The organism is Vibrio harveyi (assembly GCF_030060435.1).
In the GTDB taxonomy this organism is placed as follows: domain Bacteria; phylum Pseudomonadota; class Gammaproteobacteria; order Enterobacterales; family Vibrionaceae; genus Vibrio; species Vibrio harveyi.
On record NZ_CP125875.1, the window covers coordinates 2,652,888 to 2,710,558 of the forward strand.

Below are 57,671 nucleotides of genomic sequence, written 5' to 3' on the forward strand. Positions count from 1 at the left end.
CACCTGATTCTAGTACTTGATCGTGAACTTGTTTCCACTCAGCTTTGATAGCATCGATCTGTTCTTTGGTTGGATCTTGAAGCGCTTCGACTTTCGCTTGCCAGCTACCACCCAACACGATATCAGTACCACGACCAGCCATGTTAGTCGCGATCGTTACCGCACCAGGTGTACCTGCTTCTGCAACAATCTCTGCTTCGCGCTCGTGGAACTTAGCGTTCAGTACATTGTGTTTAATCTTAGCTTTCTTAAGTGCGTTAGAGAGTAGCTCTGATTTCTCGATAGAAACCGTACCTACTAGAGATGGTTGACCTTTCTCTACGCGCTCTTTGATATCTTCGATAATTGCAGCGAACTTCTCAGCTTCAGTACGGTAAACTACGTCTGGCATATCGTTACGGATCATAGGTTTGTTGGTTGGGATAACCACTGTCTCTAGACCGTAAATCGATTGGAATTCGAATGCTTCTGTATCCGCTGTACCTGTCATACCTGACAGTTTTTCGTATAGGCGGAAGTAGTTCTGGAAGGTGATCGATGCCAGCGTTTGGTTTTCGTTTTGAATCTTAACGCCTTCTTTCGCTTCAACCGCTTGATGAAGACCTTCAGACCAACGACGACCCGGCATTGTACGACCGGTATGTTCATCGACGATCACAACTTCGCCGTCATCATTGACGATGTAATCTACATTGCGTTCAAACAATACGTGTGCACGAAGCGCTGCATTAACGTGGTGTAGTAGGCTGATGTTAGTTGGAGAGTAAAGTGTATCGCCCTCTTCCATCAGACCATTTTTCACCATTAGTTCTTCAACGAATTCTTGACCCGTTTCCGTTAAGTGAACTTGTTTAGATTTCTCATCAACCGTGTAGTGACCGTCGCCGCGGTATTCTTCAGAGTCTTCTTTATCTTGCTTTTGAAGATTTGGAATAAGCAGGTTAATACGAGTGTATAGATCCGAGCTATCTTCTGCTGGACCAGAGATGATCAGAGGAGTACGAGCTTCATCGATAAGGATTGAGTCCACTTCATCGACAACTGCGAAAAAGCGTTCACGTTGAACACGGTCTTCATTGCGGAAAGCCATGTTGTCACGTAGGTAGTCAAAGCCAAACTCGTTGTTTGTACCGTAAAGGATATCAGCTTGGTAAGCTTCTTTTTTCGCTTGAGGAGGCATGTTTGGCACGTTCACGCCAACTGTCATACCTAAGAATTCAAATAGTGGACGGTTAGTCTCAGCATCACGTGTTGCTAGGTAGTCGTTCACTGTGACTACGTGTACACCTTTACCTGGAAGTGCGTTTAGGTAAGCAGGAAGGGTTGCAGTTAAAGTTTTACCTTCACCAGTGCGCATTTCCGCAATTTGACCGCCGTTCAGTACCATACCACCGATAAGCTGAACGTCGAAGTGACGCATACCGTAAACACGCTTAGATGCTTCACGAACCGTAGCAAAAGCTTCTGGAAGTAGCTTATCAAGAGTCTCACCTTGCTCTAGGCGCTCACGGAACTCAACAGTTTTCGCTTTTAGCTCTTCATCAGAAAGTGCTTCGAACGTTGGTTCGTAGTTATTAATCTCTTTTACAATTTTTCTAAGGCGGCGCAGTGTTCGGTCGTTGCGACTGCCAATTACTTTTGTCAGTAGCTTAGTTATCATTTTTCGTGAATCTCTCTTTAATCAGACCGTTCCCGATCTACTCGTAATGCCTTCAGTCTCTGCCAGTTTGGAACTAAGAATACTGAGATAAATCATTTATCAAAGATATTGAGTTCAAACATCCATATTTCAAGGCTAAATTTTGAATCAATGTGGCTTAGTGTAAGGATTTTTCGTCGATACAACCATAAATAGACGTATTTGTTTGAAGCACTCGTAAGTTTTTAGACAAACTGATGATGTATTAGCCACTATTACCCCCTCATCAAAGCGCAAAGTCAGTATTTTATAAGCCATTCTTTAGAAGAATCAGCCTCTAGTGGCTAAGTTCAAATCGTCGCTATGAGCTGAAGATAAAGGCAATAATGTAAACCATCGCCCAGTAGAAAGCTGCTTTTGAATACCCATATCTCAACAAAATTAGATTTTACCTATGTAAGATCATAATTTTATCGCCTTCACTTAAAAAGGATCCTAAGTTTGGTGTTCAACGTTAAAAGATCATAATGGTAAGAAAAGGATCGGCAACGCCTTGCCAAGCGGTAAAAAGTGGCAATGTTTCACTATTCGCCATTGCCATTTCTAATAGGCATTTACAGGACATCTGTATTCATTGAAAGTAATATCTTCACAGAAGATCGTTGAACGATCATCTGCAGAACGCTTCACATGCTGCCAAAAGCCTATGTCAAACAAAGCGTACGTCAGAAATATAGACTCAACATTCAGATACTAAAAAGCCAGGCATTGCCTGGCTTTTTTAATCTGTTTGCGCTGTTTATTACGCTAAAACCATGTTTGGTTCTGCAAAAGCAACTGGTGAACCCACTTCTTCTTCGAATGTTGTCCATTCCCATGCTTCTTGATCCGCAAGAACTGCACGTAGAAGTTGGTTGTTTAGACCGTGACCTGATTTGAAAGCACGGAACTCACCGATAATGGCATGACCACACATGTAAAGGTCACCAATAGCATCTAGTACTTTGTGAGTAACAAACTCATTATCAAAGCGTAGACCTTCTTCGTTAAGAATACGGTAATCATCCAGTACAATTGCATTATCGAAACTACCACCAAGAACTAAGTTCTGAGACTGTAAGTATTCAATATCACGCATGAAACCAAACGTACGTGCGCGAGAAATTTCACGAACGAAACCTTGAGATGAGAAATCAAATAGAAGACGTTGCTCATCTGACTCAATCGCAGGGTGGTTAAAGTCGATTTCGAAGTCCATACGGAAGCCATTAAATGGAACAAACTCTGCCCACTTATCGCCATCTTCAAAACGAACTGGTTTCTTAATACGAATAAAACGCTTCGGTGCATTTTGCGTTTCAACACCAGCTTGCTGTAGCAGGTATACAAACGGGCTTGCACTGCCATCCATAATTGGAATTTCAGGAGCGTCTACTTCGACAATAATATTGTCGATACCCATACCAGCAAGTGCTGCATTCAAGTGTTCTACAGTTGAAATTCGCACGCCTTCATCGTTCACCAATGCTGTACATAGCATAGTGTCTCGAACAGACGCTGGGTCAGCTGGAAAATCTACAGGTGGGTTTACATCTGTACGACGGTAAATGATACCTGTGTTTGCAGCAGTTGGGCGCAGAGTAAGTGTGACTTTACGACCAGAGTGGAGACCCACACCAGTTGTTTTCACTATTTCTTTCAGAGTACGTTGTCTGATCATCTGCTTGCCTCTCTAAAATATGCTACAAAACACGGTCGTCTGTAACGTCGACCGTGAATGCTACCATAATCTTGAGCTATGTCAAATTTATGGGTTAAAGATTAATCAGCCTGACGACGCAAAAATGCCGGGATATCTAAATAACCACTTTCCTTCTCTTGCTTAGGAGCGGCAGAACTCTGACCCGCAGAAGCTGGAGAAGAAGAAACTGTGTTTGTCGGCTGAGGAGTTACCTGTGGCTTCTCTTGCACTGGAGTAGTTTGCAAAGTCTGTGCCGGTTTCTCTTCAGCTTGTGGTGCCGCAGCTTGCTGTTGTGGTTGAGCTTGCGGAGTCGCAGTTGGTGCTACTTTCGCTTTGCCACCAGCAACTAGCGTAATGTCTGGTTTTTTCTCATTGCCGATACCTGTCGCAACAACTGTTACGCGGATTTCATCAGTCATATCTGGGTCTAGAGAAGTACCGATAACTACGGTTGCATTGTCAGAAGCAAATGCTTTCACTGTGTTACCAACAGTCTCAAACTCATCAAGACGCATATCCAGACCTGCAGTGATGTTAACAAGAACACCACGAGCACCAGCTAGATCGATGTCTTCTAGAAGTGGGCTAGAAATTGCCATTTCCGCTGCCTCTTCTGCACGATCTTCGCCTTTCGCGATACCGCTACCCATCATTGCGTGACCCATTTCAGACATTACAGTACGTACGTCTGCAAAGTCGACGTTGATCATGCCAGGGCGAGTAATTAGCTCCGCAATACCTTGAACAGCGTTCTTAAGAACGTCGTTCGCACTTGCGAAAGCTTCTAATAGCGTTACACCACGACCAAGTACTTTAAGTAGCTTTTCGTTTGGAATTGTGATCAAAGAGTCAACATGCTTAGACAGCTCATCGATACCTTGCTCAGCAAATGCCAAACGCTTTTTGCCTTCAAAGCTGAACGGTTTTGTTACGACCGCAACAGTAAGAATGCCAAGCTCTTTAGCTACTTCAGCAATAACAGGTGCTGCACCAGTACCTGTACCGCCACCCATACCTGCTGCGATAAACACCATATCGGCACCAGTTAGGGAATCTTTAATTCTATCTCTGTCTTCGAGAGCTGCCTCACGGCCGACCTGTGGATTCGCACCTGCACCCAGACCTTTAGTGATATCACCACCAATCTGAATGACATTGCCAACGCTTGTCTTACGAAGTGCTTGCGCATCAGTGTTGACGCTGATGAATTCCACACCTTCGATGGATTCACGCACCATGTGTTCAACGGCGTTACCACCGCCGCCACCAACTCCAACGACCTTGATTACTGCATCGTCAGACATTTCCATCATCGGTTCAAACATGTGTTGTCTCCGTTTATCCTGCAACTCAGGTTAAAACTCTTTTTGTATCCAATTACGCAATTTACCGAAAAAGCCAGTAACAGATGAGCGCTTAGGTTCATTATAATCGCTATCGTCGCTAGACTGCATGTCTCTTGCGTAATGAAGTAATCCAACTGCCGTAGAATGGTACGGCTCTTTTACATAGTCAGTTAACCCGCTGACTTCAAGCGGTTTGCCAACCCTTACTTGGTTGCGGAATACGCGTTCCGCACATTCTACCACTCCTTCGATTTGCGCAGCACCGCCGGTAAGAACTACACCCGCAGCGAGATGGTGCTTAATGCCCTCTTCGCGCAATTTCGCTTGTACAGAGTCGATAGTTTGGTTAACCAGTCCCATAAGCTCAGAGTATCGTGGTTCAATCACTTCTGACAACGTCTGACGTTGCAGACTACGTGAAGGTCGACCACCTACGCTAGGAACGTTAACCGTGTCATCCTTACTGACTAGTTCGCTCAAGGCACAGCCATATTTGACTTTTATTTCTTCAGCATCGCTCACTGGCGTACCAAAAGCAAAAGCAATATCGCTAGTTACTGCATTTCCTGCGTAAGAAAATACTTCAGTGTGACGTAACGCACCACCGGTCCAGATAGAAATGTCCATCGTGCCGGCACCGATATCAACCACACAAACCCCAAGCTCTCTTTCATCCTCGGTGATCACTGCATTACTTGCAGCAAGCCCAGAAAACACAAGTTGCTCTACTTTAAGACCACAACGTTCTACAGCCTTAATAATATTGCGTGCCATATCATTATGGCATGAGATCAAATGGACACTGACTTCCATTCTCACTCCTGATAAACCAAGTGGGTTTTTAATGCCCTCTTGGTAGTCGATGGTGAACTCTTGTGGAATCACATGAAGGATTCGCTGTTCATCACCGATTTTAATCGATTTTGCAGTATGGATAGCGCGATCCATATCTTCCTGAGACACTTCCTCATCAGATATGGTGCCCATGCCTTTTTCAATTCGGCTTGCGATATGCTTACCAGACAACGAAATAAATACTCGGCTGATTTGGCATTCCGCCATCAACTCAGCTTGATCAATTGCGCGTTGTACTGATTTTACAACCGACTCCAAATCATTCACGCCGCCTTTATCCATGCCACGTGAAGGGCTGCTACCCGCACCAATAATATTTATTTGGCCATCCGGTAGAATCTCACCCACTAGAGCTGATACGGTTGCAGTGCCTATATCAAGACCAACAATAATGTTGTCATCAGCGGCCTTAGTCATTCGTACTCTCTTGTTCTAACTCATGTTCAGGGAACCAACCAACTGCGGCTCCCGTATCGTACCTAAGATCGATATAACTGATTCTTTGAGTGTCACTGCCGAGCTTGTTGTAAAGCAAAAAGAAGCGCTCTATCCGCTCATCCAGAGACTCTTTACCGAGCTCTAGTCGAATACCGTTATCAAGGATGATCTGCCAAGCTCGTCGTTCGTTTAACACTAATGACGAAATAGCCAGCCCCAACGTTTGGAACTTAGGACGGAGATCGCGATAGGTTTGCAAAACTTCCGGTCCAGTCTCATTGGGACCATATAACTTAACTTTTTCTTCCTTTAGCAGGCCAACATCACCATTAAATACTAAGCCATTAGCATCTAACAGCTCATTGCCATTCCAGATGGCAACGGGTTGATGTTCTGTCAAAAATACTTTTACCGTGTCTGGCCATTGCTTACGAATCGCAGCATGTGCGACCCATGGAAGGGCTTCGACACTTTGCTGCAACACATCAATGTCTTGAGACATAAAGGTGCCAATATGATCAATTTGTCCAAACGCTGCTTGCACATCGTCTGCTGTGACATACTCCAGTTTTCCCTGAAGTACAATTTTGGAGAGAGGTAACCTTTGGTCATCCCACATCCAACTGATCGCTGAGTACAAAACAGAACTAATTAAGGTCACTACAACAAAGAAAAATAGCGCACCCAAGATTTTATCTTGACGACCACGGTTATTGTCCGTGTTAAGTCGCTCTTCATTCAGTGCAATATTCAACAACGTCTTCGTTTCCTGACTTTTGTCCTGTACTTTTCACCGTGTTAGTACACATTGGCAAAAGCATTGACTTTAACCTTGGGATTATACTGAGCTCTTGTAAACTATCAAACACTGATAGTGATAAATCACAACGTTCTTGACGCAAAATCGAGATCTAGGTCTTTCTCTGCACTTTGCGCCCGTCCCTATTGTTAGCCAAGCATCTTATTTATATTCAATTCAAGAGCAGCAAGCTGCTTGGCAACTTTACCAACATCACCTGCGCCTTGAGTCAAAATCAGGTCGCCATCTTGTATAACGTTAGCCAAAACTGAAGGTAATTGCTCGATTTCTGGGACAAAAATTGGATCGACCTTTCCGCGACTACGAATAGTGCGGCATAAAGCACGTCCATCCGCGCCGGCAATCGGTTTTTCGCCCGCAGCGTATACATCCAACATGATCAGAACATCCACTTGCTCCAGCACATTCGCAAAGTCATCGTATAAGTCACGGGTACGGCTATAACGATGAGGCTGGAAAATCATGACGAGACGTTTATCCTGCCAGCCACTGCGTGCTGCGTTAATCGTCACGTCCACTTCTGTTGGGTGATGACCATAGTCATCGACAAGCATTGCATGACCATTACCAGTATCGAACTCGCCTAAATGATCAAATCGACGACCTGTACCTTGTGTACCCGCCATTGCTTTTAAGATCGCTTCATCACTGATGTCGTCTTCTGTAGCAACCGCAATCGCTGCAGATGCGTTCAATGCGTTATGGCGACCAGGGATGTTCAGCGTGATATCCAGGTTTGCGCGACCTTCACGAACCACCGTGAACTTGCCCTGTTGACCTTCCTGATGGTAATTCTCTATGCGCACATCAGCGTCTTCAGAGAAGCCATAAGTAATCACTTGGCGACTAATACGTGGAATAAGCTCACGAATGACTGGATCGTCAATACAGACAATAGCTTGACCATAAAACGGCAAGTTGTGAAGAAAATCGATGAATGTCTGCTTCAACGTTTCGAAATCGCCACCATAAGTATCCATGTGGTCAGCTTCGATGTTCGTCACGATGCTTACCATAGGTTGTAGGTGTAAAAATGAAGCATCACTTTCGTCTGCTTCTGCAATCAGAATTCGGCTCGAACCTAAGCGTGCATTTGTACCTGCACTCTTAACTAAACCACCGTTAACAAATGTTGGGTCAAGACCTGCTTCAGAATAGATTTGCGTAACTAGAGCAGTCGTCGTCGTTTTACCGTGTGTACCCGCAACAGCAATCCCATGACGGAAGCGCATTAATTCAGCAAGCATCTCAGCTCGACGCACGATAGGGATACGCAACTCACGTGCTGCCATCACTTCTGGGTTTTCTTCGTTGATCGCGGTTGAAACCACAACAACACTGGCTTTTTCAACATTACTTGCTTGGTGACCGATAAATACCGTCGCACCTTTTGATACTAAACGCTCTGTCACTGGGTTCTCTGATAAATCAGAGCCTGTGATTTGGTAGCCTTCGTTCAACAGCACTTCTGCAATGCCGCTCATGCCCGCACCACCAATACCGATGAAGTGGATGGATTTCACGCGGCGCATCTCAGGCACCATTGCGCGAATCTGAGCTAAGTCTTGTGTATGTTGGATAGTCATCAATTCTATTCTCAATAATTCGTTAACGCTTTTCGGTCAAAGCGACAATGGCTTGTGCGACAACTCGGTCCGCATTCAATTTTGCAGCGCCACGCGCTTGCTCTGCCATTGTAAGTAAAGCTTGTCGATCCAATTGTTGGATCTGCTGAGTCAGTGACTCAACGGTTAAATCTGGTTGTTCAATCATTTTCGCTGCACCGCAATCCACTAAGTGATCTGCATTTAATGCTTGCTGACGGTCTTTATGCATAAACGGAACGAAGATAGCACCCACACCAGCAGCAGACACTTCAGATACCGTTAGCGCGCCTGAGCGACAAACCAGTAAGTCTGCCCACGCATAAGCTTGCGCCACATCATCGATAAACTCTGTTACCTCTGCATTCACCACGCCATTGGCTTGGTATGCTGCGTTGACTTCTTCCGCTGCGCCTTTGCCCGCTTGATGGCGAATAATGTAATCTTGACCCAATTTCGCCATTACTTCTGGCAGAGTTTGGTTAAGAATGCGTGCGCCTTGGCTGCCACCCATAACCAGAATGCGAATTGGACCTTGGCGTTCTTGCATGCGTTCGGTTGGCGCGACCAATTGAGTCACGTCTTCACGAACTGGGTTACCAACCACTTCGGCATTTGGAAAAGCGCCCGGGAAAGCTTGAAAAACCTTCTTAGCGATTTTTGATAACCATCGGTTCGTTAAACCTGCTACTGCATTTTGCTCGTGCAATACGACAGGGATTCCGCTCACCCAAGCCGCAATACCTCCGGGACCACTGACATAGCCGCCCATGCCCAGCACAGCATCGGGTTGCCAGCGCTTCATATGAGTGCGAGCTTGCATGATGGCATTAATAATCTGAAATGGTGCTGCAAGAAGACGCTTAACGCCTTGACCTCGTAGACCTTTTACTTTGATAAAGTCGATTTCGATACCGTGTTTTGGCACCAAATCAGCTTCCATTCTATCCGCGGTACCCAACCAGCGAATTTCCCAACCTTGCTCTTGTAGCTGCTTAGCTACCGCTAGACCAGGGAATACGTGACCGCCAGTACCACCAGCCATCACCATCAAACGTTTATTTTTCTTCATCGACTTGTTGTTCTGATTCTTTCTTGCCGTGCTTTAAGCGGCATTCATGATCGATACGCAGCAAGATAGACACCGCCACGGACATAATAATAAGACTCGAACCACCATAACTGATCAGTGGAAGAGTAAGACCTTTGGTTGGAACGATACCGGCAGCAGCGCCGACGTTAACCAACGTCTGGAAGGCAAACCAAATACCAATACCAAATGCGAGGTAACCACCAAACATTTCGCCTTCTTCGAACGCTCGTTTGCCAATGTAAACCGCTTTAAGCACCAAGCTGAAAATCAGCATTAGCACTAACACGACACCAACAAAACCCAGCTCTTCAGCCAGTACCGCAAACACGAAGTCAGTGTGCGCTTCAGGTAGGTATTCAAGTTTTTGGATTGAGTTACCAAGACCTTGACCAAACCACTCACCGCGACCAAATGCCATTAAAGATTGCGTTAGCTGATAACCACTACCGAATGGGTCTTCCCAAGGGTCTAAGAACGAAGTGACACGACGAATACGGTATGGCTCGACCAAAATCAAGCCAACAACAGCCGCAATACCGGCAATCATTAGAGCCAAGAATTGTGTCAGCTTCGCCCCTGCAATGAACAACATGCCAAACAAGGTCACCAACATTACAACCACAGTACCTAAATCGGGCTGCCCTAGGAGCAATACTGCGAAGAAAGCAAATACCATGATTGGCTTCATAAATCCGCCAAAGAAAGTCTGACGGACCTCGTCTTGCTTACGTACTAAATAACCAGACATGAAGACAAATAGCGAGAGCTTGGCGACTTCGGCAGGTTGCAAGTTAAACAGACCGAGAGGTATCCAACGCGATGCACCGTTAACCGACTTACCTGCGAGCAGTACAACGATCAGTAACCCAAAAGAGAGCCAAAGAAGATAATGACTTCTCTTAAACCACTGCTCTAATGGCACTTGCAGAATTACGGAAGAGACACCTATCGCGAGTACAAGAAAGGTTGCATGACGGAACATGAAATGAAATGGCTGATCCGTCAAACGAGAGCTGATTGGAAATGATGCTGATGTCACCATCACCAAACCCGTTAACATCAAACCCAACGCAATCCATACAAGCTGACGATCAAAAAGCGCCTCAGGTGCAGGATGCTTAAGCCAAGTACCAATGCTGCGTTTAACGTTACCTAAACCCACGAAGTGTGTGACCTTTAATTATGCGTATTTCTCGGCAAGAGCTGCGAATGCGTCACCTCTTGCCATAAAGTTGTCGAATTGATCAAAGCTAGCACATGCCGGAGACAGCATCACCATATCACCCGTTTTTAACTGCGAAGATATCTGTTGAATCACATCTTCCATGGTGTCGAAACGAGTTGCTGATTCGTGCAGTGGCATAAATTCATCGCCATCAGCGCCAAAACAGCAAAGTTGCAGGTTCAGTGTCGCGAAGATCGGTTTTAGTGGAGTGAAATCCGCACCTTTACCAACACCACCAACGAGCAAGTACAGTTTGCCCGTCGACTCTAAACCAGAAAGCGCTGCCATAGTGCTCGCAATATTGGTCGCTTTTGAGTCATTCACCCATTTTACGCCACGATTATCCGCAACCACTTGGCATCGATGTGTCAAACCCGTGTAAGTTTTAAGTGCATTCAATGATTTGTGATAATCCACACCTGCCGCTTTAAGCAGTGCAAGTACGACTAGAGCATTGGCTAAATTGTGCTTACCAACCAGCTTTAGCTCATCACTAGCAATGACACGCTGACCATGATCGAGCAACCAAGTACGATTGCCATCCAATTCAAGACCGTAAGCTTGCTCATCGCTCCCGAATGTCACTAACGGCATATCAATATCAGGGAAGGTCTCTTGGTCATCTCGATTTACAACTGCCAGTTCTACATGGTTGAAAATACGCAATTTAGCTTGTCGATAATCCGCCATGCCGTCATAACGATCCATGTGGTCTTCAGAAAGGTTTAGAAACGCAGCGGCTTTGAGTTTTAAGCTCGACGTAGTTTCTAATTGGAAGCTGGACAATTCAAGGACATACAAATCTGCATCTTGCTCTAGCAAATCAAGAGCAGGAACACCGATATTGCCACCGACACCTACCGTTAGACCTGCGGCTTTCGCCATGACACCAGTTAAGTCCGTTACTGTACTTTTACCGTTAGAGCCAGTAATCGCAATAACAGGTTTATCGGCAGCCCAAGCGAAGAGTTCAATATCGCCAACAACTGGCGTCCCTTTTGCAAGAATGACTTGAATTTCTGGTGTCGCCAAAGCAATGCCGGGATTAGTCACAACTAAGTCAGCTTCTGCAAGCCACTCAGTATTCCACCCGCCACTGTGCAATTCGACTTGCTCAGGCAAGCGTTCAGCCCCAGGAGGGTTAGTACGCGTATCAATGACTTTGACCGCTAGTTGCGGTTGTGTTTTTGTTAGGTGTTTAACGACAGAGAGCCCGGTAATACCGAGCCCTACAACAACAACCTTATGTATGTTTTGCCAACGTTCCATATTTGCTCACGCAATTTGTCTTATTCTTGGAAAGTGCGATTAACGCACTTTCAGTGTCGCTAGACCAATCAGAACAAGAACCATAGAAATAATCCAGAAACGCACGATTACGCGAGGCTCTGGCCAACCTTTCAATTCGTAGTGATGGTGAATCGGTGCCATACGGAAAATACGTTGACCACGTAGCTTGTACGAACCTACCTGTAGGATTACCGACAGTGTTTCCATTACAAACACACCACCCATGATCACCAATACCAACTCTTGACGAACAAGTACTGCGATCGTACCAAGCGCACCACCAAGAGCAAGTGAGCCAACATCACCCATAAACACTTGCGCTGGGTATGTGTTGAACCACAAGAAACCAAGACCCGCACCAACAATTGCCGTACATACAACTACCAACTCAGATGCGTGTGGTAGATATGGAATGTGAAGGTATTCTGAGAAGTTAACGTTACCCGTCGCCCACGCAATCACGGCAAAGCCGGCTGCAACTAAAACGGTCGGCATAATTGCCAAGCCATCCAGACCATCGGTTAGGTTTACCGCATTACTGGTACCCACAATCACAAAGTAAGTGAGGATAATGTACATGAAACCAAGTTGCGGCATGATGTCTTTGAAGAACGGCACAACAAGTTGAGTAGCGGCTGTGTCTTTGCCATAAGCGTACAACGCAAACGCCACAACAAATGCAATCAACGACTGCCAGAAGTACTTCCAACGAGCAATCAAACCATCGGTGTTCTTACGAACGACCTTACGATAATCGTCGACAAAGCCAATCGCACCATAACCTAACAACACGGTTAGTACTGCCCATACGTAAGGGTTTGATAAGTCAGTCCACAAAAGAATGGTGATAGAAATAGCTGCCAAAATCATGATACCGCCCATCGTTGGGGTACCACGCTTGCTAAAGTGGGATTCTGGACCTTCGTTACGGACAACCTGACCAATTTGTAGCATCTGTAGACGCTTGATCATGATAGGTCCCATCCATAGGGATAAACCTAAAGCGGTTAATACGCTGAGGATTGCTCGAAAAGAGAGGTATTCAAACAATCGGAAAAAAGATAGGTATGGCTGTAGCAGCTCGGCAAGCCAAATAATCATTAATAATACTCCTTCAAAGCAGCAGCGACTTCAAACATACGTGCACCGTTCGCCCCTTTCACCAACATCGTGTGATGCTCAGGAGCCGCTTGGTCTAGATGCTGCTTGATGTAGTCAATCATCTCTTGATGTGTCTCAAAATGGATGCCGTCGCAGAGTTCGCTAATAACCCTTGCATCTGCACCATACGTGAGAACATGTTCAAATTTTTGTGGGGCAGCATGTTCCCCGACTTGACGATGAAGTGCAAGACTTTCCTCACCCAACTCCGCCATATTGCCTAAAATCAACCAACGTTGTCCTTGAAATGCCGCTAGCAAATCAACAGCAGCCTTCATTGCGGGAACACTTGCGTTGTAGCTGTCGTCAATCAGTTTGATCTTGTCGCTCAGCTCTTCCACTTCGACACGACCTTTAACTTTATTAAGATGCTTAAGACCAGCTCGAACCTCTTCTAAGGTCGCTCCCATTTGCAGTGCAATGATAGAAGCGGCAATTGCGTTAGACACGTTGTGTTGACCAATAATACCCAGAGACAGTTCAATTTCTTGTGAACCTGCGGCGATATGTAAGTCAAAGCTTGCTTCACCTGCGGCGTTCATCACGATATTTGTCGCATAAAAGTCAGCGTTTGTGTTGCTTTGTGAGAAAGTAATCACCTTCTTATCAGCGAGAACCCCCTCCCACTTAGCTTCACCATGACTGTCTAAGTTCACAATCGCAACGCCACCAGCGGAAAGCCCTTGGTAGATCTCTCCTTTTGCTTGCTTCACTCCATCAATCGAACCAAAGCCTTCAAGGTGTGCTGCAGCTACGTTGTTAACAAGGGCCATATCGGGTTTAACTAATTGAGTAGTATAAGCAATCTCACCAATGTGGTTTGCTCCAAGCTCAATCACAGCGTAGTCATCGTTTTTTTGCGAACGTAATAGTGTCAGCGGAACGCCGATGTCATTATTAAAGTTACCCGCAGTAAATAACACCTGACCTTTCAATTGTAAGATGCTTGCGACCATCTCTTTTACTGTGGTTTTTCCACAACTTCCGGTGATCGCAACCGTTGGTGTTTGACATGATTGGTGAACCCACGCAGCAACTTCGCCCAATGCTATCTTACTATCAGCAACAACAACTTGAGGCACATTCACATTAAGTGTTTTTTGCACCAATAGTGCCCCAGCACCAGACTCTACGGCTTGTTCACAGAAATCATGAGCATCAAAACGCTCACCGACTAAAGCAACAAATAGTGCCCCTAGGTCGATTGTGCGAGTATCAGTAGAAACAGATTCGATGGCAACGTCATTGCCAACCAATTCACCACCTGTGATTTCAGCAATTTGAGAAAGCGTTACGGTGATCATGATCAAAGCCCCAATAATGTCATGGCTGACTCGCGGTCAGAGTAGTGAATGGTTCCAGAATTTAGAACTTGATAGTCTTCATGACCTTTACCAGCCAGAAGAATAATGTCTTGAGAAGAGGCATTTTCAAGTGCATAAGACAGTGCTTTGAAGCGGTCGTGTTGCACAATAGCATCAGCTGGCTTAGTTAACCCTGCCAGCATATCTTTCATGATAAGAGCCGGATCTTCACTGCGTGGATTGTCGTCCGTCAGAACCACTTTATCACCCAAACGCTCAGCAATTTCCGCCATCATTGGGCGTTTTCCAGCATCACGATCGCCCCCACAACCGAAGATAGCCCAAAGATTACCTTGGCAATGAACACGAAGCGCTTGCAGCGCTTTTTCCAAAGCATCAGGTGTATGAGCATAATCCACAACCACTTTCGCGCACTCTTCCGCTTGAAACAGTTCCATTCGACCAAGTACAGGCTGCAACTGTGCAGCCGTTGCAAGCAAGCTCTGTTTATCGAAACCTAGGCTAAGCAACGTTGTAAATGCCAACATTAGGTTCGCTGCATTAAATTCTCCGATCAGCGGAGCATGTAATGTGCCCTCACCAAACTTGCCGCTAAACTCAATCGTAATGCCTGATTCTGCATAAGCAATATGATTAGCAAACACTGTATGCCCAAAATCTGTCGTTGGTTTGAGTGATACGGCTAGAGCATTAGGAAGCTGTTTCGCCCAAGTTGCACCGACTACATCGTCTACATTGATGATTGCGTGTTCGCATTGATGGGCTGTAAATAGGGTAAGTTTAGCTTTAGCGTACTCTTCCATAGTGCCGTGGTAGTCTAGATGATCTCGGCTTAGGTTAGTAAATACGCCCGCAGCGAAAGACAGAGCCTTAACACGACCTTGAATCAGACCGTGGGAAGAAACCTCAAGCGCAGTGTATTGCGCTTTTTGCTCAGCGAGGGAAGCAAGTGTCTTTTGGATTTCAACGGCGTTGCCCGTTGTATTTGCAGCTTCTTGCAGGTTATCAAGGAAACCATTACCCGTTGTACCCATAACCGCTGCTTTTGCACCGACTAAATCAATCCACTGAGCAATCAGTTGAGTGATGGTGGTTTTTCCGTTCGTACCTGTGACACCAATCAACTCCATATTTGGATAGTGGTACAACTGACCCGCAATTTGAGATAAGCATTTGTCTAATGCATCAAGATAAACAACTGGTACGTCGTTAATCATCTCAATCGAGCCATGCGCTTTTACATCACAGGCTTGAGCGATAACCGCGTTCGCTCCTTGTTCAATTGCTGTTGGGATAAACTGACGTCCATCGACAACATGACCGATAATGGCAACAAACGTGGTACCAGATTGAACTCTTCGGCTATCGAGTTCCAATTCAGAGACAAGGATAGAGGACAAGCTAGGGCAATCTACCCAAGTGGAAAGCAGCGTGTCCATACTGATGGCTTTAGTCATATATGTTCTCCGAGCATGCGCTCAGCTTTCTTCATTTTGTTTCTTAGCAGACTTATATAAGCCTACTGTTGGAATTTATTTTCGTCAGGGGCAACATTCAAGATTTGCAGCGCACCTTTCATGATTTCAGAAAAGACAGGAGACGCTACTGAACCACCGTAGTAATCATCACCTTGTGGCTCATTCACAATCACTACCAACGCAATTCGCGGGTCGCTCACAGGCGCAAGACCAGCGGTATACGTAATGTACTCATCACTATAGCCACCTGCTGTCGCTTTACGTGACGTACCGGTTTTTGCCCCGACTCGGTAACCTGGAACAGCCGCTCTTCGAGCTGAACCACCTTTTTGTGTTACCGTCTCTAGCATATCTAACACTTGACGAGCATGCTCTTTGCTCACCACTTGGCGTGACATATCGTTATCGTTACTTTCGATAATATGAATTGGTTCGTATTTTCCTAAGTTGCCTAGCGTCGCGTACGCATGAGCAAGCTGAATTGGCGTGATGGATAAGCCGTAACCAAAAGAAATCGTTGCTCGCTCAATAGGAGACCAACGAGAGCGGCTTGGGAAAATACCGGTCACCTCACCAACCAAGTTCAAGCCGGACAATTCGCCCAAACCAACAGAGCTATACAAACCCAATAACGCTTCCACTGGCATTCGCATCGCAAGCTTGGTCACACCGATGTTACTCGATTTTTTCAAAATCTTGGTCAGGCTTGCTTTACCTACTTTGGACACGTCACGAACACGGCTACCACCGAGTTGAAGAATGCCATTTCCGGTATCGACGATCGTATCTTTGTCCGCCACACCATTTTCTAAAGCGGCTAAGATCACGAATGGCTTAATCGTCGAACCAGGCTCCATTGAGTCGGTAATAACTCGGTTACGCATCTTGTAGCTTTGCCAGTCGCTGCGGTTATTTGGGTTATAAGATGGCGCATTCACCATCGCCAACACGGCACCTGTTTTTACATCAAGCATTACTGCAGAGCCGGAAGTTGCACGGTGATCGGCTACAGCTTGCTTAATTGCACGATACGCGATGGCTTGCAGTCTTTGGTCAATGGTCAATTGCAGCGGCTTACCTTCTTGCTTCTCTTCCAAAGCAATGTTCTCGACGACACGGCCATAACGGTCTTTACGAATGGTTTTCTTACCCGCAGCGCCAGTCAGCCATTCATCGTAGCTACGTTCAACACCTTCTAAACCATGTCCATCAATGCCTGTTACACCGACTAAATGGGCACTAACTTCACCTGCGGGATAGTAACGACGAGATTCGGATTTCAACCCCACACCCGGCAGCTTTAACTCTCGAATGTAGTTCGCCATCGCTGGACTTACTTGACGTTGAAGGTAAATAAAACGGCGGGATTCGTTCTTCTTAATTTTGTTAATCAGACCTTGGCGATCTAAGCCAAGCACGTCTGCAAGTGCGTACCAACTTTTAGTTTGCTGCAGTGCGCCTTCTTTAAAGATGGTTTTCGGGTCTGCCCAAACGGCTTCTACCGGTACGCTCACTGCCAGCGGTTCACCGTTACGGTCAGAGATGATCCCACGCGCGGAAGGAATGGCTTTTACGCGGATAGAACGAAGATCACCTTGCTTGATAAGGTTGTCTGGCTCGATGATTTGAATGTAAGCCACGCGCCCAACGAGAAGAGCGAAGGCACAGAAGACAAAAAACAGCAGCAAGTGAAAACGCCAGCGAATCAAAAATGACTCTGGTTCTGCCGTTACTTCTGTTTCTTTTGTTTCTTTGGTGGGTTGCGGTTTTGCTGCAGAAACTTTCTTTTCTTTTGCAGCAGACTTGCGCGTATTTCCTTGTTTAGATTTGGCTTTCTTTCCAATCATTTTAGCGTGATAACCACTTCTTTATCGCCATCTGGTCGTTTCATTTCAAGATCCTTCTTTGCCAAGTCTTGAACGCGACTGTGTTCTGCGAGAGCTGTTTCTTCCAACATTAGGTTGCGCCATTCGCTGTCCAATCGCTCCCGCTCAACCAATGTATGATCTTTTTCAGTGATCGCTTGACGCGCATGGTGGGTTGCAAACACCACTCCCATTGCGGTTGCGAAGATCAAAATCATCAACAACAACGACCAGCGACCGACGGTAATCAAATCCGTCGCTATCAACTTAGCAAGGTTAGGAGTGGTTTTCGTCATAATAATTAAAGCTTTTCTGCAATTCTTAGCACTGAGCTTCGAGAACGCGGGTTCATGTCAATTTCTTGCTTAGTTGGTTTGATAGCTTTACCAACAGGCTTCATGTTTGCACTACCCAGAGCACGAATTTGCTCTTCTGTCATTGGAATACCGTGTGGCACTTCTGGACCTTTACTCTCTTTACGAATAAAGCGTTTTACCATACGGTCCTCTAAAGAGTGGAAACTGATCACTGATAAACGTCCCTCTGGAGCCAAGATGCTCGCAGCGCCTTTTAGTGCTGTATCAATTTCTTCTAATTCACTGTTGATGTAAATACGAAACGCCTGAAAAGCACGAGTCGCTGGGTGTTTTTTCTCTTTGAAACTCTTTGGAGCGGCATCCGAGATCAATTTAGCTAATTGACCAGTACGAACCATAGGCTCGTTTTCTTCATCTTCGCGGTATGCCACGATCGCTTTCGCTATGCGACGTGCGTGTTTGTCTTCACCGAACTCGCGAATGACCCAAGTAATGTCATCCAAATCCGCTTCCATCAACCATTGAGAAACGGGGATACCTGATGTTGGGTCCATACGCATATCTAGTGGACCATCTTTCATAAAGCTAAAGCCACGCTCAGCATCATCTAACTGTGGAGAAGACACGCCAAGATCAAGCAGGACACCGTCAACTTTACCAACTAAACCGTATTCTTCTGCGTACTTCGCCATACCAGAAAATGGACCATGAATGATGGTAAAACGAGGGTCGTCGATTTTGCTCGCTTCTGCGATAGCCTGTGGATCACGGTCGATACTGTATAGACGACCATTCTCCCCGAGCTTCGACAAGATAGTTCGGCTGTGACCGCCACGGCCAAATGTTCCATCGATATAGATACCATCGGGTTTGATAGCCAAGCCATCAATGGATTCATTTAATAACACTGAGATATGTTGAAATGTTTCGGTCATAGCTTTCTCGTTGAATGATCTTGAAGCGATTCTTTAGTGTACTGATTTCCCACATCATCGCCACCTCAAGTCTAAAGTTAGACGTGATTCAGCGCCAAGTTTATTGGTAATGACATAGTTTGCGTCAATAAAATGCAAAAAACCCATCACTACCGAAGTAGGGATGGGTCTCGAATAGGTGGAGCCGACACATAAGCCGGGTTCTGTTCCGCTTGCGCGGCGGTAGCCATTCGTCTAGGCCAGCAATCACTCACTGGCTCGAGCAACCTACCCGCCTCCTTACGCGAGCAACGCAATGTGGAGGCCTATTTGGTCTTGCTTCAGGTGGAGTTTACCCTGCTACGAACTATTACTAGTCGTCCGGTGCGCTCTTACCGCACCCTTTCACCCTTACCTGTGCCCTAAGGCCATCGGCGGTCTTCTCTCTGCTGCACTTGTCGTAGGCTTGCGCCCCCCAGGCGTTACCTGGCACCTTGCTCTATGAAGCCCGGACTTTCCTCCCCTTTGTCAGTCTCCCGAAGGACGTCAACGTCAGTCTCCCAAAGGGACTTCGACGTCAGTCTCCCGAAGGACATCAACAAAGCAGCGACTACCCAGTCAGCTCCGATGGCGGATTGTATAGAGTTATCCCTTCTGAGTCTAGTGAGATCACAGATATGATGAAATGAGGATGTTAATTGCTCAGAAAACAAACAAGAATACTTAAATTGGGGGAACACTGCATTGCCGGATTAGAGAACCGGGAGCACGATACCCCGAAGAGAGAACGTTGTAGGTAAGCTTAAAAAATAAAAAGGAGAACCGAGTTGATGGTTCTCCTTTCAAACAGAAATTCCCTTAAGATAAATGAACGTCTTGGGATATATTGATAGCTGAGCGCAGGATTAAGACCGCTATATTCTCGAGTCTCACCTCCAGAAGCGAAGCGTTTCCAAAGTGCTGGCGTTCGTTCTAGAAGCTTTTAACCCAAATTCTCCAAGCCCCACTTGTATAAAGCATTCTTCTTCAAACTGTAGATTTCAGCGGCAAGCGCAGCGGCTTTCTTCAATGGTAACTCTTTAGTCAAGATGCCCAATGTACGCGTCGCTTCATCAGGTAGGCTCTCTTCCGTTGAATCTCGGTGACCATGAATCAGTAATACCATCTCGCCACGTTGTTGGTTATCGTCACTCTTCACCCACTCAATCAACTCACCAAGAGGCATTCCTTGAATAGTTTCAAAGGTTTTGGTTAGTTCACGGGCCAATACCACTTCACGTTCTGGACCAAGAACGTCTAACATATCTTGTAGAGAGTCTAAAATACGATGCGGAGATTCGTAGAAGATACAAGTACGTTCAACAGAAGCAATCTCCAAGAACTTGTCTTTACGACCTTTACTTTTCGGTGGTAAGAAGCCTTCGAAACTGAATCGGTCAGATGGTAGACCTGAAGCACTTAACGCAGTGATGACCGCACACGCACCAGGAAGAGGCACAACTCTTACGCCCGCTTGACGACATTTTGTCACCAAATGGTATCCTGGATCACTTATTAGCGGCGTACCAGCGTCAGAAACCAATGCGATAGACTGACCTGACAGTAGCTTTTCAACTAGAACTTGTGCTTTTTGTTGCTCGTTGTGATCATGCAGCGCAAAAGTTTTGGTTTGGATATTGAAGTGAGACAGTAATTTGCCTGTATGTCGAGTATCCTCAGCGGCAATGATGTCCACATTCGACAGAACTTCGATAGCACGTTGAGTGATATCCGCTAAATTTCCGATTGGAGTCGGTACGATGTATAGAGTTGGCCCCTCATTCGGCAACTTATTTTTATCTGTCATTTGTTTACCATCACTTCAACGATTAATATAGAGACAATTTTGTACAAAATTATAGAGAACTCACGGCAATGATGAACCATAAGAGACTCAGTGTACCACGCTTACTCACTCCTGTTGCACTGGCAATTACGCTCGCCGCCTGTTCTTCAGGTCCGCGACAACCAGATAGCGTAGATATTACACTTGAGCCGACACAGTCTGTTCAGAACTACATGATTCAAGCTGATAGCACCGAAGGTAGCCTACAAAACGACTGGTTGATCATGGCAACCAAAGCGGCAATCCAAGCAAATGAGTTAGACCAAGCTGAGCTGTTAATCAAACGTCTTTCTCGTCAGCAACTGAGCGAAGTTCAACAGGCTGAGTGGCAATTGGCTCGTGCGACCTTACAGCAAAAGCAAGGTAAATACTCACAATTGCTGCAAGGGCTGAACTTTAAACCTTGGTGGAAACTGCCAAGCGAACAGTGGAAAGACTACTACGAGTTGCGCGCGGACGCTTACCAAAGCTTAAACCAACCGTTTGAAGCAAACCGCCAATTGGTAGCCGAAGGCCAATACGCGTCATCAGCAGAGCAACGTGAGATCTCTAGCCGTATTTGGATGAACTTCGGCAGTTACTCTGAAAATGAACTGACGGCATTGCAAACTGAACCAAGCGAAGACGTACTAGATGGTTGGCTACAATTAGCGATCTATGCAAAAACGTTATCGAGCAATATTCCTCAGCTTAAAAACACGCTTGAGCACTGGTTAAGTGAAAACCCTTCACATCCAGCAGCGGTTTATACTCCTGCAGAAATTCAAAACATCCTCTCGTTAGAGATTGTGAAACCAAACAACACAGCGCTTCTGTTACCGCTAACGGGTAAATTTGCTCCGCAAGCACAACTGATCCGAGATGGTTTCATCTTTGCGATGATGAACGACCAAGCACGAGATCCAAGTGCGACGCTGACGGTGATTGATACACACGCTTACAGCGCTGATCAAATCAAACAGCGCTTAATCAATGAGAACATCGATTTTGTCGTTGGTCCTCTACAAAAAGAAAACGTAGAGAAGCTACAAGCGACATTAGACGGTTCCGAAACAGGCGTGAAAATTCCAACATTGGCACTTAACATTCCGGAAGAAGTGCAAGCTGGCACAGACATGTGTTACCTAGCACTTTCTCCAGAGCAAGAAGTTGCACAGGCAGCCAAGTACCTATTCAGCCAAGGCTACCAATTCCCAATGATCTTAGCGCCAAACGGAGCTTATGGTCAGCGTGTTGTTGAAGCGTTTAATGAAGAGTGGAGCAAATACAGCTCAAACAAAGTTGCGACTAGTTACTTTGGTGATAAACGCCAACTGCAAAAGAACATTAATGGTGTATTTGGCTTACAAGAGAGTCAGCAACGCATCGCACAAATGCAGTCTCTGATGCGCATCTCTTTAGAGAGCCAACCTCGTAGTCGTCGTGATGTGGATGCGGTATATATTGTCGCACGCAGTTCCGAACTGACGTTGATCAAGCCATTTATCGAAGTCGCGATTAACCCAGATGCAAAACCGCCTAAGTTGTTCTCTAACTCTCGCAGTAACAGTGGTGGCGCAACTTACGAAGATCTATCAGGTGTGGCGTACAGCGACATTCCGATGTTAATCAATCCAGATCCAACCATCGCGACACAAATGAATGAGCTATGGCCAGATCAATCCAATATGGAAAAACGCTTAGAAGCATTAGGTATGGACGCATACAAACTGCTTGGTGAGTTACCGCAAATGAAGTTACTACCGGGCTACTCAGTTGATGGTCAAACAGGTGTATTGAGTATCAACAACAACTGTGTAGTACAACGTGAGTTAGACTGGGCCGAGCGTGGGGCTCTTTAGTAAACGACAAATCGGCAATCAATACGAAACCCTGGCGAAGCGATATTTGCAGCGTCAGGGTTTGCGCTTTTTAGATCAAAACTTCCTAACGAAAGTCGGCGAAATTGATTTAATTTTCCAACAAGGTGAAACTATCATCTTTGTTGAGGTCAAATATCGTAAGAATGATGCTTTTGGCTCTGCAGCAGAAATGGTCACCTACGCAAAAATGCGTAAACTAGTCAAAACAGCTCAAATTTGGCTAAGCCAGCAAAAATGCTCGGCACACACTATCGATTATCGGTTTGATGTTATTGCCATTCACGACAGTGGTCGAGACATCAACTGGATACAAAATGCAATCTCTGAAGGATAAACGATGCTAGACAGCATTAAAGACAGTTTTACAGAAAGTATTCAAATTCAAATCGCTGCAGCAGAAGCACTACCAGATGCAATTACTCACGCTGCTCAGGCAATGGTTTCAAGCTTACTCAACGGCAATAAAATCCTATGCTGTGGCAACGGGGGCAGTGCGTCGAATTCACAACAATTTGTCTCTTGTCTTTTGAACCGATTCGAAACAGAGCGCCCTAGCCTACCAGCAATGACGTTGACGGCGGATAACACAACGCTCACTGCCGTTGCCAATGACTACCACTACCAAGAGATCTTCTCCAAGCAAGTACGCGCTTTTGGTCAGCCGGGCGACATCTTGCTCGCAATCTCTACCAGTGGTAACAGCAAAAACATCATCAAAGCAATGGAAGCCGCGGTAACTCGCGATATGACGATCATTGCTCTTACTGGTAAAGATGGCGGTGAAATGGCTGGCTTGCTTGGTGAAAATGATGTGGAAATTCGTATCCCATCACATCGAACAGCACGCATCCATGAAGTACATATGGTGACCCTTCATTGCTTGTGTGACCTTATCGACCAAGTTCTTTTCCCTGCTCACGAAGAATAATTGAAATTGAGAGTTTAGAAATATGATACGTAGTCTTGTCATTTTATTTGCAGCACTCAGCATGAGTGGCTGTGCGGGTTTGTTTATTGCAGGGGCAGCAACTACTGCCAATATCGTTACAGATACACGTACAACCAAAGAAATTTGGCAAGACAACAACATCGAATTTGAAGTTGCAGCGATTGGCAATAAAGCACCATTCAAAGGAAAAGCTCGCGTCGTTGCGAGTTCATACAATGGGACCGTTGTATTAATGGGACAAGCCCCAACTCGCGAACTGATTAATGAGTTTGAACGTCGAGCTCGTGCTGTAAGTGGTGTGAAAAATATCCATAACCAGATCAAACAAAAAGAACCATTGAGCGTAACTCAAATCAGCAACGATAGCTGGATCACCACCAAGGTTAAATCAGCATTACTGACTGATAGCGAGTTAAATGGCATCAAAGTAAAAGTGATTACTGAAGACAGCGATGTATTCTTGTTTGGTTACGTCACGCCACAACAAAGCGATCGAGCAACAGAGATTGCACGTAATATCTCAGGCGTAAAACAAGTGATTAAAGGCTTCCAATATGGTGATGAAAAGCCATTAAAAGTGGAAGAACCAGAAACAACACAGCCTGAAGCAACAGTCACTGAATTAGGCTCTCAAGTGAACTAGCTAGACAGTTGTTTAATACAACTTAGCAGATAATAAAAAAGCAGCGTGGGCACGCTGCTTTTTTTATTTGATAACTCGTAAGCTTGGTCTGCCTTTCGGACGAGGAGCTTCTTCCTCTTCAGACTCCGAGTCCATGACTTCTGAATCATCACTCACGGTAGTAAAAGTTGGTGACTGTTCTTCTTCAACAATCCCTTCTTCTTCGATATGAGTGTACGCTTCTTCAGGTTCAAACATGGTGCCAGCACCATTCTCTCGAGCGTAAATCGCTTGTACCGCATAAACCGGTACGATCACTGAATGAGGGCGACCACTAAAACGAGCATGGAAGGTAATCGCATCATTACCCAACTCAAGTTGACCAACAGCACGTGGAGCAATATTCAAGATGATTTGACCATCTTGAATAAACTCAACTGGTACACGCACACCCGGCATCGTTGCATCAACCACCAAGTGAGGAGTTAAGTCGTTGTCTACCAACCAATCGTAAAATGCACGAAGCATATACGGACGGCGAGCAGTCATTTTTGCAATATCCATAACGTGTTATCTAAATCGCTTAGCGAACTAGGCGCATTTCACGTTCAGCTTCAGTTAGAGAAGCAAGGAATGAATCACGCTCAAATACGCGGTTCATGTAAACTTTGATCTCTTTTGAACCAGGACCTACAAGGTCGATACCTAGTTGAGGCAGACGCCACAATAGTGGAGCTAGGTAGCAGTCGATTAGGCTGAACTCTTCGCTCATGAAGTATTCGTATTCAGCGAAGATTGGCGCTAGAGTCAGAAGATCGTTACGTAGTTTAGTACGTGCTTTTTCTGATTCTTCCGCGTTACCCTTAACAACTTTTTCAGCTAGTGAGTACCAGTTGCGTTCAATACGGTACATCATCAAACGGCTGTTACCACGAGCAACTGGGTAAACAGGCATTAGAGGTGGATGAGGGAAACGCTCGTCCAAGTACTCCATGATGATTTTTGAATCGTAAAGAGCTAGCTCACGGTCCACAAGAGTTGGTACTGATTTGTATGGGTTCAGTTCCACAAGCTCAGCAGGAAGGTTAGCTTCATCAACAAGCTCAACTTCAACACTTACGCCTTTTTCAGCTAATACGATGCGAACCTGATGGCTATACAAATCTGATGCACTTGAGAAAAGAGTCATCACAGAACGTTTATTGGCAGCTACAGCCATGGAGCCCTCCAGCACACTTACAAATAAAAATAATGGAGGCTAAGCCTCCATTATTCGTCAATTAAAATTGGGAATTAGCACGGTATGATAGCACAATTAATGCACATCACGCCAATACTCTTTCTTGAGCATCACGACAACAATTGTTAGTAGAACGAGGAAGCCCATCACCCACCAACCAAGCGCATGACGCTCTAGTTGAACTGGGTCGCCTGAGTAAACTAGGAAGTTAACTAGGTCACCAACCGCTTTGTCATATTCGCCAGAGCTTAGCTCACCAGTACCGTCTGTTTCAGTACCTACAACGACCTGAACTTCCTCACCATCAACCACTTTCGTGCCGTATACTGGAGTAGGAATGCCTTGAAGCTCTTCAAGTACATGTGGCATACCAACGCTTGGGAATACAATGTTGTTCACACCAAACGGACGTGATGGGTCAACATAGAAAGAGCGTAGGTAAGTGTACAGCCAATCTGCACCACGAACTCGAGCAACAAGAGTTAGATCCGGTGGCGGAGCACCAAACCAATCACCAGCTTGCTTTGCAGGCATTGCGTTCACCATAAGGTCACCAATTTTCGCTTCAGGGTCGAAAATCAGGTTTTCCTTCATTAGGTCAACAGGAATATCCAAGTCTGTTGCCACTCGCTCGTAACGCTGGTATTGCGTTGAGTGACAAGCAAAACAGTAGTTCATGAATAGCTTCGCGCCGTTTTGTAGCGAAGCTTTATCCGATAGATCCACGTTCGCTTTGTCTAGCGGTACGTTGGCACCCGCTGCCATCGCAAGAGATGGCAACATAGCAAATAGAATTACAATCCACTTCTTCATTTGAATGTCACCCTCTCTGGTAATGGTTTGGTCGCTTCATTTTTGCTGTAGAAGAACAGCAGGACAAAGAACATGAAGTAACACAAGCTAAAGATCTGAGACAAAAGCGTGTACAGCGGCGTTGCCGGTAGTGCACCCAAAATACCCAGAGCGATAAAGGCGATAGTGAACTGAACAATATTCAATAGGTGAATTTTGCTGCGGTAACGGTAAGAACGAACTTTACAACGATCCAACCAAGGTAGAACAAACAGTACTGCAATTGACGCACCCATTAGGATTACACCCAATAGCTTGTCTGGAACCGCACGTAAGATTGCGTAGAATGGTGTGAAGTACCAAACAGGAGCGATATGCTCAGGTGTCTTCAGTGGGTTTGCAGCTTCAAAGTTAGGTGGCTCAAGGAAGTATCCACCCATTTCTGGGTTGAAGAACAGCACATAACAGAAGAAGAACAAGAAACCAGCCACACCAACTAGGTCCTTAACCGTACCGTATGGATGGAAAGGAATCGAATCGATGATGTCGTATTTCTTCGTGTAGTAATCGTGGAACTTGAACTGTGTTTCGTAATCGTCGCCCATTGAGCCTTTTGGTAGCTTAGTCTCGATACCATCCGGGTTGTTAGAGCCAACTTCGTGTAGTGCCAATACGTGCAGAACAACAAGAAGAAGTAGAACGATAGGTAGCGCAATAACGTGTAGTGCGAAGAAACGGTTTAGCGTTGCACCTGAGATGATGTAGTCACCACGGATCCAAAGCGTTAAGTCATCGCCAATAACAGGAATCGCACCAAATAGAGAAATGATTACCTGAGCACCCCAGTATGACATCTGACCCCATGGTAATAGGTAACCCATGAAAGCTTCAGCCATTAGAACCAAGAAGATCAACATACCGAAGATCCAAAGTAGCTCACGAGGCTTTTGGTATGAACCGTAAATCAGACCACGGAACATGTGCAGGTAAACAACAACGAAAAACGCTGACGCGCCAGTTGAGTGCATGTAACGCAACAACCAGCCGTAATCAACGTCACGCATGATGTATTCGATAGAAGCAAACGCACCATCACCAGAAGGAACGTAGTTCATTGTTAACCAAATACCGGTTAGGATTTGGTTAACCAGTACCAACATTGCCAGAGAACCGAAAAGGTACCAAAAGTTGAAGTTCTTAGGCATTGGGTATTCAGACAAATGCTTTTTATAAGCATTCATCGCGGGAATTCGTTTTTCAACCCAGTCTAGTAGTGCTTGCATTATGCGTCTCCCTCATCAACACCGATCATGAGCTTCGTATCACTCAAGTACATGTGCTTAGGAACCACAAGGTTCAGAGGTGCAGGAACACCTTGGAACACTCGACCAGCCATATCGAATTTAGAACCGTGACATGGACAGAAGAAGCCAGACTTAACGCCTTGAACTTGCTCGGAGAACGTGTCAGGTAGATAGGTCGGTGAACAACCTAAGTGAGTACAGAAGCCAACTGCCACGAAATACTCAGGCTTGATCGAACGATGCGCGTTCTGAGCATAAACTGGCTGTTGTTCCATTTCTGATTGTGGGTCACGAAGCTGTCCGTCGATGTTCTTTAGGTTATCCACCACTTCTTGAGTGCGACGTACAACCCATACAGGCTTACCTTGCCACTCAACACGAACCATCTGACCAGCTTCGATTTTACTGATATCCACTTCCACCGGTGCACCCGCAGCTTTTGCTTTGGCGCTCGGATTCCATGATTTGATAAAAGGCACGGCGACGGCAGCTGCCCCTAATCCACCAACAACTGCCGTTGTAGCGGTTAGAAAACGCCTGCGACCGTTATTTAAAGGCGCGTTGCTCATCCAAACATTCTCCCATTTGCTCCCTTTGGATCGTTATTATTCCGCTTATAAGAGCATGGCTAACAAATAATGAATTTAGTTCTATTTATTGGGGGGAAATGATAAAGAAAACCCTACTTTTTGACAAGATAAAGCTACCTTTTTGTAACAATTGTGAGGCAAATCGCTCACGCCGTCACAAAAGCGGCAAAATTATAAAAAATAGATGTGATTTGTAACAAGAAAGCGAAACGAAGAATGGCTAAGAATGGGATAAAAAGCCTTGTATTCCGGCTGTTTTCAGTCGATTACATAGAAAGATATGTCAAGAATGTGAAGGGACTCCCCACTTTTGTTATCTCCGTCTTGTAGCACGAATAAATCCAGAAAAAGTGCAGATAAAACATTCAAATGTTGCGAGGATATTAAGTGGCGATGTGAAGTTCGATATGAAATGAAAAAACGCTTTTCCACGCATTAGAAAAACAAAAAGCTCGGCATATAGCCGAGCTTTGGTACACAGTATCCAGAGAAACTCTGGAACAGCATAATTTCCGATAAAAGGAAATTAACGCTTAGAGAACTGTGGACGACGACGTGCTTTACGTAGACCAACTTTCTTACGTTCAACGCAACGAGCGTCACGAGTAACGTAACCAGCTGCACGTAGAGTAGGACGTAGAGACTCATCGTACTCCATAAGAGCGCGAGTGATACCGTGACGGATAGCACCAGCTTGACCAGAAATACCGCCACCTTTAACAGTAACGTATAGGTCTAGCTTCTCAGTTAGTTCAACTAGCTCAAGAGGTTGTTTAACAACCATGCGAGAAGTTGGACGACCGAAGTACTCATCAAGGCTACGCTTGTTGATTACGATGTTGCCGCTGCCTGGTTTGATGAAAACACGCGCAGCTGAGCTTTTGCGACGGCCAGTGCCGTAGTATTGATTCTCTGCCATTTTCGAAATCCCCAATTAGATGTCTAGTACTTGTGGTTGTTGAGCAACATGGTTGTGCTCAGCGCCCGCGTAAACTTTAAGCTTACGGTACATAGCACGGCCTAGAGGACCACGTGGAAGCATGCCTTTAACTGCAAGCTCAAGAGCCATCTCAGGTTTACGATCGATCAACTTTTCAAAAGTGATAGATTTTAGACCACCTGGGAATTCAGAGTGACGGTAGTACACTTTGTTCTTAGCTTTGTTACCAGTTACAGCAACTTTCTCAGCGTTGATAACGATGATGTAATCACCAGTGTCAACGTGAGGAGTGTATTCAGCTTTGTGTTTGCCACGTAGGCGAGATGCAATTTCACTTGCTAGACGGCCAAGAGTTTTACCCTCTGCGTCTACAACGTACCAGTCGCGTTTTACAGTTTCTGGTTTAGCAACGAAAGTTTTCATGCTAATAATAACCCGTTAATTAAAATTTAAACTTTAAAGGAACACCCAATAGTGCTCCCACACTGTCTAAGAGCCCAGTCATCACCCCTTCGAGTCGTTGGTACTCTCGACCTTCTATGTCGAAATAACTTCGATAATCAGGTCTGCAGTAACGGTGGGTCGCAGGATTATAGAGAAGAGCGAAGAAAAAATCACCTTTTTTTGCGTTAAATCACGAATTTTTTCTTCACTTTTTTAAGATGAGTTGTCGATTTTTACGCCAGATGCTCTCTAGCGAGGTATTCATGGCTTTGCATCTCAGTCAATCGAGACAAACAACGTTTAAATTCGAACTCTAACTGCCCTTGCGTATACAGAGACTCCATCGAGACTTCTGCAGAAATAATCAGTTTCACGTTACGTTCGTAAAATTCATCGACTAAAGCGATAAAACGTCTTGCTGCATCATCAATCTTACGATCCATCTGCTTCACCTCTGCCAACAATACCGTATGGTAAATACGCGACAGTTCAATATAGTCATTCTGACTGCGTGGTGTCTGGCAAAGTTGCTCAAAAGACGCATGTAGCACGCCATCACTTGCTTCAATTACTTTCACTTCACGATGATTTACTTCAATGCTGTGTGCTGCGACCTTTCTTTCGCCAATCAACTGGTGGTAGTACTTATTGAGATTGACGGACGCTTGTTCATCTAGCGGATAATGGTAGATTTCAGCTTGTTGCAGCGTTCTTAGACGGTAATCCACTCCACTGTCGACATTAAGCACGTCACAGCGCTGAATGATCATGTCTATCGCTGGTAAGAAGCGCGCCCGTTGTAAGCCATTACGGTACAAGTTTTCAGGTTCAATGTTGGATGTTGCAACCAAAATCATCTGGCGTTTAAACATCTCTTGCAGCAATGTCGCTAAAATCATCGCATCGGTAATGTCAGAAACAAAAAACTCATCGAAGCAGACCACATCCGCTTCTTTTTTGAATAAGTCAGCGACTTTTGACAGTGGATTTTCAACTTCCCCTAACCGCTTGAGTTCATCATGGACTCGATACATAAAGCGGTGAAAATGCACTCGCATCTTTCGTTCTGTAGGCAACGCGTCAAAAAACGCATCCATAAGATAAGTTTTACCACGCCCAACACCACCCCAAAAGTAGAGCCCTTTCGGCGGTTCTGGTAATTCTGGCTTTTTACCAAGTAATTTCTGCCAAGTGCTAAGCTGAGGAATAGGCGCAGACTGAAACTCTGCAATCGCATGGTAAAGATTGTCTAAAGCAACGACAGCGTTATATTGGGCTTCATCACGCTGGAATCCATGCTCTGCTATGTCTTGTTGGTATCGTTTTAATGGTGTCATGGTATAGAGTCGTATCAGAGGTACAGAAAAAATTGTCACCTCGGGGTCAGCGTTGAGCATAGAGAGAGGTAGATATCAGTCCCCGAAGACTTACCGCTATTTTTCTTTATCGGCTGTTCAAGCCATAGTAACATGGACAAGCACCGCGTGTAACTAAGTAGTAAAAGACTTGTTAAAACAACTATAAGGAGCAGTTATGCCTTGGATTTATGCCATTGTGGGTTTGCTGGTCGGTACAATCGTAGGCGTAGTCATTAGTAGACTAACCACCCCCGAATACAAAAAACAAAAGTCTGTGCAAAAAGAGCTGGAAGCAGCCAAATTTGAACTAGAGCAACAACGTCAAGAGCTCGTCGATCACTTTGCACAAACTGCAGAAATGCTGGACACCTTAGGTAAAGATTATACCAAGCTATACCAGCACATGGCGAAGACGTCTTCTGAACTTCTGCCAAACTTGCCTGAGCAAGACAATCCATTCGATAAGAAGACTGCAATGTCATCTGATAAAGTCGAAGAGGATCAATCAGACGTCAATGAACAACCAAAAGACTATGCCAACGGCGCAACTGGTCTTTTAAAAGATCAGGAAAAAGAAATCATCGACGCACCTGAAGCAGTCACAGCGAAAGCGTCTTAATCCCCTTATCCTGCCTAATTGGGTCAATACATTCACATTTCTTATCAATTTGTATTGACCCTTGTTGAACTTTTCTTAAGCAACTCATCTCTAACAACTTGTGTGCTGCCGCCACGTTTTGATTGTCCGAATTCGTCCCTATATTAATTACTATCAATAAGAGACAAAGCATTCGGATATTTCTTTTTTGGCAGACCCGTTTCAAGAGGAGTTATTGGATGAAAAAACCATTGCTTGCGTTAACCGTTCTATCTTTAAGCTTGGGTTCAATCATCACCCCAGTCACCGCAACAGCGGCGCTTCCACTCAGTGTGGATGGGGAGCAGTTACCTAGTCTTGCCCCAATGCTCGAAAAAGTAACCCCTGCGGTTGTGAGTATTGCGGTCGAAGGCAAACAAGTTCAAACCAGTCGTATTCCAGAGCAGTTTCAGTTCTTCTTTGGTCCTGATTTCCCGACAGAACAAACTCGTGAGCGTCCGTTCCGAGGTTTAGGTTCTGGTGTCATTATTGACGCTAAGAAAGGTCAAATCGTAACGAACTATCACGTCATCAAAGGCGCTGATGACATTCGTGTCCGTCTATATGATGGCAGAGAGTACGATGCGGAACTCGTCGGCGGAGACGAGATGTCAGACATTGCCTTGCTTAAGCTCGAAAAAGCTAAAGACCTGACACAAATTAAAGTCGCGGATTCAGACAAACTACGCGTAGGTGATTTTACCGTAGCCATTGGTAACCCGTTTGGTCTAGGTCAGACAGTGACATCCGGCATCGTTTCTGCACTGGGTCGAAGCGGCTTAAATGTCGAAAACTTTGAAAACTTCATTCAAACCGATGCAGCAATTAACAGTGGTAACTCCGGTGGCGCTTTGGTTAATCTCAATGGTGAACTGATCGGCATCAACACCGCCATTCTTGGTCCAAACGGAGGCAACGTCGGTATTGGCTTTGCGATTCCGTCCAACATGATGAAAAACCTAACTGATCAAATCTTGGAGTTTGGTGAAGTAAAACGCGGCATGCTTGGTGTTCAAGGTGGTGAAGTCACTTCTGAGTTGGCAGAAGCTCTGGGCTATGAATCAAGTAAAGGTGCCTTTGTTAGTCAAGTGGTTCCGGACAGCGCCGCTGACAAGGCTGGTCTAAAAGCTGGTGATGTCATCGTTTCGATTAATGGCAAAGCGATTGATACGTTCGCCGAGCTTCGCGCGAAAGTCGCAACTTTAGGGGCTGGTAAAAAAGTCACGCTTGGCGTTGTCCGAGACGGTAAGAAGAAGAGCTTTGATGTGACCTTGGGAGAATCAACCAATGTCAAAGCGAAGGCTGAGACTCTACATGAAGGACTCAAAGGCGCTGAGCTTAGCAATACGACACCAAGTGATTCTATCCAAGGTGTGAAGGTAACGAGCGTTGCTGAGAACTCGCCAGCAGCACAATATCAGTTGGCAGAAGGCGACATTATCATTGGTGTAAACCGTAAACGCGTGAAGAACTTAGCGGAGTTACGTGCGATTGTAGAGAAGCATCAAGGTGTACTCGCGATCAACGTTCAACGCGGCGATCGAACGGTTTACCTCGTTATCCGCTAATCGTGTTGAGTTAACAGCAATCACGTAGGCTGAAGTAAACGTGCGTTAACCACATCGATATTCGTGAAAACGCTCGAACACTTTACCTCGTATGTCATGGTTTTATAAAAGGGTAAGACGATTACGTCTTGCCCTTTTGTTATTTTTCAATGTAATGCTATCCTTCAGTTTTCTATGCCAATTGGGCGCTCAATCATGGAGAGGTTATGCTTAGCTTTTTGTTACGTTCTGTCTTTTTAGGCTTAGCAACTGCCATCATCGTATTACTCGCCGTTCCATCTTTGCGCAGCAATGTTATTCCTACAGCACTCAGCGATCCGCAGCCGAGCAATATCGCCTCGCTCGAAGTCTCTTTTAACCAAGCGGTAAGAAAGGCAGCGCCAGCGGTTGTGAATATCTATAGTCGCAAGTATGTTGAAAACGACCGAAGCAAGCTTTCAACTCAGGGCTTGGGATCTGGTGTGATTGTTAGCGAGAAAGGCTACATCATTACTAACTATCATGTCGTCGCCCAAGCAGACCAAATAGTGGTCGCACTGCAAGATGGTCGTGTTGCGGCAGCGCAGTTGGTCGGTACAGACAAGCGTACAGATATCGCGATTTTACGCGTTGAAGGTTCTAATTTACCTGTCATCCCACTGAATCCTGATTACAAACCTCAGGTTGGTGACGTGGTACTGGCTATCGGAAACCCATACAACTTAGGTCAAACCACGACGTTTGGCATCATCTCAGCAACAGGACGCTCATCGATCAGCGATGGTCGTCAAGCCTTCATTCAAACCGATGCGGCAATCAACGAAGGTAACTCTGGCGGCGCTTTGGTCAACACTCAAGGTGAACTGGTAGGCATTAATACGGCTTCATTCCAACAGGCGACAGACCTTGAGACCTACGGTATCTCTTTTGCGATTCCGGCTCCTCTGGCGAATAAGATCATGCAAAAGATCATTGCTGATGGTCGCGTGATCCGTGGCTACATTGGTATTGACGGACAGGATATCAATGCGGTTACTGCCCGCTTACTAGGTAACCAGCACATTGGCGGTATTGTCGTCCTAGGCATTGATCCAAATGGACCTGCAAGTGCGGCTGGCTTTGAAAAGCAGGACATCATTATCAGCATTAACGGAACCAAGGTGCAAGGTCGTCAAAGTGTGATGGATATTGTTACTGACTTGCGTCCAGGCACCAGCGTTGATGTTGGTATTATCCGCAAGGGTAAAGAAATGAATTTGAAAGTAACCATCGCCGAAGACAAACAAGAAGCATAAAAAAATCCCAGCTATTGGCTGGGATTTTTGTTTGTGCGTTATTCGCTATCGCTCGGCTCTTCTGAAACCTCTGAGCTTCCACCCATTTCAATTCGAGTTACGCGCTGCAAACCTCGCGGTAGCAAGCTGCCTCGACGTCCGCGTTCACCACGGAAGTTCTCAAGATCAGCAGGTTTCAAACCTAACTTTCGCTTACCCGCATAAAGTGTAAGAGACGCACCTTGTGGCAGAGCCATCAAGTGAGAAAGCACCTCTTCACGTTCTTTCGCCTTCGCAGCTGGGATGTTGATGATCTTGTTACCCTTACCTTTCGCTAATTGCGGTAGGTCTTTGATTGGGAACAACAGCATACGACCTTGATTCGTAATGGCTAGAATTTCATCTGAATCCAAGTCTGCAATCGTCTTTGGTGTCATCACCTCAGAGTTTGCAGGTAGAGTCACCAATGCTTTACCGCTGCGGTTCTTAGATAGCAAATCTGAGCCTTTACACACAAAGCCGTAACCAGCATCAGAACCCACCAGCCATAGCTGATCTTCTTCACCCATGATCACTTGGCGAATATTGCTGCCTGCGGTGATATTCAAACGACCTGTAATTGGCTCGCCTTGACTTCTTGCAGACGGTAATGAATGCGACTCAAGTGAGTAGCTTCGACCATCACTACCAAAGAACACCGCTTGCTGGTTACTCTTACCACGCGCATGTGCTAAGTATTGGTCACCAGACTTGTAGCTCAAGCCTTCAGCATCCACATCGTGACCTTTCGCGTGACGAATCCAACCTTTCTCAGAAAGCACAACCGTGATTGGCTCACTTGGTACTAGGTCGCGTTCAGTCAATGCTTTTGCTTCTGCACGTTCAACCATTGGAGAACGGCGGTCATCACCATATTTCTCTGCGTCTGCTTTGATTTCTTTCTTCAGTAGAGTGTTCAGACGACGCTCAGAACCTAGTAGCTGTTCTAGCTTCTCACGTTCTTTCTCTAGCTCGTCTTGCTCACCACGGATCTTCATCTCTTCTAGTTTTGCTAGATGACGAAGTTTGGTATCTAGAATTGCATCCGCTTGGATATCGGTAATGCCAAAGCGTTCCATCAGCACTGCTTTTGGATCGTCTTCAGTACGAATGATCTCAATCACTTCATCTAGGTTTAGGTAAGCAACCAACAAACCTTCCAAGATGTGTAGACGAGCCATTACTTTGTCTAGGCGATGTTGTAGACGGCGACGTACAGTCGTACGACGGAACTCGATCCACTCAGACAGAATTTGTACCAGACCTTTAACTTGAGGACGGTTATCCAAACCAATCATGTTCAAGTTAACGCGGTAGCTGCGCTCAAGATCCGTAGAAGCGAACAAGTGGTTCATCAACAGATCGCAATCAACGCGGTTTGACTTCGGAACCACAACGATACGCGTCGGGTTCTCGTGATCCGATTCATCACGAAGATCGTCAACCATTGGCAGCTTCTTAGCACGCATTTGGTTAGCAATTTGCTCAAGTAATTTTGCACCTGATACTTGGTGTGGCAAAGAAGTGATTACGATATCTGAACCTTCTTTGTGCCATACCGCGCGCATCTTGATGCTGCCACGACCGTTGCGGTAAATCTTCTCAATATCTGCTTGTGGCGAGATGATTTCCGCTTCTGTTGGGTAATCCGGACCTTTAACGAACTGCATCACATCAGGCAGTTCCGCCTTCGGGTTGTCGATCAAATGAATGGTCGCATCCGCCACTTCACGAACGTTGTGAGGTGGAATATCCGTCGCCATACCAACCGCGATACCGGTTACACCGTTTAGCAGAATATGAGGCAGACGTGCTGGCAACATTTGTGGCTCTTTCATCGTGCCATCAAAGTTAGGTTGCCATTCAACTGTGCCCTGACCTAATTCGCCTAACAGTACTTCGGCAAACTTAGACAGTTTTGCTTCGGTATAACGCATTGCTGCGAATGATTTCGGGTCATCTGGCGCACCCCAGTTACCTTGACCGTCAACCAATGGGTAACGGTAAGAGAATGGCTGCGCCATCAATACCATCGCTTCGTAACATGCAGAGTCACCGTGCGGGTGGTATTTACCCAACACGTCACCAACGGTACGTGCGGATTTTTTGTATTTTGCTGATGCCGAAAGACCAAGCTCCGACATTGCGTAAATGATGCGTCGTTGAACCGGTTTCAGACCATCGCCAATGTATGGCAATGCGCGGTCCATGATCACGTACATCGAGTAGTTCAGATAAGCGTCTTCGGTGAACTTGCGCATTGGCAACTGTTCAACGCCATCGTAAGTAATTTCTGTAGACATCCGTTAAACCTCTGCCATATCGCCGTTGTTTTGCAGCCAAGAACGACGATCATCTGCTCGTTTCTTACCAAGCAGCATGTCCATCATTTCCATGGTCGCCGCCGAGTCATCGATGGTTAGCTGAACCAAGCGACGCGTATTTGGATCCATGGTCGTTTCGCGCAACTGAAGTGGGTTCATCTCACCCAAACCTTTGAATCGTTGCACGTTGATTTTGGCTTTCTTCTTAGACAAGCGCTCTAATACACCATCTTTTTCGTCATCGTCTAAGGCATAGAATACTTCTTTGCCACAGTCGATACGGTATAGAGGCGGCATCGCGACGTAGATATGACCAGCTTCAACCAGCGCACGGAAGTGACGAGTGAACAGCGCGCATAACAGCGTTGCGATGTGCAAACCGTCCGAGTCCGCATCGGCAAGGATACAGATTTTACCGTAACGAAGGCTGTCTAGGTTGTCGCTGTCTGGGTCAATGCCCAGAGCAACTGAGATATCGTGCACTTCTTGAGATGCAAGCACTTGGTCTGCAGAGACTTCCCACGTGTTTAGGATCTTACCGCGCAGTGGCATTACCGCTTGGAACTCACGATCACGTGCTTGTTTAGCAGAACCGCCCGCCGAGTCACCCTCCACGAAGAAGATTTCGGTGCGGTTGAGGTCTTGCACAGAACAGTCTGTCAGTTTGCCTGGTAGAGCAGGACCTGATGCAATCTTCTTACGCACAACCTTTTTACTAGCACGCATACGGCGGTGGGCATTCGCTATACACACTTCCGCTAACTGCTCAGCCAGTTGTGGCTTTTCGTTCAACCATAGGCTGAATGCATCTTTTACTACACCAGAGACAAAGGCAGCCGTTTGACGAGAAGACAAACGCTCTTTGGTTTGACCGGCAAATTGCGGGTCTTGGATCTTGACTGACAGGACGTAAGAACAGCGGTCGAAAACGTCATCACCAGTTAGCTTCACACCACGAGGTAACAAATTGCGGAATTCACAGAACTCACGCATCGCATCAAGCAAACCTTGGCGTAGACCGTTAACGTGTGTACCACCTTGAGCGGTAGGGATAAGGTTCACGTAACTTTCCGTGATCATCTCGCCGCCTTCCGGCTGCCAGATTACCGCCCAGTTTGCCGCTTCAGTTTCTGCTGAGAACTCACCAGTAAATGGTTCTTCAGGTAGAACTGGATAACCTTTCACACCTTCCGCTAGATAGTCTTTAAGACCATCTTCGTAGTGCCATTTGTAGTCTTTGTTGTTTACTTTATCGGTAAACGTAATCTCTAGACCCGGGCAAAGTACTGCTTTCGCACGTAGGTTGTTCACCAGACGCGTAACAGAGAAGTTTGCGGAATCAAAGTACTTTGCATCTGGCCAGAAATGCACGCTGGTACCACGGTTACGACGACCGCATGTCCCTGTGACAGTTAGGTCAGAAACCTTGTCACCATGCTCGAAAGCAATCTCATAAATTTGACCGTCACGACGAACCGTCACTTCAACACGCTTTGATAGCGCGTTTACTACAGAGATACCTACACCATGCAAACCACCAGAGAATTGATAGTTCTTGTTGGAGAATTTACCACCCGCATGAAGCTTACATAGGATCAGCTCAACGCCTGATACCTTTTCTTCTGGGTGTATATCAACAGGCATGCCTCGACCATCATCGATCACTTCTAGTGATTGGTCAGCATGTAGGATGACTTGTACTTTTGAGGCATGTCCGGCAAGCGCTTCATCGACACTGTTATCGATAACTTCTTGGCCCAAGTGGTTTGGGCGCGCTGTATCCGTATACATCCCTGGTCGGCGACGTACTGGCTCTAAGCCATTCAGTACTTCAATGGCACCAGCATTATATTGTTCAGTCATAATACGGAATTGTTCTCAAAGTTTACTTGTAACCCGAGCCTCGCATTCACGCGAGCTGTACTCGAGAAACGAAAAAGCTACCCCGTCTGCACATTTATCTAAAGATAAAGAAGATGCATAACAAAGTAGTCAGGGCTTAAATACCCTTAAGATCTTTTTGGCAAAACATAGTCGGAAAGCATATCGACTATGTCAAGAAACAGTTGGATATATCAATAAAAACTATGAGCCTATTCCAATCCGTCTCTTTAGTATTACAGTTTTAAGAATTCAATGATTTGAGCAGGATAACGCTCAAAGCCTACAAAACTGTGATCACCGCCCTCTTCTACCGTTTGCGTCGCTTGTGCGAACTTTTCTACGGCTTGGCGATAGTCTAAAACCTCATCTTCGGTTTGTTGTAAAAGCCAAAAGGATTGAGGCGACGCGATGCTTTGTACATCAAGAGCTTTTAGCTCGTCAATATGACAAGCTTCAAGTGTATAGGTTTCATGCGTGTAGGGGTTAGTTTGCTCCCCTAAATAGTCCACCAGCAACTCATACGGCTTTACCGCGGGGTTAACAACCACTGCTCTAAAACCAAACTTATCGTTGAGCCAAGTAGACATGTATCCACCCAATGAGCTACCCACCAAGCCGATGTTGTAGTCATCTTTGTATTGCTCAATGATATCGAGCAAGCATTGTGCAGCAAGTTGAGGGAAGCATGGTAACTGAGGCACGATGACTTTTATATCTGGACGCTGCTGCTCACAATACTCTTTCATTAAGTTCGCTTTCATCGAAAGCGGTGAGCTGTTAAAACCGTGAATATAAAGCAGCAAAGAAGATTGACTCATGGTTGCCTCATGTAAAAAAGTAAGCCCGAACATAAAGTTCGGGCATGGTAATGATTAGTATCCGCTTGAGGTAAAGTCTGGCTGGAATTGACCATCTGGTAAACGGTTAACTTGTGTCGAGATGTCACCGTTACTATGTAGTTCTAATTCCCGCCAGCCTGGAGACTGTGTATCTAATGCAAAGTCATCAGAGTTCGGCTTGAACTGTACACACGTTGAAGGCGTTGCCATCACACGAATACCTTTGTGAATAATGTTCATATCCTGATGAACATGACCACAGAGAATACCCTTCACATTGTCAAATCGGTCTACGACCTGCCAAAACGCCTCTGCGTCTTTCAGCGTGTGCTGATCTAGCCAAGCACTGCCCACTAAAAGTGGATGATGATGCAAAAGCACCAACGTATGTCGCTGCGGATTTTCTGCGAGCTTTTCTTCAAGCAAAGTCAGTTGTTGATCGCTTAATCGCCCATGAGGAACGCCAACCACTTGTGAATCCAGCAGAATTACCTGCCAATGGTCACCCAGCTTTAGGTGTTCAACAGCTTGAATTTGAGGGGATGGTAGCACACTACCCATGTTTGGCTTGTAGTCATGGTTGCCCGGAAGCCAAAAACAATCTTTTTTCAGCGGCGAGATACCCTCAGCAAAACGCTGATATGACTCTGCACTATGATCTTGTGAAATGTCGCCTGTAGCCAAGATGTATTCAAATGGCACTTGACGATGAAGAATCTCTTTTACCACGGCTGCAAAGCTGTCGGCGGTTCTTACGCTCAGCAAACTGCCCTCATCTGCCTCAAACAGATGAGTATCCGTGATTTGTAATAGCTTTATGCTGTCACTAGATGGTTGCAAAATGAAAACCTGATTCGTCCACTATATAGTTTTTTGTTATTTTTCCTTAGTGACGTGACAATCAATTGAAGGCAAGCGGCGTTCTACTAATGCCACTTCGTAAACAGAATGTCAGCCATTCACCAAGAAACGTATTAAGCTGATGCTTTTCATCTTTCTGCATCAACTGGTCGTTGGGATAATCATATTTAGCTTTAATGCGAGAAAACTCTCCGCTTGAGCATACTTCAGCTACTCTCGCATCGTGATAAAGCCTGACAGACATCGTCGGTAAAGGAAACACTGGTGTTTCATCACTCTGACATATCTCAACAACTGTGGTGTATTTTGTGATTTCATTCACGGTCAGTTGATAAACCATATTCGCCGCCTGATAACAGCGTACGTCACCAACTTCGGCAGAGGCAGGCAGCAAAGCGTTCAACTTCGCATAGTTGGTCTCATAAGTTCTCATAAGACCTGCTAAGTCGACATGGTATCTTTGCTTTTCAGCTACTTGCGCCATTACTTACTCTCCACCATAGGGGATTTACCCCATTGTGATGTCAATTCTTGATGATTTAACTGCAACCATTGAAGCGCAATGATTGAAGCACCATTTTCAAATTTGCCATCTTTCACCCACTGATACGCAGTTTCACGGCTCATTACATGGACTCGAATATCTTCATTCTCATAGTCTAAACCATGAATGCCATGCGCTTTAGATGCATCGACTTCACCAATGAACACATCAAGCTTCTCTGAGCAGCCGCCCGAAGAGGGATAATAAGAGGTAACCGAAGCAACACGTCCTACTTGAATGCCCGCTTCCTCTTCTGCTTCTCGACGAATCACAGCTTCTGCTGATTCATCTCGATCAATCATGCCAGCAACAATTTCGAACTGCCATGGGTGCGAATGCTCTAATGCTCCAACGCGGATCTGTTCGATGATCACGACTTGGTCAGTCACGGGGTCATACGGGAGCATGGCTGCAGCATGACCACGTTCGAACATTTCTCGTTCGACAATCCCACTCCAGCCACCGGCGAATAATCTATGCTTAAAACGGTATTTCACCATTTTAAAGAAGCCTTTAAATACGGTTTCTTTTGAGATTATTTCCACATCTTGGGGAGTAAAATCATTCTGTTGCTTGTCACACTGTTGCATTCAACACCTCTCTGAGTGAATCTTGTAGTTTACTCATTGTTATTCGCTTGCTCAAAGGACTTGGCTCAACTTTTTGTACAATAGTTATAAATTATTTTAAGCAATTCTCATTTATTTATTGCACAACTGGATAATTACGTGTAAAAAAGTGCAAAGTTTCGAGTAAATATCGTCCAAATTGAGTTAAACTACTGAGAATTAACCAATCTATAGACCGCGGGAATAGAAAATGAAAAAACTGCTTCCACTATTTATCAGTGCAGCGCTAGGCAGTATGAGTACATCTGCATGGGCAGACTCTCTTGCTGAAATCTATGACTTAGCAAAACAAAATGATCCTCAATTGCTCAGTGTAGCAGCGCAGCGTGATCAAGCTTTTGAAGCAATCAACTCTAGCCGCAGTGCCCTACTACCACAGATCAACTTGACAGCAGGCTACGACATCACTCGTGGCGACAGAGATCTAGATGCAGGCGGAAAAACGTCTACTGACGAAAATGTACTGTCAGCAGGTGTTGGTTTTACACAAGAGCTATACAACCGTGCATCTTGGATCACGCTTGATACCGCAGAGAAAACAGCTCGTCGTGCCGACGCAAACTATGCCGCAACACAACAAGGTTTGATCCTTCGAGTTTCTCAAGCGTACTTCGAAGTGCTACGTGCACAAGACAACCTAGTGTTCGTTCGTGCAGAAAAAGCAGCGGTTGGTCGCCAACTAGAGCAAACTAAACAACGTTTTGAAGTTGGTTTGTCAGCAATCACTGACGTACACGATGCGCAAGCACAATACGATGCTGTACTTGCAGACGAAGTATTGGCGGAAAACTCGCTAATCAACAGCTACGAATCGCTACGTGAGATTACAGGTCAAGAGCACAAGAACCTAAACGTTCTAGATACAGCTCGCTTCTCTGCAAGCCGCTCTTCTGAAGCTGCTGAAACATTGATTGAAGAAGCGAAGACAACCAACCTAAGTCTATTATCTGCACGTATCGGACAAGACATCGCGCGCGATAACATCTCACTAGCAAGCTCCGGTCACCTGCCAACGCTTTCGCTAGACGGTGGCTACAACTACGCAGATACATCTGAAAGTGTTACAGATAACACGACTGACGGTTTCAAAGTCGGTGTTAACTTAGCAGTTCCTCTATACACTGGTGGTCGTACAACGTCTGAAGTGAAACAAGCAGAATACGGCTATGTATCAGCAAGCGAAGAGCTGGAAAAAGAATACCGTAGTGTTGTGAAAGAAGTGCGTGCGCAAAACAACAACATCAACGCTTCTATCGGCGCACTAAAAGCGTACGAACAGTCTGTAGTGTCAGCGCAATCTGCACTAGAAGCGACAGAAGCCGGTTTCGATGTAGGTACTCGTACTATCGTTGACGTATTAGACGCAACTCGCCGTCTATACGATGCAAACAAGAACTTGTCAGACGCACGTTACAACTACATTCTTGCTGGTCTTCAGCTACGCCAAGCGGTAGGTACACTGAGCGAGCAAGATATCCTAGATGTTGATGCAGGTCTTAAGCCAGCAAAATAAATGTCTCATGTATACCCAGCTTAGTTCAGCGAGAATGACTTGGGTATAATGCATAAAACGCCAGTTGAGCTTTCAACTGGCGTTTTTTTATTGCGAGCTATTTTGCTAAGCATTACATTCCAAAAAACAATTACGATCAAAAAAGGTCGCCCATAGAGCGACCTTTTCTTTAAGAATCGAAAGCAAGGAAGGCTTAGCCTTTACCGCCTTTGATGGCATTGATGATTTCGCTAGTTGAGCAACCATCTTCAAAGTTCAGCACGCGAACCTCACCGCCTGCGGCAATCACTTCTTTACCACCAGCGATCTCTTCAGGCTTGTAATCACCACCTTTCACTAACAAGCTTGGTAGTACTTCCGAAATAAGGCGTTGAGGCGTGTCTTCGCTGAAAGGCACAACCCAATCAACAGCACCTAAACCAGCTAACACAGCCATACGACGATCGGTTGGGTTTACTGGACGACCAGGACCTTTTAGACGTTTTACCGAATCATCCGTGTTTACCGCAACAATCAAGCGATCACCGAGTTCTGCGGCGTGGTTTAAGTAAGACACGTGACCAGCGTGTAAGATATCGAAACAACCATTAGTCATCACAACCTTCTCACCTTTCGCTCGTGCTTTCTTCACGGCTTCAATCAGAGCTTGCTCTGAAATCACACCGTAATCTGTATCTTGGCTACCGTGAATGGCTTCTGCCAGCTCAATTTCAGAAAGCGTTGAGGTACCCAATTTACCAACCACAACACCTGCCGCTGCATTGGCTAGAGCACAAGCTTCTTCAAATGATTTGCCTGCGGCAACAGAAGCCGCCAATACAGAGATCACCGTATCGCCCGCACCAGTTACGTCATAGACTTCTTTTGCTTGAGTCGGTAGATGGAATGGTTCCTGACCACGGCGGATCAGCGTCATACCATTTTCACTGCGCGTTACCAATAGAGCTTCAAACTCGAACTCTTCTACTAGTGCTAACGCTTTTTCTACCAGCTCTTGCTCTGACTTCACCTTACCAACAACATCTTCAAACTCTTTCATGTTTGGTGTCAGTAGCGTTGCACCACGGTAGCGTTCGAAGTCTGCGCCTTTCGGGTCGATGAAGACTGGGATATTCGCAGCACGTGCTTTCTGGATGTAAGCCTGTACATGCTCTAACGAACCTTTCGCGTAATCAGACATGATCACAGCTTTCACGCTTGGCAAAGCAGTTTCCATACGAGATAACACAGGTTCAGCATCGGTGTTTTCGAACTTGTCTTCAAAATCCAGACGAATCAATTGCTGACCACGGCTCATCACACGTAGCTTAGTGATGGTTGGGTAATCAGGCAGCGCGACGAAATCGCATTTTACTTTTAGCGAGTTCAGCGTTTCAGTCAGAACTTTCGCTGGCTCATCCATCCCCGTTAGACCAACAATGTGAGCGTGACCGCCAAGTGAAGCAATATTCATTGCCACGTTCGCAGCACCACCCGGACGCTCTTCATTATTTTCTACTTTCACAACAGGTACTGGCGCTTCAGGAGAGATACGTCCAGTCGGGCCATACCAGTAACGATCTAGCATGACATCGCCGATGATAAGCACACCAGCGCTGTTGTAATCAGGTAGAATTGGTTTCATTATTGGTCTCCAAAAATTAAATCGTGGTGAGTTTAACACAGCCTTTTTCTAGGCTGAACCTTGTGTACTACTTCTGCTTAGGCAAACCATTGATTCCATGCTTGCTTCACCCACTCTCGCTCCACAATAAATTTCTCTTCTGCCACATCGGCATCTAAGTTAAGCAAGTTTCGACGATGAGTTTCATCGCGCATTGATGTGTATGCGCGTGTCAGTTGCATCGCTTGATCTTCTTCCATGACACCTTGTGCGATTAGAGTTTCAAAAATACGTACATTATCGCACCAGCGAATGAGCTTAGGCTTACTGTGACTGTAGTTGAGCACAAGGTATTGAGCGAGAAATTCGATATCGGTAATGCCGCCATTATCTTGCTTAAGCATAAAACGACCGGACTTTTTCCCGCCAAGATGGTCACGCATTTTCTCACGCATATCGACCACTTCTTTCTTTAACGTGTCTTGGTCACGCGGTTTACACAACACATCATGGCGAGTGTTATGGAAGGCGATCGCCAAAGGCTCATCACCATAAATCATACGAGCACGCACAAGAGCTTGATGCTCCCACGTCCAGGCATCTTTATGTTGATAATCATCAAATGCATCTGTTGGGCTGACTAATAAGCCTGAAGCGCCAGATGGGCGTAAGCGAGTATCCACTTCGTACAGAATGCCTGATGCTGTACGAGTTGAGAAAATATGGATGATGCGCTGCGCTAAACGAAGATAGAACTGGCGACCATCGATTTCTTTTTTACCATCGGTATAAACGTTAACTGGGCAATCGTGCATGAACACAATATCAAGGTCTGAGTTATAACCCAGTTCCCAGCCGCCGACTTTCCCGTAACCAATCACGGCGAAGCCTTTGCCTTCACGATCTTTCACATGCGTTGGCTCGCCATACTTTTCCGACACTTGCAGCCACGCTTGGTTCACTACCGCTTCAACGATCGCTTCCGCCAAATACGTTAAGTGGTCACTCACTTTCATGACGGGCAATACACCTGCAATGTCTGCCGCTGCAATACGTAAGATACAGATTTGCTTAAACTGGCGCAGCGCTTCCATCTGCTGCTCCATATCATCCTCAGGGATGCGGGCAAGGAAATCACGTAGCTCTGTTCGGTAGCTATCAAGTGGAATTGGGTTGTACAGATGCTGAGGGTCGATCAACTCATCAAGGAGAATTGGGTAACGCGATAGCTGCTCTGAAATCATAGGACTGGCGGTACATAAACGAACCAGTTGTACCAAGGCTGCCGGATGTTCATCCAACAATTCAAGATACGTTGTACGAGTACAGATGTTGTGCAACAAGTGCAAAACACGTGGCAAGCCGAATTGCGCATCTGGGTGGGCAAATACCGCATCAAAGACTTTAGGCATCAACTTAGTCAGCACTTCACGACCACGCGGTCCAAGTGTTTTCTTTGCCAAGTCCGCTTTGAACTGCATGATGGTTTTTGCTAACTCTTGTGAATTTTCAGCTTTAATGTCCTCTTGTAGAACGTGTTCAAGCACATCTTGTTTGGTCGCCATGTCCCACAATTCGTGGAAATGACGAGCCACCGCTTCTGTTTCATCTTCTTCGTCATCTCCGATTAAGCTTTCAAACACCTTGTGGACATTTGCCATGTGTTGTTGGGTTTGAGCAATGAGCGTATCCCAAGATTCAAAACGCATCGCCGTAGCAAGTTTCAATTGCTCATCTTCACAATCCGGCAAGGTTTGCGTTTGCTTATCTGCCATGGCTTGCAACAGGTTTTCTAGCTGGCGCAGATATTTATAGGCAGCTTCAAGATTATCAACCTCTGATTGAGTCAGCTGACCTAGCTCACCAATGGCATTCAAAGTTTCTAGTAAACCACGACCACGTAAAGAAGGTTCACGACCACCACGAATTAACTGGAACACTTGAGCGATAAACTCAATCTCGCGAATGCCGCCAGCACCCAGTTTAATGTTGTTACTCAAACCGCGACGGCGCACTTCACTGCTGATCATTGATTTCATGCGGCGCAGGGATTGAATCGCGCTGAAGTCGATATAACGGCGGAAAACAAACGGACGCAGCATCTGGCGCAACTCTTGATATTGCGGATACATTTCACTGCCCATCACACGCGCTTTGATCATCGCGTAACGTTCCCAATCTCTTCCTTGTTCTTGGTAGTAATCCTCTAGTGCCGCATAGCTCATTACCAACGGACCACTCTCACCAAACGGACGCAAACGCATATCTACACGGTAACAGAAGCCGTCAAAGGTTTGTTGGTCGAGCGCTTTAATGATGCGCTGCCCTAAACGGGTAAAGAATTGCGCATTAGCAATGCTGCGGCGCGCGCCTTGTGTCTCACCGTTTTCTGGATAAGTAAAAATCAGATCGATATCAGAAGAGAAGTTCAGCTCGCCGCCACCAAGTTTACCCATGCCGATGATCAGCATAGGCTGCGCTTCACCTTCGGCATTGGTTGGCGTGCCCCACTCATTACAGCAAATCTTGTATTGCCATTGATAAGTTTCGAAGATCATCGCTTCAGCCAGTTGAGACAAATGACAAAGCGATTCTTCTAACGTCCAAGTATGGGTGAAGTCTTTCCACGCAATGTAAACCATTTCGCGGTTACGGAACTGACGCAGCACACGATGCCCAGCCATCTCATCTTGGCATCCAGCCAACAGCTCCGCTAGACGAACACGATACGCTTGTTGTCGACTATTTTCTGCCAGCATGTTTGGCAAGTCTTGCGCGAGTTTCTCATCACGGTGAATCGCTTCGGTAATGAACTTACTTAGACCAGACACAAAACGAAACTGTTCGGCAATCTCGGTAGGCCATTGTTGAAAGTATCCCGCTTGCTCAGCATTTTGAACCGCGGAATCCGCGACAGAAATCAGTGACGAAGGCAGCTGCATTTTTCTTCCTTGTTTGAAAAGCACTGTGGTTTGAGAGGTATACACTCTTTTATACCAGAGTTGGCATAAATAAAAACGCCCACAAAAGGTTTGTGGGCGTTTTATCAAAGCTTACAGAAACTAGACTTCGAAAGATTTAATCTTCTTATCTAGCTCTTCGGCGTTGCTTTGCATCATCTCAGAGGTTTCCAATAGCTCGGTCACGACCACTACTGAAGCTTCAACAAGCTCACGAACGTTGGTTAAGTTTTGACTCATTTCCTCTGCAACGCTGCTTTGTTGGCCTGACGCCGTTGCGATTTGGAAGTTCATGTCGTTAATCTGCGTCACCTGCCCAACAATGCCATCCAACTCGCTACCAGCATTTGATACCAGCTCTACCCCTTCTGCTGCTTCAACAACACTTTTCTCCATCAATTCCACTGCTGAGGTGGCACTTGATTGAAGCTGAGTAATCATCTCTTGGATTTCAACGGTTGCTTGCTGAGTGCGTTGTGCAAGGTTACGAACTTCATCTGCAACGACAGCAAAGCCGCGACCAGCTTCACCAGCTCGCGCCGCTTCAATTGCCGCATTCAGTGCAAGCAAGTTAGTTTGCTCAGAAATACCTTGAATGGTGCCAACGACACTACCAATTGCGTCAACACGCTCTTCTACTTGGTTAACGGCACTTGCCGAAGACGCGATATCGGAAGACAGTTCACTCATCTTAGAGACCGTTTTCTGCAAGAACTGCTGACCAGTCACGGCTTGCGTTGATGCCTGCTCGGTCAATGAAGATGCCGTCTGCGCATGATCCGCAACCGTTTGAACTGTCGATGACATCTCACTCATTGCGGTAGCAAGTTGATCGATCTCGTTGAACTCTTCTTGTGCCGACTCTTTCGTTTCCGACATACTCAATGTCATCACTTCGGTCAACGTTGCAAGCTCATCAGATGCGTTGATCTGCATTTGGATGACATCATGCAACTGACGACGGGTTTTCTCTAGCTCACGCGCTACGTCACCGTATTCGTCTTTACAATCCATACCAAATGGCACAGAAAGGTTTTTGCTTGCCATTAACTTGATTGCATCGTTCAAATATTGTGTTTGTCGTAGCATGACACGAGCTGCTGCAAGCAGTAACACCACAAACACCACAATCAACAATGCAGTTTGCCAAGCCACTTGTGTTAAGTAGGCTTCATAGTGCTGTTGGGCAACTTGTTCATTTTGCGTTGCTGCAAGTAATGAGTTGTAGAAGGTACTTGCGTCCCACAATTGCTTTGCCACAATCAAGATGGTGCTGAATACCATCAACATGACCATTTTCGGAACGAGCTTGATGTCGGATATCACCCTTTCCCACGGCTTAAATGCCAGCTTTTCCATTGTCAGTTCTCCACCGAGTCTTATATAGTCTTTGTATTACTTATAGTTATGCGCGCGATTGGCTCTGGTTGCGCGATTTATTTCGAGCTTCGTATGAAAAACTATGATATCAAAGACAGCACCAAACCGATGGGGTTGCTATCACTAATATTGTCCTTTATGGCGCTATTTGTGATCTCAGGCCTGTTGTTTTTCCCACTTGATCACGAAACCCGTCAAGTTCTTATCGGTCTGGATTTTATAATCTGTAGTATTTTTCTACTGCAGCTCATCGTAGATTTGATCCGAGCCACAGATCGTTGGTCATTTATCAAGCATCACTGGATTGATTTTGTGGCGAGCATCCCAATGATTGAGCCTTTGCGCTTTGCTCGCTTATTTCACATCCTGCGTGTCATTCTGGTCTTACGCTCTTCAAAGTTCATTCTTTTCCAGCTCAAGCAAAACCGCCGTGAAACTACATTAGCGTCTATTCTGCTGTTAATGGTGGTTCTCATCACTCTTGGTTCTAGCGCCATGTTGTTTATTGAAGGGCAAAACCCTGAAGCCAATATTCAAACAGGAACAGACGCTTTGTGGTGGGCATTTGTCACTATTTCGACCGTTGGCTACGGCGACCACTATCCAGTCACGACAGGAGGCAAGCTGCTTGCCGTACTGATCATCATTTGTGGTGTCGGCATCTTCGGTATGATTTCAGGTTTGATCACGTCGATCCTAACCGCACCGACCAGACAACAGGACAATCGTTCTAAGAATAAAGAGAAGCTCTTGGAGCAAGTATTAGAAAGGCAGGAGCAGATCTTAAATCGACTGCAGTCCATCGAAGATGAACTGCGAGAGCAAAAACAACAGACAAAAAAATAGGACCAGAGGGTCCTATTTTTTGCTCTTATTCTTGCCAGTATGGCTCGACTTCAACACTGATTGCGCGAGTCTGATCCATAGCATGCAGGATGGAACGTTCTTGGCGGTGCAGCCAGCGCTCTAACTGCTCTTGTTCTTCCCCTTCTAACATGCCAATTAATGGCAGAAGGTGATTAAGCATAAGCAGGTCGTCGATACCATGCACTAGGTCTGCCCATGGTAAACGGAAGGTATTGCGCTCTTCTGCATCGTACAAGCTCGCAAAACCAATACCGGTGTACAAGTTACGTAAAAGACGGTATCGCTGATCCACGTACTCTTGAGCCGAGAGTTCTCGCTCTGCGGGGAAAGCTTCCATCAGCTCAGCCCAAGTGCGATCCAACTGCTTCACTGAGAAAGGTTGAATGTTGCTCGACATCTTTTCGCGCGCTTTATCATCCAAAAATGGCTGCCAACCACGCGTCAGAATCCAACGGCTCAAATCCAATAACAAACCGGTGTAACGTGCAGAGCTTAATAGCTCTAACACCGCTTCGCGGCTTGGCAACTCGCCCAGTTGTTGTGTCAACTCAGAAACAAGGAACTTACGCGCATCAAGTTTGCGCAGCACGTTGCCTTTATCATCTAGCAACTCTTCTAAGTGAGCGTGTTCATCTAACCATTCAAGCTCTTCTTCTAGCCACTTCATTTCTTGGCGAAGAATTGCACTTGCTCGACGCGGCACCATGCTGCCAAAGATAGTAAATGTCTGGCGGATAAAGCGAATCGCATTAACGATTTCACGTAATGCTTCAACGCAATCACGCTCAGTGTAGATTTGCTCATGGTAATGCCAGTGCGATAGCGCATGCTCTAGCGAATTAATCAGGCAGTACTCGACTGTGTCGTTTTTCGTGCTGTCCACTAATGCTAGTGGTTTGACTTCATCACCAGCGTAACCACTGGCTAAGCGATAGCCTTTCGCAGCTTTACTCAGGTTACCAAGGCGCATACCACCTGCTTCACACAAACTGCGAGCAAGGGTAAACAAAGCATCTGTCTGACCCGATTTCAGCTCTAATTCAACTTCACAGATAGGATCTTGCTTCTCTTCTCCATCCGTACCTTGAGCAATCACAGCTCCTTGGTCGAACGCAACTTCGATTTGGCTACCATCAGGCATCCCAATCAACCATTGTTCACGAGTAAAGTTGGTAGAAAAGAGCGGCGTCAGTTCCGCTTGTAGCGTAGCGACATCTTTGCCAGAAGGCCAGATATCAGAAGGATGAAGCGTGAGGTCCGGCTCATTACTGGTGTGCTCAGCATTGTATTCTGGTCTTTGATGAAGGCCTGCAACAACGCGTCCTGCTGTTTTTACAGTCTGGACAAAAACATCATCAAAACGGCGAATTCTTAAACCAATGTCGTGCTTTCTTAACCATTTATCAGCGGTATCAAAGTAGGTGTTACCCAAATCACGACTACTGTGCTGAAGTACTTTTGTTTCGGAAATTTTAGCTCTTAAAGTCTCTGAAAATTCAGGAGAAACAAAAAACTTCAGTTCTATCTCGGTTTCCATAGCTATACCTTTCAAAGCAGATAGAAACAGGATATTGCCTAATTTCTCACACGGCAAGAAAGAAATATCACCCGAATGATGATCTAAAACAGTTTTAATGAGCGATTTAATGCGTTAACATGCGCGCCTTTATAGCCATCGTTCAACATTTCGCCAAGAAATGGTGTATGTTTTTTTAAGGTTATAGTTATTAGGTTGAATGACCATGCCAGTAAATACAATTATGGGGTTATTTGCAAAGTCCCCAATTAAGCCTTTGCAGCGCCACGTTGTGTGTGTCAACGAATGTTGTTCACACCTGGTTAAGTTCTTTGAAGTATCTTCAAAGGGTGACTGGGAAAAAGCATCTGAAATCCGTGCTCAAATTTCTCACCTAGAGAAAGAAGCGGACGTGCTAAAACGTGAAATCCGTCTAAAACTGCCTCGCGGTTTGTTTATGCCAGTCGATCGTACTGACATGCTTGAGCTTCTAACTCAACAAGACAAACTTGCTAACCTGGCAAAAGACATTGCTGGCCGTGTATATGGTCGTCAACTTGTCATTCCTGAGGCTCTCCAACCAAACTTCCTCGCATACGTTCAACGTTGTCTTGATGCGGCTGATCAGGCGCAAAAAGTAATTAACGAACTTGATGAACTTCTAGAGACCGGCTTCAAAGGCCGTGAAGTAACGCTCGTTGCTGAAATGATTCATCAATTGGACGTAATTGAAGATGATACCGATGCAATGCAGATTGAACTTCGCCAACAACTGATGGTGATTGAATCTGACATGAACCCTATCGATGTCATGTTCTTGTACAAGATTCTTGAATGGGTAGGTGGTATTGCCGACCAAGCGCAGCGCGTAGGTGCTCGTTTGGAAGTCATGCTATCTCGATCTTAAAACATAAGTTAACGACATAACGAAGAGCATTATTCACGCGTGTCAGATGGACGATGACAAAATTCACCGTCTTATGGGCTGACGCGCGCAAAATTTTGCTCCGCTTGTTATAAAACAACTAGGTATTACGATGGATATCCTTGCGAACTACGGCACTGTCCTGATTATTGTTGCAGCGATTTTTGGTTTCATGATGGCGATTGGTATTGGCGCGAACGACGTTGCTAATGCTATGGGTACATCTGTTGGCTCAAAAGCGCTAACCGTAAAACAAGCAATCATCATTGCGATGATCTTTGAATTTGCGGGTGCATACCTTGCAGGCGGTGAAGTAACCGACACTATCCGTAAAGGTGTTATCGAAACATCTCTATTTGCTAGCCAACCTGATATTCTTGTCTACGGCATGATGTCAGCACTTCTTGCGGCTGGTACTTGGCTTCTACTTGCTTCTTACATGGGCTGGCCAGTATCGACTACTCACTCTATCATCGGTGCAATCATCGGTTTTGCGTGTGTGTCTGTAGGTACTGAAGCAGTTGATTGGAGCAGTGTACAAGGGATTGTCGGTAGCTGGATTATTACTCCGGTTATCTCAGGCTTCTTTGCTTACGTCATTTTTGTCAGCGCACAGCGTCTGATCTTTGATACTGAGAACCCACTATTCAACGCAAAACGTTTCGTTCCAGTTTACATGTTCATCACGACGATGGTGATTGCACTTGTAACTATCAAGAAAGGTCTGAAACACGTAGGTCTACACCTTAGCAACGGTGAAGCATGGATGTGGGCAGCAGTCGTATCTGCAGCAGTAATGGCTGGCGGTTACTTCTACATTCAGAAGAAATTTGCTAACCGTGAAGAAGACCGCAGCTTTGCTGGCGTAGAAGGTATCTTCAGCGTACTAATGGTTATCACAGCGTGTGCTATGGCATTCGCTCACGGTTCAAACGACGTAGCTAACGCGATCGGTCCACTGTCTGCAGTTGTATCAACTGTTGAGCACATGGGTGAAATCACAACGAAAAGCTCAATCGCATGGTGGATTCTTCCTCTAGGTGGTTTTGGTATCGTTGTTGGTCTAGCAACACTAGGTCACAAAGTAATGGCAACTGTTGGTACTGGTATCACTGAACTAACACCAAGCCGTGGCTTTGCTGCTCAGCTAGCAACAGCATGTACAGTAGTTCTAGCGTCAGGTACAGGTCTACCTATCTCTACAACGCAAACACTGGTTGGTGCGGTTCTAGGTGTAGGTTTCGCTCGTGGTATTGCAGCCCTTAACTTGGGCGTAGTTCGTAACATCGTTGCATCTTGGATCGTTACGCTACCTGCTGGTGCACTACTAGCAGTCGTATTCTTCTACGGCATCCAAGCGATGTTCTCGTAACACTGCTTTAGCGCGAAGCGCTGGGTCAATACAATGTAAACGCTTTGTCATTATTGACTCAAACGCACAGAAAGGGAGGCTTTGCCTCCCTTCTTTGTTGCACCCAAGTTTGAAACTGCATAATATTCGTCTATTTCCGGCTCCAATAATTCGGTGCCAAAGCTGTATCCAAGAAAATCGTTAAGGGATTTACTGTGAAAAAACTAATCATCACGGTTTTGTTTACTTTGCTAGCAGCGCCAGCGGCACTAGCGGCAGACCGTTATATTTCTGATGACCTATTCACTTTCATGCACTCTGGTCCAAACAACACTTACCGTATCATGGGTAGTGTTAACGCAGGCTCTAAAGTACAACTTCTTCAAACAAACAAAGACACGGGTTACACCCAAATCCGTGATGCGCGCGGTCGTACTGGCTGGGTTCAAAGCAAGTTTGTAACTAACCAAGAGAGCATGGCAATCCGCCTTCCTCGCGTTGAGAAAGAACTGAAAGAAGTGAAAGAGCAACTGGCAAACGCACGCCAGAACTCAGACACAGAAAAAGCGGGTCTAGTAACGTCACTAGAAACACGCAACCAACAAATTTCTGATCTAGAGAAGAAATACTCTGAAATCAGCGACCAGCTTACTTCTGTTGAAACAGAGAACCGCGAACTTCGCGCCAAACTAGACACACAAAAAGACGACATGTTACTGAAGTACTTTACTTACGGTGGTGGTGTTGCAGGTCTAGGTCTACTGTTTGGTTTGATTCTTCCTCATATCATCCCACGTAGAAAGAAATCACCAGCAGGTTGGGCGTAATCACCTTACTCTGAATCGGTAAAAGAAAAGCCAGTCGAACTCGACTGGCTTTTTTGTTTTGTCTGTGTCTCGTCCTGAATGACACAGAGAAAGAAACGATAGGATGCCTCTAGCCTTTCCATTCATACAAAGCAGGGATACGGATCTGCTCGCCTTGGAATTCAACAATGACCGCTTGAGGTTGGATCTCTTTTAAGGTCACTTGCCCATCGACAACATCGCCTTGGTGGTACTCAACATTGTTAATTTTCACCCAACGTCGCTTCACATCACTTGAGTACATGTGAGTTTGTAAGTTAAGAGCAGGCAAACGACCATGCCATTGTTGAGCTTCTCGCTCTAAATCGTCAACAGACGAGCTATCGTTTGTCGATGGCTGGTCATCGTTCGCAAGCGCGTTCTCTACTTTCAAAGCAAGGTCAGGCGACAATGAGGACAAATCAAGATCATCTAAAGACAGACCAAGGTCATCACCACTTCGCATTGTAGGGCTTGTTTTTACTGTTTTCTGAGGCTCGTTGAGTAGCTCTTGCTCACCAGGAACGGCGTCATTACTCGCATACTCTTCACCAATAAAGGTACCAATGTCCTGTGAGAGCTCTGCTGTTGGCCATTCACGCTGAAGCTGCGCCAATTGGGGCTCTTCAGGATAACTCAAGCTTTCAAAGTTAGTCATAGGTTTAAGCTCGACCAATGCATTGGTTGCTTGTGCTTGTATCTCTGTTGCCGCTGGAGCTATGCCCTCTTGAGCAAATAAGTCCAAATACCAAGCAGCACCGACTGCCGTAATACTTACCGGCAATAAAAAGAGCCCCACATGCTTCATGACTGACATTATGCGCCCTCCTCTTTAATCTGTTTCAAGGCAGGAGCATCAGTTTGCACGCTCTGCTGTAAGCGCTCTAAAGTTCTTTGACCGGCAATACCATCAACGCCAATGCCCTGCCAACGCTGGAACAATTCCACTCGCTCTTTTAATGCAGCATCAAAGATGTCCGTGCCTAATGGCTGTTCATTCACCGCTTGAGCGAGAAGGGTATCCAATACTTCAATTGCTGGACCTTCCATATCTAAACGTAGGGTCTCTCTCAGAGGAGCTTGCCACAATTCAATGATATTGCCCTGCCACAATGGTTTAAGCCATGAAACAGGCAATCGCAAACGTTGGCTACCATTAAGGACTTCCACCTTGTCATTTCCAATCGCGTACAACAGGACGTAACCCACTTGCCCTTGGTAATTCAGCTCTAAGATGACAGGGCGATTTTGTTGCACTAACAACGGCCACGTTGCCATTTTACGCTCACAACGCATGGTTGATTGCGGTTCGGACAAACACAAGTTGTCACGAACAGAGGCACGATAGCCCCACAACTTGTACAGTTCATTAACTGCCAAGTTCGATTGCGTCTGCTCTAAGAGCATATTGCGTTGTTCACTGGTGAGTTGCTCGTTCATCTCTGCGATTACAGGTTGCGATGTCGTCTGAGCAACTTGAATGGGGTTAGATTGGATACTGGTACTAACTTGAGATGGCATTTTCTGCATCACTGCCCAACCAATACCTACCGCGGCAAACACGCCAATCGCAGCAGAGCCCCAAGTAGGCCATTCAAAGCTACGACGGACAGGCTGGTCTTGCTGGTAAATTTCGGCTTGGAACTGCATCACCTCTTCACAAGCCTGATGTACTGTTTGCTTATCAACCACAACATTACCTTTGTGGTAACTCAGGTTTAACGACTTATCACAAATCAGGTTAATCAAGCGTGGGATGCCGTGACTGTACTTAGCAATCAATTTGGTCGAGCTACGGTCAAACAACTGTTTATCACCACCAGCAGTATGCAGGCGGAAAGTAATATAGTCCGCAGTCTCTTTCTCATCAAGTGGTAGCAGGTGATATCGACCAGTAATCCGTTGAGCAAGTTGACGCAATTGAGTGGTTTGCAGCAAGCGTTGCAGCTCTGGCTGACCAACTAACAGCACTTTGAGGAGCTTTCTGGTGTCCGTTTCTAAGTTGGTTAATAAGCGAAGCTGTTCAAGCACATCAGCGGCTAAGTGCTGAGCCTCATCAATCACCAATAAGGTCGTCCAGCCCATTTTATGATTGCGCAATAAGTAATCATGAATCGCTTGGTTAAGCTGCTTGAGGCTCGCTTCTTCGGGGTAGGTGACTTTGAACTCGTCACAAATGGCTTCAAGTAAATCGCGGCTTGAGAAGGTCGGATTAAGGATCAAGCCCGCTTTCGTATTCTCATCCAAGTTTGCCAGCATGGCTTTAGCAACCGTGGTTTTACCTGTCCCTACTTCACCGGTTAGCATGGCAAAACCACCACCATCGCCTAACCCCGCCTGCAGATGCGTAATCGCCTCTTTATGACGTTGACTCAGATACAGATAACGCGAGTTTGGAACTATGGAAAATGGCAGTTCAACAAACCCGAAAAAGTCCTTATACATTAGGATCTCCAGCTAAAACCCACCCTCAATCAAATCGGGTATTTCCTTATTAGACTTAAACAAAGCGCTAAGTTCTTTTAGAAGTAAAGAAAAGTACCATTGCTTGCTACAATGTCCAACGTCAGATCGATAAATTAAGAGGTAATCCGTGCAAGTTTATTTAGTTGGTGGAGCAGTTCGAGATCATTTGCTTGGAATAGACAGCTACGACAAAGACTGGGTTGTAGTTGGAGCAACGCCGGAAATCATGCTTAGCCAAGGCTATACTGCCGTCGGAAAAGATTTTCCTGTGTTCTTACACCCTAAAAGCAAAGAAGAACATGCCCTTGCACGAACCGAAAGAAAATCTGGCGCAGGCTACACTGGCTTTGATTGCTTTTTCGATCAAAGTGTCACATTAGAAGACGATCTGATCCGTCGTGACCTCACTATCAATGCGATGGCAATGGATAATGACGGCAAGTTGTACGACCCCCATGGTGGCCAGCAAGACCTGCAAGCTAAAGTGCTGCGCCATGTTTCGAATGCCTTTATCGAAGATCCACTGCGTGTTTTGCGTGTCGCACGCTTTGCTGCAAAGTTAGCCCACTT

The 57,671-nt window shown here is 45.7% G+C and carries 49 protein-coding genes and 1 other RNA gene (2 of these 50 cut by a window edge); 13 read left to right on the forward strand and 37 right to left on the reverse strand.

Annotation, left to right across the window (positions count from 1 at the left end; genetic code table 11):
* The 17 genes from secA to rsmI all read right to left on the reverse strand — a co-directional run.
* A protein-coding gene (gene secA, locus QMY49_RS12540; RefSeq protein ID WP_009697611.1) for a preprotein translocase subunit SecA crosses the window boundary here: on the reverse strand, window positions 1-1,660 show its 5' portion. It extends 1,070 nt beyond the left edge of the window; the window shows 1,660 of its 2,730 coding nt (coding positions 1-1,660); it begins with the start codon at window positions 1,658-1,660; its stop codon lies beyond the left edge, outside the window.
* Window positions 1,661-2,441: 781 nt separating this feature from the next.
* Entirely contained in the window at window positions 2,442-3,359 is a 918-nt protein-coding gene (gene lpxC, locus QMY49_RS12545; protein ID WP_283311815.1) for a UDP-3-O-acyl-N-acetylglucosamine deacetylase, read from the reverse strand.
* Between the two features lie 101 nt (window positions 3,360-3,460).
* On the reverse strand, window positions 3,461-4,705 hold the full coding sequence (ftsZ, locus tag QMY49_RS12550) for a cell division protein FtsZ (RefSeq protein WP_009697610.1): 1,245 nt from the start codon (window positions 4,703-4,705) through the stop codon (window positions 3,461-3,463).
* Window positions 4,706-4,735: 30 nt separating this feature from the next.
* The gene (gene ftsA / locus QMY49_RS12555) at window positions 4,736-5,998 is read right to left on the reverse strand and encodes a cell division protein FtsA (RefSeq protein WP_005447800.1); all 1,263 of its coding nucleotides are present in this window, start codon (window positions 5,996-5,998) and stop codon (window positions 4,736-4,738) included.
* On the reverse strand, window positions 5,991-6,776 hold the full coding sequence (locus tag QMY49_RS12560; RefSeq protein ID WP_009697609.1) for a cell division protein FtsQ/DivIB: 786 nt from the start codon (window positions 6,774-6,776) through the stop codon (window positions 5,991-5,993). Before QMY49_RS12560 ends, ftsA begins: the two co-directional genes overlap by 8 nt.
* A 191-nt stretch (window positions 6,777-6,967) precedes the next feature.
* Complete coding sequence (murC, locus tag QMY49_RS12565; protein ID WP_005447797.1) at window positions 6,968-8,425, reverse strand: UDP-N-acetylmuramate--L-alanine ligase; 1,458 nt, start codon at window positions 8,423-8,425, stop codon at window positions 6,968-6,970.
* A 22-nt stretch (window positions 8,426-8,447) separates the two neighbouring features.
* Window positions 8,448-9,515, reverse strand: coding sequence for an undecaprenyldiphospho-muramoylpentapeptide beta-N-acetylglucosaminyltransferase (gene murG / locus QMY49_RS12570; protein WP_061065579.1), 1,068 nt, complete (start codon window positions 9,513-9,515; stop codon window positions 8,448-8,450).
* The gene (gene ftsW / locus QMY49_RS12575; RefSeq protein ID WP_017190080.1) at window positions 9,502-10,698 is read right to left on the reverse strand and encodes a cell division protein FtsW; all 1,197 of its coding nucleotides are present in this window, start codon (window positions 10,696-10,698) and stop codon (window positions 9,502-9,504) included. The genes murG and ftsW overlap by 14 nt, the downstream gene beginning before the upstream one ends.
* An 18-nt stretch (window positions 10,699-10,716) precedes the next feature.
* Entirely contained in the window at window positions 10,717-12,030 is a 1,314-nt protein-coding gene (gene murD / locus QMY49_RS12580; protein ID WP_009703932.1) for a UDP-N-acetylmuramoyl-L-alanine--D-glutamate ligase, read from the reverse strand.
* Between the two features lie 39 nt (window positions 12,031-12,069).
* Window positions 12,070-13,152 carry a phospho-N-acetylmuramoyl-pentapeptide-transferase gene (gene mraY / locus QMY49_RS12585; RefSeq protein ID WP_005447790.1) on the reverse strand — a complete coding sequence of 361 codons (1,083 nt, stop codon included), beginning with the start codon at window positions 13,150-13,152 and terminating at the stop codon, window positions 12,070-12,072.
* On the reverse strand, window positions 13,152-14,516 hold the full coding sequence (locus QMY49_RS12590) for a UDP-N-acetylmuramoyl-tripeptide--D-alanyl-D-alanine ligase (protein ID WP_005447788.1): 1,365 nt from the start codon (window positions 14,514-14,516) through the stop codon (window positions 13,152-13,154). The genes mraY and QMY49_RS12590 overlap by 1 nt, the downstream gene beginning before the upstream one ends.
* Before the next feature lie 2 nt (window positions 14,517-14,518).
* The gene (gene murE, locus QMY49_RS12595; RefSeq protein WP_283311823.1) at window positions 14,519-15,994 is read right to left on the reverse strand and encodes a UDP-N-acetylmuramoyl-L-alanyl-D-glutamate--2,6-diaminopimelate ligase; all 1,476 of its coding nucleotides are present in this window, start codon (window positions 15,992-15,994) and stop codon (window positions 14,519-14,521) included.
* A gap of 62 nt (window positions 15,995-16,056) precedes the next feature.
* Window positions 16,057-17,862: a peptidoglycan glycosyltransferase FtsI gene (locus QMY49_RS12600; protein WP_005447785.1), complete on the reverse strand. Its 1,806-nt coding sequence runs from the start codon at window positions 17,860-17,862 to the stop codon at window positions 16,057-16,059.
* On the reverse strand, window positions 17,859-18,176 hold the full coding sequence (gene ftsL / locus QMY49_RS12605) for a cell division protein FtsL (RefSeq protein WP_005428577.1): 318 nt from the start codon (window positions 18,174-18,176) through the stop codon (window positions 17,859-17,861). Before ftsL ends, QMY49_RS12600 begins: the two co-directional genes overlap by 4 nt.
* Before the next feature lie 5 nt (window positions 18,177-18,181).
* Window positions 18,182-19,132 (reverse strand): 16S rRNA (cytosine(1402)-N(4))-methyltransferase RsmH, encoded by a 951-nt coding sequence (gene rsmH, locus QMY49_RS12610; protein WP_005447784.1) that lies wholly within the window; start codon window positions 19,130-19,132, stop codon window positions 18,182-18,184.
* A 176-nt stretch (window positions 19,133-19,308) separates the two neighbouring features.
* Window positions 19,309-19,737: RNase P RNA component class A (gene rnpB / locus QMY49_RS12615), an RNA gene on the reverse strand.
* Between the two features lie 356 nt (window positions 19,738-20,093).
* Window positions 20,094-20,957, reverse strand: coding sequence for a 16S rRNA (cytidine(1402)-2'-O)-methyltransferase (rsmI, locus tag QMY49_RS12620; RefSeq protein WP_005447783.1), 864 nt, complete (start codon window positions 20,955-20,957; stop codon window positions 20,094-20,096).
* Window positions 20,958-21,025: 68 nt separating this feature from the next.
* Between rsmI and QMY49_RS12625 the strand changes: the two genes are divergently transcribed.
* From QMY49_RS12625 to QMY49_RS12640, 4 genes are read left to right on the forward strand one after another with little or no spacing between them, the layout of a single operon-like run.
* A complete protein-coding gene (locus QMY49_RS12625; RefSeq protein ID WP_009697603.1) occupies window positions 21,026-22,837 on the forward strand; it encodes a penicillin-binding protein activator in 1,812 nt (603 codons plus the stop codon).
* On the forward strand, window positions 22,824-23,192 hold the full coding sequence (locus QMY49_RS12630) for a YraN family protein (RefSeq protein WP_038897790.1): 369 nt from the start codon (window positions 22,824-22,826) through the stop codon (window positions 23,190-23,192). The genes QMY49_RS12625 and QMY49_RS12630 overlap by 14 nt, the downstream gene beginning before the upstream one ends.
* Window positions 23,193-23,195: 3 nt before the next feature.
* Window positions 23,196-23,786 (forward strand): phosphoheptose isomerase, encoded by a 591-nt coding sequence (locus QMY49_RS12635; protein ID WP_005447772.1) that lies wholly within the window; start codon window positions 23,196-23,198, stop codon window positions 23,784-23,786.
* A 22-nt stretch (window positions 23,787-23,808) separates the two neighbouring features.
* Window positions 23,809-24,450 (forward strand): BON domain-containing protein, encoded by a 642-nt coding sequence (locus tag QMY49_RS12640; RefSeq protein WP_005447770.1) that lies wholly within the window; start codon window positions 23,809-23,811, stop codon window positions 24,448-24,450.
* 63 nt (window positions 24,451-24,513) lie between these two features.
* Here QMY49_RS12640 and sspB read toward each other — a convergent pair whose 3' ends face one another.
* The 8 genes from sspB to zapE form a co-directional block, all read right to left on the reverse strand.
* The gene (gene sspB / locus QMY49_RS12645) at window positions 24,514-24,993 is read right to left on the reverse strand and encodes a ClpXP protease specificity-enhancing factor (protein WP_005447768.1); all 480 of its coding nucleotides are present in this window, start codon (window positions 24,991-24,993) and stop codon (window positions 24,514-24,516) included.
* Between the two features lie 19 nt (window positions 24,994-25,012).
* Window positions 25,013-25,648 carry a stringent starvation protein SspA gene (gene sspA / locus QMY49_RS12650; RefSeq protein ID WP_005436105.1) on the reverse strand — a complete coding sequence of 212 codons (636 nt, stop codon included), beginning with the start codon at window positions 25,646-25,648 and terminating at the stop codon, window positions 25,013-25,015.
* Window positions 25,649-25,744: 96 nt separating this feature from the next.
* Window positions 25,745-26,482 carry a cytochrome c1 gene (locus tag QMY49_RS12655; protein WP_009697600.1) on the reverse strand — a complete coding sequence of 246 codons (738 nt, stop codon included), beginning with the start codon at window positions 26,480-26,482 and terminating at the stop codon, window positions 25,745-25,747.
* Entirely contained in the window at window positions 26,479-27,744 is a 1,266-nt protein-coding gene (locus QMY49_RS12660; protein ID WP_005447764.1) for a cytochrome b, read from the reverse strand. Before QMY49_RS12660 ends, QMY49_RS12655 begins: the two co-directional genes overlap by 4 nt.
* Entirely contained in the window at window positions 27,744-28,334 is a 591-nt protein-coding gene (gene petA / locus QMY49_RS12665) for a ubiquinol-cytochrome c reductase iron-sulfur subunit (RefSeq protein WP_005436095.1), read from the reverse strand. The genes QMY49_RS12660 and petA overlap by 1 nt, the downstream gene beginning before the upstream one ends.
* 547 nt (window positions 28,335-28,881) lie before the next feature.
* Complete coding sequence (rpsI, locus tag QMY49_RS12670; RefSeq protein ID WP_005436094.1) at window positions 28,882-29,274, reverse strand: 30S ribosomal protein S9; 393 nt, start codon at window positions 29,272-29,274, stop codon at window positions 28,882-28,884.
* Window positions 29,275-29,289: 15 nt separating this feature from the next.
* Window positions 29,290-29,718, reverse strand: a complete 429-nt coding sequence (gene rplM, locus QMY49_RS12675) for a 50S ribosomal protein L13 (RefSeq protein WP_005372872.1) — start codon at window positions 29,716-29,718, stop codon at window positions 29,290-29,292.
* Between the two features lie 254 nt (window positions 29,719-29,972).
* Window positions 29,973-31,076, reverse strand: a complete 1,104-nt coding sequence (zapE, locus tag QMY49_RS12680) for a cell division protein ZapE (RefSeq protein ID WP_005447762.1) — start codon at window positions 31,074-31,076, stop codon at window positions 29,973-29,975.
* A gap of 196 nt (window positions 31,077-31,272) precedes the next feature.
* On the opposite strand from zapE, the gene zapG reads away from it, so the two are divergent.
* The 3 genes from zapG (at window position 31,273) to degS (ending at window position 34,576) form a co-directional block, all read left to right on the forward strand.
* A complete protein-coding gene (zapG, locus tag QMY49_RS12685) occupies window positions 31,273-31,716 on the forward strand; it encodes a Z-ring associated protein ZapG (RefSeq protein WP_005447760.1) in 444 nt (147 codons plus the stop codon).
* Between the two features lie 218 nt (window positions 31,717-31,934).
* Complete coding sequence (locus QMY49_RS12690) at window positions 31,935-33,302, forward strand: Do family serine endopeptidase (protein WP_005447751.1); 1,368 nt, start codon at window positions 31,935-31,937, stop codon at window positions 33,300-33,302.
* Window positions 33,303-33,508: 206 nt separating this feature from the next.
* On the forward strand, window positions 33,509-34,576 hold the full coding sequence (degS, locus tag QMY49_RS12695) for an outer membrane-stress sensor serine endopeptidase DegS (RefSeq protein ID WP_009697598.1): 1,068 nt from the start codon (window positions 33,509-33,511) through the stop codon (window positions 34,574-34,576).
* A 38-nt stretch (window positions 34,577-34,614) separates the two neighbouring features.
* Here degS and parC read toward each other — a convergent pair whose 3' ends face one another.
* The 6 genes from parC to nudF all read right to left on the reverse strand — a co-directional run bounded on the left by parC (window position 34,615) and on the right by nudF (window position 41,636).
* Entirely contained in the window at window positions 34,615-36,897 is a 2,283-nt protein-coding gene (parC, locus tag QMY49_RS12700; protein WP_283311840.1) for a DNA topoisomerase IV subunit A, read from the reverse strand.
* A gap of 3 nt (window positions 36,898-36,900) precedes the next feature.
* A complete protein-coding gene (gene parE / locus QMY49_RS12705; RefSeq protein WP_283311843.1) occupies window positions 36,901-38,781 on the reverse strand; it encodes a DNA topoisomerase IV subunit B in 1,881 nt (626 codons plus the stop codon).
* 254 nt (window positions 38,782-39,035) lie between these two features.
* Window positions 39,036-39,620, reverse strand: coding sequence for an esterase YqiA (gene yqiA / locus QMY49_RS12710; protein ID WP_009697597.1), 585 nt, complete (start codon window positions 39,618-39,620; stop codon window positions 39,036-39,038).
* 54 nt (window positions 39,621-39,674) lie between these two features.
* A complete protein-coding gene (cpdA, locus tag QMY49_RS12715; protein WP_009697596.1) occupies window positions 39,675-40,481 on the reverse strand; it encodes a 3',5'-cyclic-AMP phosphodiesterase in 807 nt (268 codons plus the stop codon).
* A 61-nt stretch (window positions 40,482-40,542) separates the two neighbouring features.
* Window positions 40,543-40,986: a DUF1249 family protein gene (locus QMY49_RS12720; RefSeq protein WP_005395930.1), complete on the reverse strand. Its 444-nt coding sequence runs from the start codon at window positions 40,984-40,986 to the stop codon at window positions 40,543-40,545.
* The gene (gene nudF, locus QMY49_RS12725; protein WP_005450390.1) at window positions 40,986-41,636 is read right to left on the reverse strand and encodes an ADP-ribose diphosphatase; all 651 of its coding nucleotides are present in this window, start codon (window positions 41,634-41,636) and stop codon (window positions 40,986-40,988) included. Before nudF ends, QMY49_RS12720 begins: the two co-directional genes overlap by 1 nt.
* Window positions 41,637-41,865: 229 nt before the next feature.
* Here nudF and tolC point away from each other — a divergent pair, with 229 nt between their 5' ends.
* Window positions 41,866-43,188, forward strand: a complete 1,323-nt coding sequence (tolC, locus tag QMY49_RS12730) for an outer membrane channel protein TolC (protein WP_005450392.1) — start codon at window positions 41,866-41,868, stop codon at window positions 43,186-43,188.
* A 193-nt stretch (window positions 43,189-43,381) separates the two neighbouring features.
* Here tolC and hldE read toward each other — a convergent pair whose 3' ends face one another.
* From hldE to QMY49_RS12745, 3 genes are all read right to left on the reverse strand, one after another.
* A complete protein-coding gene (hldE, locus tag QMY49_RS12735) occupies window positions 43,382-44,812 on the reverse strand; it encodes a bifunctional D-glycero-beta-D-manno-heptose-7-phosphate kinase/D-glycero-beta-D-manno-heptose 1-phosphate adenylyltransferase HldE (protein WP_005450394.1) in 1,431 nt (476 codons plus the stop codon).
* Between the two features lie 77 nt (window positions 44,813-44,889).
* On the reverse strand, window positions 44,890-47,733 hold the full coding sequence (gene glnE / locus QMY49_RS12740) for a bifunctional [glutamate--ammonia ligase]-adenylyl-L-tyrosine phosphorylase/[glutamate--ammonia-ligase] adenylyltransferase (RefSeq protein ID WP_283311847.1): 2,844 nt from the start codon (window positions 47,731-47,733) through the stop codon (window positions 44,890-44,892).
* A gap of 120 nt (window positions 47,734-47,853) precedes the next feature.
* Complete coding sequence (locus QMY49_RS12745; protein ID WP_005450397.1) at window positions 47,854-49,110, reverse strand: methyl-accepting chemotaxis protein; 1,257 nt, start codon at window positions 49,108-49,110, stop codon at window positions 47,854-47,856.
* 48 nt (window positions 49,111-49,158) lie between these two features.
* Between QMY49_RS12745 and QMY49_RS12750 the strand changes: the two genes are divergently transcribed.
* Window positions 49,159-49,977 carry an ion transporter gene (locus QMY49_RS12750; RefSeq protein ID WP_283311850.1) on the forward strand — a complete coding sequence of 273 codons (819 nt, stop codon included), beginning with the start codon at window positions 49,159-49,161 and terminating at the stop codon, window positions 49,975-49,977.
* Between the two features lie 25 nt (window positions 49,978-50,002).
* Here QMY49_RS12750 and QMY49_RS12755 read toward each other — a convergent pair whose 3' ends face one another.
* Window positions 50,003-51,535 carry a CYTH and CHAD domain-containing protein gene (locus QMY49_RS12755; protein WP_009697592.1) on the reverse strand — a complete coding sequence of 511 codons (1,533 nt, stop codon included), beginning with the start codon at window positions 51,533-51,535 and terminating at the stop codon, window positions 50,003-50,005.
* 205 nt (window positions 51,536-51,740) lie between these two features.
* Between QMY49_RS12755 and QMY49_RS12760 the strand changes: the two genes are divergently transcribed.
* From QMY49_RS12760 to QMY49_RS12770, 3 genes are all read left to right on the forward strand, one after another.
* The gene (locus QMY49_RS12760; RefSeq protein ID WP_047009129.1) at window positions 51,741-52,421 is read left to right on the forward strand and encodes a TIGR00153 family protein; all 681 of its coding nucleotides are present in this window, start codon (window positions 51,741-51,743) and stop codon (window positions 52,419-52,421) included.
* Window positions 52,422-52,551: 130 nt separating this feature from the next.
* Entirely contained in the window at window positions 52,552-53,811 is a 1,260-nt protein-coding gene (locus QMY49_RS12765) for an inorganic phosphate transporter (RefSeq protein WP_005450407.1), read from the forward strand.
* A 194-nt stretch (window positions 53,812-54,005) separates the two neighbouring features.
* A complete protein-coding gene (locus QMY49_RS12770) occupies window positions 54,006-54,617 on the forward strand; it encodes a TIGR04211 family SH3 domain-containing protein (protein WP_005450408.1) in 612 nt (203 codons plus the stop codon).
* 109 nt (window positions 54,618-54,726) lie between these two features.
* Here QMY49_RS12770 and QMY49_RS12775 read toward each other — a convergent pair whose 3' ends face one another.
* Both QMY49_RS12775 and QMY49_RS12780 read right to left on the reverse strand, forming a co-directional pair.
* Window positions 54,727-55,452: a general secretion pathway protein GspB gene (locus QMY49_RS12775; RefSeq protein WP_005450409.1), complete on the reverse strand. Its 726-nt coding sequence runs from the start codon at window positions 55,450-55,452 to the stop codon at window positions 54,727-54,729.
* A complete protein-coding gene (locus tag QMY49_RS12780; RefSeq protein WP_009697590.1) occupies window positions 55,452-57,080 on the reverse strand; it encodes an ExeA family protein in 1,629 nt (542 codons plus the stop codon). Before QMY49_RS12780 ends, QMY49_RS12775 begins: the two co-directional genes overlap by 1 nt.
* 148 nt (window positions 57,081-57,228) lie before the next feature.
* Here QMY49_RS12780 and QMY49_RS12785 point away from each other — a divergent pair, with 148 nt between their 5' ends.
* Window positions 57,229-57,671 carry the 5' portion of a multifunctional CCA addition/repair protein gene (locus QMY49_RS12785; RefSeq protein ID WP_283311858.1) on the forward strand. Its footprint extends 778 nt past the window's final position, so 443 of the gene's 1,221 nt are visible here — the first part of the coding sequence; its start codon is at window positions 57,229-57,231; its stop codon lies off the right edge, out of view.

What these genes read in the sequence shown, in the direction of transcription:
- lpxC (WP_283311815.1), bottom strand. Translation starts at nt 3,359, where the DNA reads ATGATCAGACAACGTACTCTGAAAGAAATAGTGAAAACAACTGGTGTG.
- ftsZ (WP_009697610.1), bottom strand. Translation starts at nt 4,705, where the DNA reads ATGTTTGAACCGATGATGGAAATGTCTGACGATGCAGTAATCAAGGTC.
- ftsA (WP_005447800.1), bottom strand. Translation starts at nt 5,998, where the DNA reads ATGACTAAGGCCGCTGATGACAACATTATTGTTGGTCTTGATATAGGC.
- murC (WP_005447797.1), bottom strand. Translation starts at nt 8,425, where the DNA reads ATGACTATCCAACATACACAAGACTTAGCTCAGATTCGCGCAATGGTG.
- murG (WP_061065579.1), bottom strand. Translation starts at nt 9,515, where the DNA reads ATGAAGAAAAATAAACGTTTGATGGTGATGGCTGGTGGTACTGGCGGT.
- murD (WP_009703932.1), bottom strand. Translation starts at nt 12,030, where the DNA reads ATGGAACGTTGGCAAAACATACATAAGGTTGTTGTTGTAGGGCTCGGT.
- mraY (WP_005447790.1), bottom strand. Translation starts at nt 13,152, where the DNA reads ATGATTATTTGGCTTGCCGAGCTGCTACAGCCATACCTATCTTTTTTC.
- QMY49_RS12590 (WP_005447788.1), bottom strand. Translation starts at nt 14,516, where the DNA reads ATGATCACCGTAACGCTTTCTCAAATTGCTGAAATCACAGGTGGTGAA.
- murE (WP_283311823.1), bottom strand. Translation starts at nt 15,994, where the DNA reads ATGACTAAAGCCATCAGTATGGACACGCTGCTTTCCACTTGGGTAGAT.
- QMY49_RS12600 (WP_005447785.1), bottom strand. Translation starts at nt 17,862, where the DNA reads ATGATTGGAAAGAAAGCCAAATCTAAACAAGGAAATACGCGCAAGTCT.
- ftsL (WP_005428577.1), bottom strand. Translation starts at nt 18,176, where the DNA reads ATGACGAAAACCACTCCTAACCTTGCTAAGTTGATAGCGACGGATTTG.
- rsmH (WP_005447784.1), bottom strand. Translation starts at nt 19,132, where the DNA reads ATGACCGAAACATTTCAACATATCTCAGTGTTATTAAATGAATCCATT.
- rsmI (WP_005447783.1), bottom strand. Translation starts at nt 20,957, where the DNA reads ATGACAGATAAAAATAAGTTGCCGAATGAGGGGCCAACTCTATACATC.
- QMY49_RS12625 (WP_009697603.1), top strand. Translation starts at nt 21,026, where the DNA reads ATGATGAACCATAAGAGACTCAGTGTACCACGCTTACTCACTCCTGTT.
- QMY49_RS12635 (WP_005447772.1), top strand. Translation starts at nt 23,196, where the DNA reads ATGCTAGACAGCATTAAAGACAGTTTTACAGAAAGTATTCAAATTCAA.
- QMY49_RS12640 (WP_005447770.1), top strand. Translation starts at nt 23,809, where the DNA reads ATGATACGTAGTCTTGTCATTTTATTTGCAGCACTCAGCATGAGTGGC.
- sspB (WP_005447768.1), bottom strand. Translation starts at nt 24,993, where the DNA reads ATGGATATTGCAAAAATGACTGCTCGCCGTCCGTATATGCTTCGTGCA.
- sspA (WP_005436105.1), bottom strand. Translation starts at nt 25,648, where the DNA reads ATGGCTGTAGCTGCCAATAAACGTTCTGTGATGACTCTTTTCTCAAGT.
- QMY49_RS12655 (WP_009697600.1), bottom strand. Translation starts at nt 26,482, where the DNA reads ATGAAGAAGTGGATTGTAATTCTATTTGCTATGTTGCCATCTCTTGCG.
- QMY49_RS12660 (WP_005447764.1), bottom strand. Translation starts at nt 27,744, where the DNA reads ATGCAAGCACTACTAGACTGGGTTGAAAAACGAATTCCCGCGATGAAT.
- petA (WP_005436095.1), bottom strand. Translation starts at nt 28,334, where the DNA reads ATGAGCAACGCGCCTTTAAATAACGGTCGCAGGCGTTTTCTAACCGCT.
- rpsI (WP_005436094.1), bottom strand. Translation starts at nt 29,274, where the DNA reads ATGGCAGAGAATCAATACTACGGCACTGGCCGTCGCAAAAGCTCAGCT.
- rplM (WP_005372872.1), bottom strand. Translation starts at nt 29,718, where the DNA reads ATGAAAACTTTCGTTGCTAAACCAGAAACTGTAAAACGCGACTGGTAC.
- zapE (WP_005447762.1), bottom strand. Translation starts at nt 31,076, where the DNA reads ATGACACCATTAAAACGATACCAACAAGACATAGCAGAGCATGGATTC.
- zapG (WP_005447760.1), top strand. Translation starts at nt 31,273, where the DNA reads ATGCCTTGGATTTATGCCATTGTGGGTTTGCTGGTCGGTACAATCGTA.
- QMY49_RS12690 (WP_005447751.1), top strand. Translation starts at nt 31,935, where the DNA reads ATGAAAAAACCATTGCTTGCGTTAACCGTTCTATCTTTAAGCTTGGGT.
- degS (WP_009697598.1), top strand. Translation starts at nt 33,509, where the DNA reads ATGCTTAGCTTTTTGTTACGTTCTGTCTTTTTAGGCTTAGCAACTGCC.
- parC (WP_283311840.1), bottom strand. Translation starts at nt 36,897, where the DNA reads ATGTCTACAGAAATTACTTACGATGGCGTTGAACAGTTGCCAATGCGC.
- parE (WP_283311843.1), bottom strand. Translation starts at nt 38,781, where the DNA reads ATGACTGAACAATATAATGCTGGTGCCATTGAAGTACTGAATGGCTTA.
- yqiA (WP_009697597.1), bottom strand. Translation starts at nt 39,620, where the DNA reads ATGAGTCAATCTTCTTTGCTGCTTTATATTCACGGTTTTAACAGCTCA.
- QMY49_RS12720 (WP_005395930.1), bottom strand. Translation starts at nt 40,986, where the DNA reads ATGGCGCAAGTAGCTGAAAAGCAAAGATACCATGTCGACTTAGCAGGT.
- nudF (WP_005450390.1), bottom strand. Translation starts at nt 41,636, where the DNA reads ATGCAACAGTGTGACAAGCAACAGAATGATTTTACTCCCCAAGATGTG.
- tolC (WP_005450392.1), top strand. Translation starts at nt 41,866, where the DNA reads ATGAAAAAACTGCTTCCACTATTTATCAGTGCAGCGCTAGGCAGTATG.
- hldE (WP_005450394.1), bottom strand. Translation starts at nt 44,812, where the DNA reads ATGAAACCAATTCTACCTGATTACAACAGCGCTGGTGTGCTTATCATC.
- glnE (WP_283311847.1), bottom strand. Translation starts at nt 47,733, where the DNA reads ATGCAGCTGCCTTCGTCACTGATTTCTGTCGCGGATTCCGCGGTTCAA.
- QMY49_RS12745 (WP_005450397.1), bottom strand. Translation starts at nt 49,110, where the DNA reads ATGGAAAAGCTGGCATTTAAGCCGTGGGAAAGGGTGATATCCGACATC.
- QMY49_RS12750 (WP_283311850.1), top strand. Translation starts at nt 49,159, where the DNA reads ATGCGCGCGATTGGCTCTGGTTGCGCGATTTATTTCGAGCTTCGTATG.
- QMY49_RS12755 (WP_009697592.1), bottom strand. Translation starts at nt 51,535, where the DNA reads ATGGAAACCGAGATAGAACTGAAGTTTTTTGTTTCTCCTGAATTTTCA.
- QMY49_RS12760 (WP_047009129.1), top strand. Translation starts at nt 51,741, where the DNA reads ATGCCAGTAAATACAATTATGGGGTTATTTGCAAAGTCCCCAATTAAG.
- QMY49_RS12765 (WP_005450407.1), top strand. Translation starts at nt 52,552, where the DNA reads ATGGATATCCTTGCGAACTACGGCACTGTCCTGATTATTGTTGCAGCG.
- QMY49_RS12775 (WP_005450409.1), bottom strand. Translation starts at nt 55,452, where the DNA reads ATGTCAGTCATGAAGCATGTGGGGCTCTTTTTATTGCCGGTAAGTATT.
- QMY49_RS12780 (WP_009697590.1), bottom strand. Translation starts at nt 57,080, where the DNA reads ATGTATAAGGACTTTTTCGGGTTTGTTGAACTGCCATTTTCCATAGTT.